The organism is Snuella sedimenti (assembly GCF_016428595.1).
In the GTDB taxonomy this organism is placed as follows: domain Bacteria; phylum Bacteroidota; class Bacteroidia; order Flavobacteriales; family Flavobacteriaceae; genus Snuella; species Snuella sedimenti.
Genome location: NZ_JAELVQ010000008.1, coordinates 1 through 57,671, shown reverse-complemented (window position 1 = coordinate 57,671; position 57,671 = coordinate 1). Strand labels below are relative to the sequence as shown.

The 57,671-nt window shown below is 36.1% G+C and carries 40 protein-coding genes and 1 tRNA gene (1 of these 41 running past the window's edge); 33 read left to right on the top strand and 8 right to left on the bottom strand.

Annotation, left to right across the window (positions count from 1 at the left end; genetic code table 11):
- From JF259_RS08060 to JF259_RS08030, 7 genes are all read left to right on the top strand, one after another.
- On the top strand, positions 1–1,702 hold the 3' portion of the coding sequence (locus JF259_RS08060; protein ID WP_199114805.1) for an ABC-F family ATP-binding cassette domain-containing protein. The gene continues 209 nt to the left of window position 1, outside the view; only the last 1,702 of its 1,911 coding nucleotides appear in the window; the start codon falls outside the window, past its left edge; it ends in the stop codon at positions 1,700–1,702.
- Positions 1,703–1,776: 74 nt separating this feature from the next.
- Complete coding sequence (locus tag JF259_RS08055) at positions 1,777–2,913, top strand: efflux RND transporter periplasmic adaptor subunit (protein ID WP_199114804.1); 1,137 nt, start codon at positions 1,777–1,779, stop codon at positions 2,911–2,913.
- A 1-nt stretch (position 2,914) separates the two neighbouring features.
- Entirely contained in the window at positions 2,915–6,112 is a 3,198-nt protein-coding gene (locus JF259_RS08050; RefSeq protein ID WP_199114803.1) for an efflux RND transporter permease subunit, read from the top strand.
- Positions 6,102–7,430, top strand: coding sequence for a TolC family protein (locus JF259_RS08045; RefSeq protein ID WP_199114802.1), 1,329 nt, complete (start codon positions 6,102–6,104; stop codon positions 7,428–7,430). Before JF259_RS08050 ends, JF259_RS08045 begins: the two co-directional genes overlap by 11 nt.
- A gap of 192 nt (positions 7,431–7,622) precedes the next feature.
- A complete protein-coding gene (locus JF259_RS08040; protein ID WP_199114801.1) occupies positions 7,623–8,450 on the top strand; it encodes a leucine-rich repeat domain-containing protein in 828 nt (275 codons plus the stop codon).
- A gap of 95 nt (positions 8,451–8,545) precedes the next feature.
- Positions 8,546–8,728 (top strand): CPXCG motif-containing cysteine-rich protein, encoded by a 183-nt coding sequence (locus tag JF259_RS08035; RefSeq protein ID WP_199114800.1) that lies wholly within the window; start codon positions 8,546–8,548, stop codon positions 8,726–8,728.
- A gap of 59 nt (positions 8,729–8,787) precedes the next feature.
- A tRNA-Met gene (locus tag JF259_RS08030) sits at positions 8,788–8,860 on the top strand.
- A gap of 91 nt (positions 8,861–8,951) precedes the next feature.
- Here the strand turns inward: JF259_RS08030 and JF259_RS08025 are convergent.
- Both JF259_RS08025 and JF259_RS08020 read right to left on the bottom strand, forming a co-directional pair.
- Positions 8,952–11,495 carry a hypothetical protein gene (locus JF259_RS08025; protein ID WP_199114799.1) on the bottom strand — a complete coding sequence of 848 codons (2,544 nt, stop codon included), beginning with the start codon at positions 11,493–11,495 and terminating at the stop codon, positions 8,952–8,954.
- A 102-nt stretch (positions 11,496–11,597) separates the two neighbouring features.
- Entirely contained in the window at positions 11,598–12,332 is a 735-nt protein-coding gene (locus JF259_RS08020) for a DUF805 domain-containing protein (RefSeq protein WP_199114798.1), read from the bottom strand.
- Between the two features lie 350 nt (positions 12,333–12,682).
- Between JF259_RS08020 and rimP the strand changes: the two genes are divergently transcribed.
- The 3 genes from rimP to infB are packed head-to-tail and all read left to right on the top strand — an operon-like array spanning position 12,683 to position 17,213.
- Positions 12,683–13,144 (top strand): ribosome assembly cofactor RimP, encoded by a 462-nt coding sequence (rimP, locus tag JF259_RS08015; RefSeq protein ID WP_199114797.1) that lies wholly within the window; start codon positions 12,683–12,685, stop codon positions 13,142–13,144.
- Positions 13,145–13,155: 11 nt separating this feature from the next.
- Entirely contained in the window at positions 13,156–14,388 is a 1,233-nt protein-coding gene (nusA, locus tag JF259_RS08010) for a transcription termination factor NusA (RefSeq protein ID WP_199114796.1), read from the top strand.
- 29 nt (positions 14,389–14,417) lie between these two features.
- Positions 14,418–17,213 carry a translation initiation factor IF-2 gene (gene infB, locus JF259_RS08005; protein ID WP_199114795.1) on the top strand — a complete coding sequence of 932 codons (2,796 nt, stop codon included), beginning with the start codon at positions 14,418–14,420 and terminating at the stop codon, positions 17,211–17,213.
- A 74-nt stretch (positions 17,214–17,287) separates the two neighbouring features.
- On the opposite strand, the gene JF259_RS08000 is transcribed toward infB, so the two are convergent.
- Positions 17,288–17,680, bottom strand: coding sequence for an SPOR domain-containing protein (locus JF259_RS08000; protein ID WP_199114794.1), 393 nt, complete (start codon positions 17,678–17,680; stop codon positions 17,288–17,290).
- 292 nt (positions 17,681–17,972) lie between these two features.
- On the opposite strand from JF259_RS08000, the gene JF259_RS07995 reads away from it, so the two are divergent.
- The 18 genes from JF259_RS07995 (at position 17,973) to JF259_RS07910 (ending at position 47,023) form a co-directional block, all read left to right on the top strand.
- Positions 17,973–19,268: a cytochrome c3 family protein gene (locus tag JF259_RS07995; protein WP_199114903.1), complete on the top strand. Its 1,296-nt coding sequence runs from the start codon at positions 17,973–17,975 to the stop codon at positions 19,266–19,268.
- 130 nt (positions 19,269–19,398) lie between these two features.
- Positions 19,399–22,494: a TAT-variant-translocated molybdopterin oxidoreductase gene (locus JF259_RS07990; protein WP_199114793.1), complete on the top strand. Its 3,096-nt coding sequence runs from the start codon at positions 19,399–19,401 to the stop codon at positions 22,492–22,494.
- An 84-nt stretch (positions 22,495–22,578) separates the two neighbouring features.
- Positions 22,579–24,030: an NrfD/PsrC family molybdoenzyme membrane anchor subunit gene (gene nrfD, locus JF259_RS07985; protein ID WP_199114792.1), complete on the top strand. Its 1,452-nt coding sequence runs from the start codon at positions 22,579–22,581 to the stop codon at positions 24,028–24,030.
- A gap of 9 nt (positions 24,031–24,039) precedes the next feature.
- Positions 24,040–24,570, top strand: a complete 531-nt coding sequence (locus JF259_RS07980; protein WP_199114791.1) for a DUF3341 domain-containing protein — start codon at positions 24,040–24,042, stop codon at positions 24,568–24,570.
- A gap of 8 nt (positions 24,571–24,578) precedes the next feature.
- On the top strand, positions 24,579–25,130 hold the full coding sequence (locus tag JF259_RS07975) for a c-type cytochrome (RefSeq protein WP_233164167.1): 552 nt from the start codon (positions 24,579–24,581) through the stop codon (positions 25,128–25,130).
- Positions 25,131–25,152: 22 nt separating this feature from the next.
- A complete protein-coding gene (locus tag JF259_RS07970; protein ID WP_199114790.1) occupies positions 25,153–26,508 on the top strand; it encodes a quinol:cytochrome C oxidoreductase in 1,356 nt (451 codons plus the stop codon).
- A 28-nt stretch (positions 26,509–26,536) separates the two neighbouring features.
- Positions 26,537–27,604, top strand: a complete 1,068-nt coding sequence (locus JF259_RS07965; RefSeq protein WP_199114789.1) for a cytochrome c oxidase subunit II — start codon at positions 26,537–26,539, stop codon at positions 27,602–27,604.
- A gap of 24 nt (positions 27,605–27,628) precedes the next feature.
- On the top strand, positions 27,629–29,419 hold the full coding sequence (locus tag JF259_RS07960; RefSeq protein ID WP_199114788.1) for a cytochrome c oxidase subunit I: 1,791 nt from the start codon (positions 27,629–27,631) through the stop codon (positions 29,417–29,419).
- A 176-nt stretch (positions 29,420–29,595) separates the two neighbouring features.
- Positions 29,596–30,618, top strand: a complete 1,023-nt coding sequence (gene ruvB / locus JF259_RS07955) for a Holliday junction branch migration DNA helicase RuvB (protein WP_199114787.1) — start codon at positions 29,596–29,598, stop codon at positions 30,616–30,618.
- Between the two features lie 57 nt (positions 30,619–30,675).
- Positions 30,676–31,599 carry a tRNA epoxyqueuosine(34) reductase QueG gene (gene queG / locus JF259_RS07950; RefSeq protein ID WP_199114786.1) on the top strand — a complete coding sequence of 308 codons (924 nt, stop codon included), beginning with the start codon at positions 30,676–30,678 and terminating at the stop codon, positions 31,597–31,599.
- A 104-nt stretch (positions 31,600–31,703) separates the two neighbouring features.
- Entirely contained in the window at positions 31,704–34,001 is a 2,298-nt protein-coding gene (locus JF259_RS07945) for an NADP-dependent malic enzyme (protein WP_199114785.1), read from the top strand.
- A 49-nt stretch (positions 34,002–34,050) separates the two neighbouring features.
- On the top strand, positions 34,051–34,632 hold the full coding sequence (ruvA, locus tag JF259_RS07940) for a Holliday junction branch migration protein RuvA (protein ID WP_199114784.1): 582 nt from the start codon (positions 34,051–34,053) through the stop codon (positions 34,630–34,632).
- Positions 34,633–34,638: 6 nt separating this feature from the next.
- Positions 34,639–41,868, top strand: coding sequence for a T9SS outer membrane translocon Sov/SprA (gene sov / locus JF259_RS07935; RefSeq protein ID WP_199114783.1), 7,230 nt, complete (start codon positions 34,639–34,641; stop codon positions 41,866–41,868).
- Between the two features lie 72 nt (positions 41,869–41,940).
- Positions 41,941–42,321, top strand: coding sequence for a glycine cleavage system protein GcvH (gene gcvH / locus JF259_RS07930; RefSeq protein WP_199114782.1), 381 nt, complete (start codon positions 41,941–41,943; stop codon positions 42,319–42,321).
- Positions 42,293–42,688, top strand: coding sequence for a VanZ family protein (locus tag JF259_RS07925; RefSeq protein WP_199114781.1), 396 nt, complete (start codon positions 42,293–42,295; stop codon positions 42,686–42,688). The genes gcvH and JF259_RS07925 overlap by 29 nt, the downstream gene beginning before the upstream one ends.
- A 64-nt stretch (positions 42,689–42,752) precedes the next feature.
- Complete coding sequence (locus JF259_RS07920) at positions 42,753–43,475, top strand: energy transducer TonB (protein WP_199114780.1); 723 nt, start codon at positions 42,753–42,755, stop codon at positions 43,473–43,475.
- Between the two features lie 166 nt (positions 43,476–43,641).
- Positions 43,642–44,385, top strand: coding sequence for an energy transducer TonB (locus tag JF259_RS17755; RefSeq protein WP_199114779.1), 744 nt, complete (start codon positions 43,642–43,644; stop codon positions 44,383–44,385).
- A 538-nt stretch (positions 44,386–44,923) separates the two neighbouring features.
- Positions 44,924–47,023 carry a gliding motility protein RemB gene (locus JF259_RS07910; RefSeq protein WP_199114778.1) on the top strand — a complete coding sequence of 700 codons (2,100 nt, stop codon included), beginning with the start codon at positions 44,924–44,926 and terminating at the stop codon, positions 47,021–47,023.
- A gap of 135 nt (positions 47,024–47,158) precedes the next feature.
- Here JF259_RS07910 and JF259_RS07905 read toward each other — a convergent pair whose 3' ends face one another.
- Complete coding sequence (locus tag JF259_RS07905) at positions 47,159–49,090, bottom strand: helix-turn-helix domain-containing protein (protein WP_199114777.1); 1,932 nt, start codon at positions 49,088–49,090, stop codon at positions 47,159–47,161.
- A 262-nt stretch (positions 49,091–49,352) separates the two neighbouring features.
- On the opposite strand from JF259_RS07905, the gene JF259_RS07900 reads away from it, so the two are divergent.
- Entirely contained in the window at positions 49,353–49,955 is a 603-nt protein-coding gene (locus tag JF259_RS07900; protein WP_199114776.1) for a hypothetical protein, read from the top strand.
- Positions 49,956–50,029: 74 nt separating this feature from the next.
- Here the strand turns inward: JF259_RS07900 and JF259_RS07895 are convergent, their stop codons facing one another.
- A complete protein-coding gene (locus tag JF259_RS07895) occupies positions 50,030–51,574 on the bottom strand; it encodes an Rne/Rng family ribonuclease (protein ID WP_199114775.1) in 1,545 nt (514 codons plus the stop codon).
- A gap of 450 nt (positions 51,575–52,024) precedes the next feature.
- A complete protein-coding gene (locus JF259_RS07890) occupies positions 52,025–52,315 on the bottom strand; it encodes an HU family DNA-binding protein (RefSeq protein WP_199114774.1) in 291 nt (96 codons plus the stop codon).
- A gap of 143 nt (positions 52,316–52,458) precedes the next feature.
- Here JF259_RS07890 and mutY point away from each other — a divergent pair, with 143 nt between their 5' ends.
- The 4 genes from mutY to gldD all read left to right on the top strand — a co-directional run bounded on the left by mutY (position 52,459) and on the right by gldD (position 55,990).
- Positions 52,459–53,511, top strand: a complete 1,053-nt coding sequence (gene mutY / locus JF259_RS07885; protein ID WP_199114773.1) for an A/G-specific adenine glycosylase — start codon at positions 52,459–52,461, stop codon at positions 53,509–53,511.
- A 74-nt stretch (positions 53,512–53,585) separates the two neighbouring features.
- Complete coding sequence (locus JF259_RS07880) at positions 53,586–54,041, top strand: single-stranded DNA-binding protein (RefSeq protein WP_199114772.1); 456 nt, start codon at positions 53,586–53,588, stop codon at positions 54,039–54,041.
- A gap of 59 nt (positions 54,042–54,100) precedes the next feature.
- Positions 54,101–55,405 (top strand): gliding motility-associated protein GldE, encoded by a 1,305-nt coding sequence (locus JF259_RS07875; RefSeq protein ID WP_199114771.1) that lies wholly within the window; start codon positions 54,101–54,103, stop codon positions 55,403–55,405.
- Complete coding sequence (gldD, locus tag JF259_RS07870; protein WP_199114770.1) at positions 55,406–55,990, top strand: gliding motility lipoprotein GldD; 585 nt, start codon at positions 55,406–55,408, stop codon at positions 55,988–55,990.
- Positions 55,991–56,010: 20 nt separating this feature from the next.
- Here the strand turns inward: gldD and JF259_RS07865 are convergent, their stop codons facing one another.
- Complete coding sequence (locus JF259_RS07865) at positions 56,011–56,877, bottom strand: MBL fold metallo-hydrolase (protein ID WP_199114769.1); 867 nt, start codon at positions 56,875–56,877, stop codon at positions 56,011–56,013.
- 43 nt (positions 56,878–56,920) lie between these two features.
- Positions 56,921–57,496: an isochorismatase family protein gene (locus JF259_RS07860; protein ID WP_199114768.1), complete on the bottom strand. Its 576-nt coding sequence runs from the start codon at positions 57,494–57,496 to the stop codon at positions 56,921–56,923.
- Positions 57,497–57,671: the final 175 nt, after the last annotated feature.

The window sequence follows — 57,671 nt, the reverse complement described above, 5'->3', positions numbered from 1 at the left end:
ACAAGATATAGATTTTGTTTTAGGAAGAACGGTTTTGGAAGAAGCTTATGAAGCTTTTACGGAAATTAAGCAATTGGAGATCAAAATGGAAGCGATAAACACGCAGTTGGCCGAACGTACCGATTATGAGAGTGCCGGGTATCATCAGCTTATGGTCGATGTTAACGAATACCAGCACCAATATGAAATTTTAGGAGGTTATAACTACCAGGGCGATACAGAAAAGATTTTACAAGGTCTTGGATTTAAGAGAGAAGACTTCAATAAGTTAACCGATACGTTTTCTGGAGGTTGGCGCATGCGTATTGAGTTGGCTAAGTTGTTGTTGCAGGATAACGATATATTATTGTTAGATGAGCCTACAAACCATTTGGATATAGAATCTATTATTTGGTTAGAAGGATTTTTGAATAATTATTCAGGAGCTGTAGTTATTGTGTCCCATGATAAAATGTTTTTGGACAATGTCACCAATAGAACCATCGAAATTTCGTTAGGAAGAATTTATGATTATCCAAAACCATATTCTAAATATTTGGTGCTGCGTGAGGAGCTTAGGACACAGCAACTTGCCTCACATAAAAATCAGCAAAAGCAAATAGAGCAAACCGAAAAGCTTATTGAAAAGTTTAGGGCTAAAGCCTCTAAGGCTACCATGGCACAGTCGCTTATAAAAAAGCTGGATAGAATGGATCGTATAGAGGTTGATGAAGATGACAATAGTGTAATGACCTTAAACTTTCCAGTGTCCATTATCCCTGGTAAAGTAGTTGTAGAAGCCGAAAGCGTGTCAAAAAATTATGGTAATAATCAGGTTTTAAAGGATATCGATTTACTCATAGAGCGCGATAGTAAAACTGCGTTTGTTGGACAAAACGGACAAGGGAAATCAACTTTAGCAAAGATTATTGTAGATGAGATTAAATACGATGGGTATTTAAAGTTGGGGCATAATGTGCAAATTGGCTATTTTGCCCAAAACCAAGCAGAGTATTTAGATGGTAATAAAACTGTTTTAGATACCATGATCGATGCCGCTAATGAAACCAATAGGAGTAAAGTGCGGGATATTCTCGGAGCATTTTTGTTTCGAGGCGAAGAGGTCGATAAGTACGTGCGTGTACTTTCTGGTGGAGAGCGTAACCGATTGGCATTGGCAAAATTAATGTTACAGCCATTTAATGTACTTATAATGGATGAGCCTACAAACCATCTGGACATAAAGTCTAAAAACGTTTTAAAGGAAGCACTTGCCAGATTTGAAGGAACGCTAGTTTTGGTTTCACACGATCGGGACTTTCTTCAAGGGTTAACCAATAAAGTATACGAATTTAAAGACCATAAACTAAAAGAGTATCTAGGCGATATCGATTACTATCTAGAACAACGAAAAGTAGAAAGTTTAAGAGAGGTAGAGAAACGAACTGTAATTAAAGAGATGCCTAAAGAAAAAAAGCAGCAGTCTTACGAAGCGCAAAAAAAGCTTAAGTCTTTAAATAATAAATTGAGTAATATCGAAGCAAAAATAAATGATATTGAACGGGACGTTAAGAAAATAGATCTATCTCTGGAAATTAATTACGAGGAAGTAACTTCACAACCGGGCTTTTTTGATACTTATCAAAAAAAGAAAGAAGCCCTACAGGAACTTATGCAAAAATGGGAAGATATCCAGCTTGAAATTGAAAGCATGGAAGCCTAGTTTATTTAAGTTTTTTTTAACGTTATAAGTTGCTGTATTAGATAGTTTTGTATCTGAAACACAAAAACATACTAATGCGTAAAATTATTCTAGCAGTTATAGGGGTTGTACTTATAGCAGCCTCTGTGCTATTTGCTAAAATGCTTATAGCTAATAAAAATAAGCCAAAACCTTTTAAGGAAAAGATTGTTAAGACCGTTTTTACAGATACCGTTGTAAACGGAACGGTTCAAATTGTTATTCCTGCAAATGGGAGCTTAGTGGCCAAACGTAGGGTAGAATTATATTCCGAAGTTCAAGGTGTGTTTAAAATGGGAACTAAGCTTTTCAAGCCAGGGCAACAATTTCGTAAAGGGGAAACCTTAATTAGAATGGACGCATCAGAGTATTATGCCAGTGTCCAGTCTTCAAAAAGTAATTTGTACAATGCAATCGCGGCTATCATGCCCGATTTACGCTTGGACTTTCCAGATGTTTTTCCAAAATGGCAGGATTATCTCAATGGTTTTGATATAAGTAAAACAACACCGGTATTGCCTAAAATGGATTCCGATAAAGAAAATTATTTTATTTCAGGACGCGGTATTGTGTCAAACTATTACAATGTTAAGAATATGGAACAGCGTTTGGCAAAATATACAATTTCGGCACCTTTCACAGGTGTTTTGACTGAGGCATTGGTGACAGAAGGATCTTTAATAAGGAATGGACAGAAACTGGGAGAATTTATTGATCCCTCAGTTTATGAAATGGAAGTAGCAGTAAGTAAATCGTATGCTCACTTGTTAAAGGTAGGTGAAGAGGTTGTTTTAACTAATTTGGATAAAACAGAAAGCTATATAGGTTTTGTTTCTAGAGTTAATGGAAGTGTTGATCCAACTACACAAACCATTACAGCATATATAGAGGTGAAAGATGAAAAGCTTAAAGAAGGGCTTTATTTAGAGGCAAGATTAAGAGCTAAGCAGGAAGAAGACGCTATCGAAATTAGTAGAAATTTGTTGTTGGATGCGCAACAGATTTTTGTGGTTAAGGATAGTATTTTGGATGTTATAGATGTAAAGCCCGTTTATTTTTCAGAATCAAATGTCGTTATCAAAAATGTCCCTGATGGAACGGTTATTTTAAAGAAGATGGTTCCGGGAGCATATGCTGGTATGTTAGTTAGGCCTTTTGTGAATAAGAAGAACAACCAAGTAAGCCCTGATTAGCATGAGAAAGATTTTAGCTTACTTTATACGATATCATGTTGCAGTAAATGTTTTTATTCTTGCGTTTTTTGCGTTTGGTGTTGTTGGCGTTTTGTCGCTTAAATCTTCGTTTTTTCCACTTGTTGATTCTAAGATAATCAATATAAGTGTGACTTATCCGGGGGCTTCGCCTCAAGAAATTGAGGAGGGAATTGTGCTTCAAATAGAAGATAATTTAAAAGGTTTAAAAGGTATCGATCGCGTAACCTCGGTTTCTAGGGAAAACAGCGGGATTATAACCGTAGAAATAGAGAAAGGGGAAAATATCGACTTCATGCTTTTGGAAGTCAAAAATGCGGTAGACAGGGTGCCTTCTTTTCCAACTGGTATGGAACCACTTATTGTGGCAAAGCGAGAGGAAGTACGGCAAACTATTTCTTTTGCCATTAGTGGTAAAGAGATACCTCTGGTAACTTTAAAGCAGTTGGGCAGGCAGATAGAGAATGACTTAAGGGCTATTGAGGGGATTTCTCAAATAGAAATTACCGGCTATCCTAACGAAGAAATTGAAATAGCCGTTAATGAAGCCAGTTTGTTGGCCTACGATTTAACATTTAGTGATGTTTCTAGAGTTGTTAGTGCATCAAATATACTGGTAACCGGAGGCAACATAAAAACAGAATCCGAAGAGTATTTAATTCGGGCAAATAATAGGTCGTACTATGGTGATGAGCTTTCAAATATTATAGTAAAGGCAAATAAAGATGGAAAAGTGGTTCGGTTAAAAGACGTGGCTATTATTAGGGATCGTTTTTCAGAAACTCCAAATGCCACATATTTTAATCAGCAATTAGCAGTTAATGTTTCCATAACGAGTACCAATAATGAAGATCTTGTATCTTCTGCCGATAAGGTGAAAACTTATATAGAGGAATATAATGCAAAGCATAACAATGTGTATTTAAATGTTGTAAACGACAGGTCTATAACATTAAAGCAGCGTACGCAATTGCTTGCTGAAAATGCGTTTATGGGAATTTGTTTAGTTCTAGTGTTTTTATCGTTATTTCTCAATACGCGTGTCGCCTTTTGGGTGGCCTTTGGGCTTCCTGTTTCCTTTTTTGGCATGTTTATTTTTGCAGGACAGTTCGATGTTACAATAAATGTGCTGTCCCTATTTGGAATGATCATAGTTATTGGTATTTTGGTGGATGACGGAATTGTTATAGCCGAGAATATTTATCAACATTATGAAAAGGGTAAGTCGCCTGTCGATGCGGCAATTGATGGTACTTTAGAAGTAATCCCTCCTGTTGTTTCAGCTATTATAACAACGCTTTTGGCATTTTCGTTGTTCTTTTTTCTAGAAAGTCGTATCGGGGAATTTTTTGGAGAGGTGTCGGTCATTGTTATATTAACTTTAGCAGTATCCCTTATTGAGGCCTTAATCATTTTACCAGCTCATTTAGCACATTCCAAAGCGTTACGAAAAAAGAAAGAGGAAGCGCACCCGTCAAAAGTAAAGCAATTTTTTGCTAAAATGCGACTTATAAATAAGGTGGGCGATACAATCATGTCATTTTTAAGAGATAGGGTGTACGCCCCTATTTTGGATTTTGTTTTAAAATTTAAAATGTTTTCCCTTGGTATTTTTGTGGCACTTTTAGTGTTAACATTTGGCTCTATTGGAGGGGGGATTATTGGGGTTACGCTATTTCCTTCAATTGCCAGTGACCGAATTTCGGTAGAGTTGGATATGCCCAATGGAACGAATGTAAAGGTGACTGACTCGATTATATCAACGATAGAAGAGGCGTCCTTTCTTGTAAATAAGGAGTTTACCGAGAAATATTTACAAGGAACCGATAAGCAGCTTTTTGAAAATACCATTTTAACCATACGTAGTAGTTCCAGTGCCGTACTGGATATCAATATGTTGCCAGGAGAAGAACGACCAGATGTTATCAATGCTTCTTTGGTAGCCAATCGTTTAAGGGAGTTGGTAGGGCCTGTTATTGGTACAGAGCGTTTAATTTTTGGATCCGGTGGTAACTTTGGTGGCAGTCCAGTGTCTGTCTCTTTATTGAGTAATAATATAAGTGAGCTAAAAGCAGCGAAGCTTCAGCTGAAATCTACTTTACAATCGAATCCCTTATTAAAGGATGTGGCAGACAATGATCCAGCAGGTATTAAGGAAATAAGATTACAGCTTAAAGAAAGTGCTTATTTATTAGGGTTGGATTTAAGAGCTGTTATGAGTCAGGTGCGCTCAGGTTTTTTTGGAGGGCAAGCGCAGCGTTTCCAAAGAGGGCAGGATGAAATAAAGGTGTGGGTGCGGTATGATCGTAGCAATCGTGAGTCGATTAATAACTTGGATAATATGCGCATTGTTACGCCGTCTGGTGAACGCGTTACCTTGCAGGATATAGCATCGTATACTATTTCTAGAGGCGATGTGGCAATAAACCATTTGGATGGCCAGCGGGAAATTCAAGTTTCAGCAGATCTTAAGGATCGAAATACGAGTGCTACAGACATCTTAGATGACATCAAAGCCAATGTGATTCCTAGAATCCAATCGCAATACCCTACTATTTCGGCTTCCTTCGAAGGGCAAAATCGTGAAGCAACTAAATTGTCTCGGTCATTATGGCGTAACGGAATAGTTATTCTATTGCTCATATATGTTACCATTGCTTTTACATTTAGAAGTTATAGCCAGCCGGTTTTATTGTTGTTGTTAGTGCCTTTTAGTTTAACAGCAGTTGCTTGGGGGCATTGGTTACTTGGATTTTCAGTAAATATATTGTCGCTTTTGGGAATCATAGCTTTAATAGGTATTATGGTTAATGATGGATTGGTGTTAATAGGTAAATTCAATTCAAACCTTAAAGAGGGGATGTCTTTTGACCATGCTTTGTTTAATGCGGGAAAGTCGCGCTTTAGAGCTATCTTTTTAACATCTTTAACAACAATTGCAGGATTAGCTCCTTTGTTGTTGGAAAAGAGTAGGCAAGCACAGTTTTTAAAGCCTATGGCTATTTCTATTTCATTTGGTATAGGCTATGCTACCGTTCTAACACTATTGGTTTTGCCTTTGTTTTTAGCTTTTAGTAACAGTATTAAGAAAAATGTTAAATGGCTCGTAACAGGAAACCATATTACAAAGGAAGAAGTTGAACGCGCTATAAAAGAATTAAATGAAGAACATGAATACTAAGCATATTGCTGTAGGGATTTTAGCGGTGGCAGGGATAATCAGGTTATCAGCGCAGCAAAATTTGCAAGTGATAACACCAGATCAAGCTGTTGCCCTTGCATTAGATAATAATTATGGGATAAAATTAGCAAACAATTACGTTGCTATGGCCGAGAACGAGGCAAGTGTATTAAATTCAGGACATTTGCCAACAGTAACGGGAAATGCAGGAGCGGTTTATAATTTGGATAATACGGAAGCTGAATTTTCCAACGGCGAAAGTACCAAATTAAATGGTGCTGAGAGTTCCAGATACAACGCTTCAATAAATTTAAACTACACACTATTTGATGGTTTGGGTAGAGCCTATAATTATAAGCAACTTAAACAACGTTATCAGTTATCTGAACTGGAAGCTAGGGAAACTATAGAAAATACCATATTGCAACTGTTTACAGTATATTATAATGTTGCGCAGTTAACCGAGAATACTTCGGCTATTCGGCAAACGCTTACTATTTCGAAAGATAGGCTTGTCCGCGCAACCTATCAGTTCGATTATGGACAAAGCACAAAATTGGGTGTGTTAAATGCCGAAGTAGATATTAATAACGATAGTATTAATTATATTAATGCATACCAGCAGTTAAAAAATATTAAGCGTGATTTGAATGTGGTTACAGGCAATGCTTTGCCCCAGGATTTTGAAGTTGATACCGATGTGGACTTTTTATTACAGCTTAACAGAGAAAAGTTGTTAGAAAAAACATTGTCTAATAATATTGCGGTATTACAGGTTGACAAGGGTATTACAATTACAGAACTTGATGTAAGGAAGGGGAGGTCTGCTTATTTGCCTAGTGTTGGATTGACCGGGACTTACGGATGGAATAAAAATAATAACAATGCTGCATCATTTCTTGCAGTCTCTACAAATACAGGTTTATCGGGAGGAGTGAATCTACGTTGGAACCTCTTTGATGGAGGGAGCACGATTACTAGAGTTAAAAATGCTGAGATCGCATTGGAGAATCAGAAACTAATGAAGGAGCAATTAGTTATGAACATTACCAGGGATTTCAACAATGCATGGGATGATTATCAAAATAAACTGGCTATTTACAGGATACAAGAAGCAAATATTGTCACTTCTCAAAATAATTTTAATCGAACCCAGGAAAAGTTTAAAATAGGTCAGGTAAACTCTATCGAATTTAGGCAGGCTCAGCTAAACCTTTTAAACGCTGAACTAAGTAGAAATCAGGCAAAATATCAGGCAAAGTTAGCCGAATTACAAGTACTGCAATTAAGTGGAGAACTTTTAAATGTTGAGTTTTAGATACTTCCTTCTAAATAGAAGAAAGAAGAAAGAAGAAAGAAGAAAGCTTGATCTAAAAGAATGGACTTGATTTTCAATATACCGATGACTGGTTCTTAAATGTTAAAATTTTACGCATTTCGTCGAATAAAATAGTTTTTAGTCTATATATAGGGTAATTTCGTAAGAGAATTAATCCCAAATTTATCAATTATGAAGACTTTAAAACTCATTGTTATATGCCTTTTTGTTTCAGCACATGCATTTGCAGGCATTTCGTTAACAGAAAAAGAAGCTTTGTTAGCGCTTTATAAATCTACTAATGGCGCTGAATGGAACGCAACTTGGGATTTAAATACGTCAATCGATTCGTGGTTTGGCGTAAAGGTACAAGACGATAAAGTTGTAGAGATTAATTTACCTTTTAATAATTTACAAGGTGCATTGCCTCAGGAAATAGGAAACCTGGTTCATTTGAAAAAAGTGAATTTAGGATTCAATAAGTTAACAGGAGAATTGCCAACTTCTCTAAAAAACTTAAAAGAATTAACATCTTTAGAATTGTTTATGAACGGATTAGAAGGTGACATTCCATCTGAGCTAGGGGAATTAAAGAACTTAAAATCGTTGAAACTGTACAGTAACAAATTTACAGGGACGATTCCACAGTCTTTAATGGGGTTAACAAATTTAGAAGAGTTGTTGTTGGGGAGTAATTATCTTACTGGAACGATACCAGCGGAGATATACGCTCTAACAAAATTAAAGAAGTTGAGCTTAATGGATAATAAGTTACATGGAGAAATTCCTTCCGAGATAGCTCAATTAAGAGAATTAGAAGAATTAATACTATCTAGTAACCAACTTACAGGTGAATTGCCTATGGAATTTATGAACCTAACTAAGTTGAATACTATGATGGTAAGTGATAACAACTTAAACAAAGAATATATTACAGTGTCTGGACGTAACCGTCCACCTGGAATGATGTATCTGGAGCTTCAAAATGCAACAGCAACAATGGATATTGAAAAAGAATAATTTCGAGTAAATTTTTTCATAAATTTTAGTTGGTTGGTTTAAATCGACAATGTCAAAGAGGATGTTGTCGATTTTTATTTGTTAACTTTAGGATTATGATAGAACATTATTTTACATGTCCATATTGTTGGCAGAACATTTCGATGTTGATTGATAACTCCCTAACGAGTCAAACATTTATAGAAGATTGTGAAGTTTGTTGTAATCCAATTCAGGTATCCGTAAAAATAAGTGACTCAGAATTGTCGGACTTTCAAGCAGATAGCATAGAACAATAATTTTTTTTATTTTTATGCTTGTATTACATAAAAAGGATTGTATATTTGCAGTCCAATATCGCGGGATAGAGCAGTAGGTAGCTCGTCGGGCTCATAACCCGAAGGTCACTGGTTCGAGTCCAGTTCCCGCTACTAAAAAGAGAATCTAGAAACAGGTTCTCTTTTTTTATGCGGTAAAATGAAGGGGTTGTTGTATTTCTTCAAAAAAGTTGTAAAGGATCAATCATTCATCTTTTATCTCATTGCCCAAACAGTCCAATTCTTTGTCTAGATAGTACAAGCCGTTCATGTAAGGTGTGTAATATGTTTCAGCAACTCCAGACTTATCGTTGGTTAGCTTTCCCGTTTTATTATATCTTTTAATACTCGAAATAAGACCTGCTGCACTTCTAGTGTATATATATTTGGCTACTCCAGATCTGTCTTCATCAAGATTGTTATTGGTGTCCAAATACCTAACCTCTATTACTTCCCCTGAATCATTCCAGAGGTACTCTTTTTTATGGAATCCTTGAGACCCTTTAACAGGCGTGCCATTTTTTGAATAATAGCTCTCGGATTCATTATAACCCATATTGTTCAATGTCAATCTATAAGAGGATATGCCAATGTTATTGTTAGCGGGTTTCCCATGGGTGTCAAAATATGAATAGCCCAGATATCTTAGATCCTTATCATATAAATATTTAATACGAGCAATACCGTTGGAATTCACTGTCATTTTATCATCTTTATTATAAAAAGACTCAGTTATATTGTTGCCATAATTATCATATTCATAGATAGTCTTGCATAGACCTGGTAGTAATTTATTGTCAGTGCCGTATTTTAATATAATAGAGTCACTCCCAAACCTGTTAGGGATAATTTTCATTTTATAATAACCATCTAGTAGTTGTGGTTTGCCTTCTTTATTTAGATTGGATCTCTCCATAAGTTGGTTCTTGTCGTTGTACTTGTAGATGTTGTGTGTTACATTTTGATTGGCATCAGCTAATTCATCATTAATATTGAAATAAGTGGTTTTTATTTTATTGTTATTATTATCATATTCCCATCTCACAATAGCTACATCTTCATCAAAAGCCACTAAGTTGCCTATTGAATCATGTGCGGATTCTTCAATTTTGTTACCACTGAGATCATGTTTGTATTTATATCTAACGATACCATCTTCTGTTTTTGCAAAGCTACTATCTGCATCTCTGTAAATTATTTCTTTTAAATTTTTTTGCTCATCAAAATATCTTTCCAAAAAGCCAACTCCATCATTATCATTGAAAACCTTATCATAAACATCTACATTTTGTTGGATTTCTAGAGTATCATTAGGATAAAGGTATTTGGTAGCTCCCCATTTGTCTTCACTAAATGCTAGAACATGGCCGTTATAATATTGTCCTTTGAATTTGTTTTTTCCTTTAGAATCAAAAATCTTTAAATACATATGATAATCATCGGTACCTTGAACAGGTTGGTTTTTGTGATTAAAACTTTTTGTTGCTACGCGATTATCATATAAGTCATAATTAAAAGTGTAAATTGCTATTCCATATTTATCGTAAGAAATATTAGAATTTTCATCCATGTTAATCATTTTTATACGGTTTCCTCTTTCATCATATTCATATTTTCTATTATAGGAGCTTAAATTCTTAGCATAATCTCCTGCTTGATTAAACTCTTTATGGCCGATTGTGAGATTTTTATTGTTCAAAACTATTTCGACTATAGAAACAAAATTTTCATCATTCATTCGATTGTCATTTTGATCATAGTATTCAAGTTTAAATGTCCTGCCTAAAGAATCAAGATGGCTTTTTTTTTGATAAATCCCCGTTTCATTTTTAATCCAGTTGTCATTTTTGTCAAAATATTTAGAATGTACTATGCCATTAGCGTCAACAGTGCTTATAGTGTAGTGCACATTATCCACACTGATTCTTTCATTTCTGTTATTAAAAAAATAATCAACTATATCGTTATTTTCTTTATGCCTTTTTTGAATACAATACTTTATCTTATCGTTGAAAGATTTATCTGGATTTAAAAACTTTAACTGTGTAAGTTCTTCTTTGAAGTGGATTAATGTTATAGCTGTATCAAATAACCCTCCATTAAATAATGAGCCATTTTTATAATAGGAAACTACTATACTATCTTTTGATTTTTCCACTTTGTATGATTCTCCATAATAACTTTCTTCCTCGTAGATCGGGAAAGAACATAGGATATTGTGATCAAATGTTCTGTAGATCTTTCTAAAATAATTTGTTTTTCCTGGGCTGTAAGCATAGTATTTAAGAAGATCTTTTTCTTGATAATATGATGTTTTGCGGAGTAAATCATCTAATTTTAATTTCCAATACCTCTGTTCTTCGGTTTTTAAATTATGGTCGGTAATACTATCATATTTAATTTGCATCAAATCATTTTCTAGAATATACTTTGCGTGTAAAGAATCTAATATGGATTTTGATATATTTTTCTTTCCTGTCTTAATAATATCTCTTCTTAATAGTCGAGCATGGTATTCAGTTATATTAAAATGGTACTGCTCATGTGATAGTACGTCATCATCTAACATGGAGTCAGCTAATTTTTCAGATTCATATGGATTCATATATGCAAAGACTTTAGAGTCTAGCCAAGAAAGTCCGTTGGGGCAATGAATGCCATAGCTTATAGTAGCTACATAATCCTTTTCTTTTGTTTCAACTTTAGTAAAATCATTCCATGAGATGTTTTTCTCTGACCAGATGACCATGTCTTTTGGGTCGTAATATCTTTTTTCAAAGAGTCCTGTGAAAATTAAAGTTGTTAACAGTAATCCTGAGATCAGGTATAGAGTTTGGGATTTAAACATTTCTTAATTTGGGTTATTGTAATTTAAATATACTTTAGAGGGTAAATATGTCAAACCAAAAATTAAACCTAACCCTATAATTTCAATTGGAATAGTTTCTAATTTATATTCGGACATCCTAAAGGTTATTGCGTAAAGCCTTATTGTTAAAAAGTATATTATGCTATAGATAACACGTTGTGTAAGAAGCTTTGATCTGGTAAGGGGATAAGGTTTCTTGTAATGGCTTACAAATAATAATAAATAAAACCCAGGGATTGTTATGCCGAAATAGGCCAGCACAGTATAGGATTCGTATTGCTTAAATAATATGTTGTTAATGCTTAAAATAAAAGTAAGAAAAAGAGAAATAGTAATAATTTCAAAGATGCTCTTTCTTTCTATGTTCTTGAATTTAAATGAAAGTCTAGAATTTTCATCACTTATTGGTTTATCTGATTTAGGGGAAATACCATATTGATTTGTTTTTTCGTTCCCATCCTGAAATAGCATAATAAAAATGTAAAAAGGTATAAGCTGATAAAATCCACTATTTCCAAGGTCGTGGCATCTTTTTGATCCTTGGGCCAAAAGAATCCAATATGATAGAAATATTATTAATGCATAAACAGCTGAATAATCATCTGAATCACTATATAAAAGTGAGACAACAAAAAGTAATGTAAAATAAAATAGATAAGTTAATGCAAATTCCAATCTTCTTATCCTACCATTAAAGGAAAAAGGGTTTTTGAACATGTTTATAATACCAATTTGGGATTAAATATAAATAAATTTATTAATGTTGTGTAAGTAAGTACGTGTTTTTTAATTTTTGAAATTCATATAAAATTAGGGCCTTTAATGTAGTCTTCATTTAAGGTTCGACGAGCTTTGACGAGTTAATCCAGTTTCCGCTACTAACAAAGAGAATATAGAAACAGGTTCTCTTTTTTTATGGCAACTTTTAAAAATGCTCAGGTAGTTCTTAATAACTTCAATTTTAATACGATTACTTTAAAAATCAATTAAAATGTTATATATTTGCAGCGTTGAAAAGGAAAATTAAGAAATGAGGGGACGGAAAGTCCCCTCTTTTTATACTAAAAATGTTTAAAAATACTGTTAAGGAATTATTGGATGCGGCGCTTACAGAGCGAACAGATTTGTTTCTTATTGATTTCTCCATCCAAGGAGATAACCAAATAAGAATAATAATTGATGGCGATAATGGTGTTTTGGTCGAAGATTGTATGTTTGTAAGCAGAGCCATCGAGCATAACCTGGATAGGGAAGAACAGGATTTTTCTTTAGAAGTGATGTCGGCAGGAGCAACAGCTCCTTTAGTTTCCAAACGACAGTATAAGAAGCATATAAACAGACAGCTGAAAGTAACAACAGCATCCGAAAAAATAGAAGGTGTGCTTACAGAAGCAGCCGATACCAATATTACATTAGAGTGGAAGGTTAGGGAACCAAAACCGGTAGGTAAGGGTAAAATAACCGTAAATAAAAAAGCGCATGTCGCTTATGAGGATATTGTAGAAGCAAAAGTTATGATTAAATTTTAATTTAAAGAGTTATGGAGAATATCGCGTTAATTGAATCTTTTTCAGAATTCAAAGACGATAAGCTAATTGACCGTGTAACGTTAATGGCAATTTTAGAGGATGTATTTAGAAGTGCCTTAAAAAAGAAATATGGTGATGACGATAATTTTGATATTATTGTTAACCCAGATAAAGGCGATTTAGAGATATGGAGAAATAGAGTTGTGGTAGCCGACGGAGAAGTTGAAGATCCAAATCAGGAAATATCTTTAACTGAAGCGCGTAAAATTGAGCCCGATTTTGAAGTTGGTGAAGATGTGTCCGAAGAAGTTAAGTTGGTAGATTTAGGAAGAAGAGCTATTTTAGCATTGCGTCAAAATTTGATTTCAAAGATTCATGAACACGATAATACCATTATCTACAAGCAGTTTAAAGATTTAGTAGGCGATATATATACAGCCGAGGTGCATCACATTCGTCACAGGGCAGTTATTTTGTTGGATGATGAAGGAAACGAAATAGTGTTGCCAAAAGATAGGCAAATACCTTCAGACTTTTTTAGAAAAGGAGACAATGTAAGGGGGGTTATAGATAGTGTTGAACTTAAAGGTAATAAGCCAACTATTATCATGTCCAGAACATCACCGATATTTTTGGAGAAGCTGTTCGAGCAAGAAATCCCAGAAGTTTTTGACGGATTAATAACCATTAAAAATGTGGTTAGAATCCCAGGGGAAAAAGCAAAAGTAGCTGTAGACTCTTATGACGACAGAATCGATCCAGTAGGTGCCTGTGTTGGTATGAAAGGATCAAGAATTCACGGTATTGTTCGTGAATTGGGTAATGAAAATATAGATGTAATTAACTATACGAATAATTTACAATTATTTATAACTAGAGCATTAAGTCCGGCGCGTGTAACATCAATAAAAATTGATGAAGAAGCTAAAAGGGCCGAGGTTATCTTAAAACCAGAAGAGGTTAGTAAAGCCATTGGTAGAGGAGGCCATAACATTCGGTTAGCAGGACAATTAACTGGTTATGAGATTGATGTATTTAGAGAAGGTGCTGAGGAAGATGTCGAATTAACAGAATTCTCAGATGAAATAGAAGGCTGGATTATTGATGAACTTAGTAAAGTTGGACTTGATACAGCAAAAAGTGTGTTGGAGCTTGATGTAACCGATTTGGTGAAAAGAACAGACTTAGAAGAAGAAACAATTAATGACGTTATTAGAATTTTAAGGGAAGAATTCGAAGAATAACATATATTTGAGTATTTTAAAGGCAATTTATGGCTGAAACAATTAGATTAAATAAAGTATTACGCGAACTTAACATTTCTTTAGATCGTGCCGTGGAATTTTTGGATTCCAAAGGCATCGAAATAGATAAGCGACCTACTACGAAAATTTCGGAAGATGTTTACAATATTCTTTCCAATGAGTTTGAAACCGATGCCAGTAAAAAAGTGGCGTCCAAAGAGGTTAGTGAAGCTAAGCTAAAGGAGAAAGAAGTACTGCGTGAACAACGTGAGCGTGAACTTGAAGAAAAACAAAAAGAATTAGCTAAAAAAGAAGAGGTTATAAGAGCTTCTAAAGTACTCTCTGGCCCTAAGCAAGTTGGAAAAATAGATTTAGATCCTAAGAAAAAGGAGGAAGAACCAATAACCGAAAAGGAAGAAGAAGTTCCTGTAAAGGAAGTTATAGAAGAGGTTAAGGTTGAAAAAGCTGAATCTAAAGTTGTTGAGGAGCCAGTTGTTAAAGAAGAACCCCCTAAACCAAAAAAGGAAACCCCACAGCTTCAGGAAAAAGTAAAACCGGTTGAAAAGCAACCGGAGATAAAAACGCCAGAGCCTACTAAAAAAGAAACCACTTCAGAAACCGATGGTGTAATTAAGGAGGAGCGCGTAGAAACCAAGTACCAAAAGCTTACTGGGCCAAAAATTGCTGGTGATAAAATCGATTTATCACAATTCAATAAGCCTAAGAAGAAAAAAGAAGATAAAAAAGCCGATCAGAAGCCAGGTGCTGATGCTAAAAACAAGAAAAAACGCCGCCGTATTAGTAAAGTAGGTGGTGCCCAACCAGGAGGTGCTCAAGCTAAAGGAGGGAATAGAGGCGGTAACGATCGCTTTAAAGGAAATAAAGCAGGTGGTAGGCGTCCAGTTATAAAAGAAGAGCCTAGTGAAGAAGATGTTAAAAAGCAAGTAAGGGAGACTCTCGAAAAACTACAAGGTAAATCCAGTAAAGGTAAAGGCGCAAAATACCGTAGGGACAAACGTGATCATCACAGAGATCAGACCGAAAAAAGCTTACAGCAAGAAGCAGCCGAAAGTAAGATTCTTAAAGTAACCGAGTTTGTTACGGCAAGTGAAGTTGCTACTATGATGGATGTTCAGGTAACTCAAATTATCTCTGCCTGTATGTCTTTAGGAATGATGGTGACGATGAATCAGCGATTAGATGCAGAAACATTATCAATTGTAGCTGAAGAGTTTGGGTACCAGGTTGAATTCGTAACAGCAGACATTGAAGAAGCAATCGAAGAGACTGAAGATAAGCCAGAAGACTTAATAACAAGAGCTCCTATTGTAACGGTGATGGGACATGTAGATCATGGTAAAACATCGTTACTCGATTATATACGTGAAGAAAATGTAATAGCAGGTGAGTCTGGAGGTATTACGCAACATATTGGAGCCTATGGGGTAGAGTTGGAAGGTGGTCAAAAAATAGCATTTTTAGATACACCGGGTCACGAAGCCTTTACAGCGATGCGTGCTCGTGGGGCACAGGTAACCGATTTAGCTATTATTGTAGTAGCTGCCGATGACGATATTATGCCGCAAACCAAAGAGGCGATTTCGCATGCACAAGCTGCAGGTGTGCCAATTGTGTTTGCTATAAATAAAATTGATAAACCAGATGCGAACCCAGATAGAATAAAAGAAGGATTAGCACAAATGAATTTATTAGTTGAAGATTGGGGCGGTAAAATACAATCGCACGATATCTCAGCTAAAATGGGTACAGGTGTAAAGGAGCTTTTAGAAAAAGTATTACTTGAAGCTGAATTGTTAGAATTGAAAGCTAACCCAGATAAACCAGCAATAGGAACTGTGGTTGAAGCTTATTTAGATAAAGGGCGAGGTTATGTATCTACAATTTTAGTACAGGCAGGAACTTTGCGTATTGGTGATTATGTACTAGCAGGTCAGCATAGTGGTAAAGTAAAAGCAATGCACGACGAACGCGGAAATAACGTCGAAGCTGCTGGGCCATCAACACCTGTGTCAATCTTAGGACTAGATGGTGCGCCACAGGCAGGAGATAAATTTAATGTATTTGAAGACGAGCGCGAAGCGAAGCAAATAGCAACAAAGCGCGCGCAGTTACAACGAGAGCAGTCTGTTCGTACACAACGTCACATTACGCTTGATGAAATTGGTCGTCGTATTGCATTAGGAGATTTCCAAGAGCTAAACATTATTCTTAAAGGAGATGTAGATGGTTCGGTTGAAGCATTAACAGACTCATTCCAAAAACTGTCTACCGAAGAAATACAAGTAAACATCTTACATAAAGGCGTAGGTGCCATCACCGAAAGTGATGTGTTGCTCGCCTCTGCTTCTGATGCTATTATAGTAGGGTTTAATGTTAGACCTGTTGGAAATGCAAGAATGATTGCAGATAATGAAGAGATTGATATCAGAACATATTCTATTATTTATGACGCTATCAACGATCTTAAAGATGCAATGGAAGGTATGTTGTCTCCAGAAGTCAAAGAGGAGATAACTGGTACGGCAGAAATAAGAGAGGTATTTAAGGTGTCTAAAATCGGTAGCATTGCTGGTTGTATGGTAACTAACGGTAAAATACTTCGTAATTCAGGTATCCGTTTAATACGTGATGGTGTAGTTGTGCATACTGGAGAGTTGGCTTCATTAAAACGATTTAAAGATGATGCTAAAGAAGTAACCAAAGGTTATGATTGTGGTATGCAAATTAAAAACTACAACGACATTAAAGAAGGCGATATAATAGAAGCTTTCCATGAAGTTGAAGTTAAGAAACGATTGAAATAGATATTAGATTTCAAGAATAATAAAAAAGCGATCCATTTGGATCGCTTTTTTTATGAGATACTTATATGTGCGTGTTAAATTTTCTGCTTTTTAGGTTTAAAAATAAAAGCACTATTAAATTTTTTCTTGATTTGTTTTAGAGCACGGTCTGCTTCCAAACGCGTTCTAAAATTACCAGCCCAAATTTTAAAGTTGGGCGACTCGTATTCAATACTTGTAGACCATGTGTCAAATTCTGTTTCAAATTCTTTTTTTGCCTTGTGTGCATCTGCTCGGTTACCAGAATAAATTTGAATTTTATAACGATTCGCGTCGCTTTTGTTCATCTCCTTTTTTAGATTTAACAGTTCTGGAATGTGTCTATCTTGGTGTATACTAACGGTTCCCTGTTGTGATAAACCATTGTGAGAAATAAGTAAAAAGCAAAAAAAGCTAAATAATGGCCATCGTAAATTTGATGTTTTCATTTGTGTTGTATTTTTGGGTTAAGGGCTAACATCCATAAAATCATTATACTAAATCGGATAATTTAACAATGAGATGTTTCATTTTTTAATATCTATGCAAATGTATATGTTATAAACTTAAATGCCGTACAATTTATTATTTAGATTCTCTCTAAATTAGCAATTAACACTTCGCTAACATTTCTAAAATCGACTTTAAGTATTACTTTTGCCTGAGTTTTATAACTGTGTTTTTTTATACCATTAAATGAAAAAATCGTACCAAAGTTTAGAAGTTAATTTAACCAATAATATGAAACAGGTGATTCACCGAAAATTAAGTAGCAGTATTCTTCGTTTAGGCTTAATTATTTTATTAGTATTTAGTATATCTCTTTCCGCTCAAGAAGGAGATCCAGTAAAAGGAAAGTCATTGTTTAATGCCAATTGTGCCGCTTGTCATCAATTGGACAAAAAAATGACCGGTCCAGCTTTACGTCATCTAGAACAGCGTTTAGCAGATGAACAAGGTTTGGATAGAGACTGGATTTTTGCTTGGGTTCGTAACAGTCCCGCTGTTATTAAATCTGGAGATGCGTATGCAAACAAGATTTATAATGAGTATGGCGGAGCGGCTATGACCCCATTTCCTCAGTTAACAGATGAGGATTTAAATAATATTCTAGCTTATACAGCTCAAGAAAAAGCAGCTCCTGCTCCAGCAACTGGAGGTGGTGGTGCTACAGCACAAGTGCCTGCGCAAGTCGATGGTGTGTCGAATGAAATCATTCTTGGAGCGCTCGCAATATTATTTATATTGTTGGCGGCAGGTTTGTTTTTGGTAAATAAGACCTTACGTCGTTTTGCTGAAGCTCAGAATATAGAGTTGCCTGAAGAATCGAAAAGAATGCCATTATGGAAGGCTTTTGCTAAGAACCAGTTCTTGGTATTGGTAACAACGATATTCTTATTGTTGACAAGTGGTTATTTTGTATATGGTTATATGATGCAAATTGGTATAGATCAAGGATATCAACCAGTACAGCCAATTCATTTTTCACATAAGATCCATGCAGGTGACAATGGTATAGATTGTAAATATTGTCACTCGTCTGCGCGTGTTAGTAAAACATCTGGAATACCATCGTTAAATGTGTGTATGAACTGTCATAAATCTATTTATGAGTACAACGGAGAAACCTCTGCAGAGTATACCAAGGAGTTTTACGACGGTGAGATCCAAAAACTATATAAGGCAGCAGGGTGGAGTGATGCCGATCAGAAATATACTGGCGACTCACAGCCTGTAAAATGGGTACGTATCCATAATTTACCTGACTTTGTTTATTTTAATCACTCACAGCACGTGTCTGTAGCGGGTGTTGAATGTCAAACATGTCACGGGCCTATCGAAACTATGGAAATAGTTGAGCAACATGCACCTTTAACTATGGGATGGTGTATTGATTGCCATAGAAAGACTAATGTAAAAGTAGAGGACAATGCTTACTACGCTAAAATTCATAAAGAATTATCTAAAAAGTATGGTGTAGAGAAGTTAACTGCGGCTCAAATGGGCGGGTTAGAATGTGGTAAATGTCACTATTAGAATAAGTATTAATATTAAATAGATTAATTTTTTAAGAATTACGATTGACGAATTTACGATTGAAGAAATTTGAAAATCTGTAAGTAAGTTGAAATCGTAAATCAAAAATCAAAAATCGTAAATCAATAATATGTCATCAAACAAGAAATACTGGAAAAGTGTTGAAGAGCTAAACGAGACTAGCTCTATTGTTGAGACGCTAAAACAAAACGAGTTTGTAGAGCAAATTCCAACGGATGCGTTTTTAGGGGATAAAGATGCGTTAGAGGCTAGTTCTACATCCCGTCGCGATTTCTTAAAGTATGTAGGTTTTAGTACAGCAGCAGCTTCATTGGCTGCTTGTGAAGGGCCAGTTGTTAAATCAATACCTTATGTTGTACAGCCTCAAGAAATTATTCCAGGTGTCGCTAATTATTATGCAACGACCATAGCTGATGGATATGATTTTGCAAGTGTTTTAGTTAAAACTAGAGAAGGGCGTCCAATTAAAATTGAAAACAATACACTGGCCGCTACTAACGGTAATGCCAATGCCAGAGTGAATGCTTCTGTTTTAGGATTGTATGATAGTTTAAGAGTACAAGGGCCTAGAAAAGATGGAGAGTCAATTTCTTGGAGTGATTTTGATGCTGAAACCGCCTCAAAATTAACAGCGCTTAAGGCATCAGGTAAAGATATTGTGTTATTAACACAAACGTTTGCCAGCCCATCCACAAGTAAACTGGTTGCAGAATTTAAAGAGAAGTATGGTAATGTACGTCATGTAGTGTACGATGCTGTTTCAGAATCTGCAGCATTAGACGCATACCAAGCTAAATATGGCGAGCGTGGATTGGCAAATTACGATTTTGCAAAGGCGATGACCATTGTTTCTGTTGGAGCCGATTTCTTAGGTGATTGGCAAGGTGGCGGATTTGATGCAGGGTATTCTAAAAACAGAATACCAGATCATGGTAAAATGTCACGACATGTTCAGTTTGAATCGAACATGACACTTTCTGGTGCCAATGCAGATAAACGAGTGCCTTTAACGCCAAGTGAGCAAAAATTAGCATTAGCTAAGTTGTATGCTTATGTTGTTGGTGGAGCCGTTTCAGGAAACTTGCCAGAAGCAGTTGAAACAGCAGTAAAAAGTGCTGCAGACCAACTTAAAAAAGCTGGAAATAAAGGGGTAGTTGTTACCGGTATTCAAGATGTAAATGCGCAAACAGTTGTATTTGAAATTAATGAATACTTAGGAAGTCAGGCTTTTGACCCTAAAACACCAATAAAAACAAGACAAGGAAACGATAAGGCAGTAGCTAAGTTGATTAGCGATATGAAAGCAGGTACCGTTGGAGCGATCATCATGAGTGGTGTGAATCCAATGTATACCTTACCTAATGCTGCTGACTTTGCTGAAGGTTTGAAGAAAACAGAATTATCTGTTGCTTTCTCAATGAAAGAAGACGAAACCTCATCCTTAACACAGTATATCGCTGCAGCGCCACACTACTTAGAGTCTTGGGGTGATGTAGAACTTAAAAAAGGACATTATGGCTTAACACAGCCAACCATTCGTCCCTTGTTTGATACAAGACAGTTCCAGGATGCTTTATTAAAGTGGACAGGAAACGACAGTTCTTACCACGATTATATTAAAGAAACCTGGGGAACGACTATTTTAGGTGGAAGTTCTTTTAACAAGGCATTACATGATGGGATGTTTGTTGGAACCCTTGCTACAGAAGAAGAAGCAACTTCAACAGTAGAGGAAGTAGCCAATACGCCATCAGGAAATGCAGCCAAAGCATTAGCAGCATCAGCTAAATCAAATGCAGGTTTAGAATTAACACTGTATACCAAAACAGGTATGGGTGATGGCCAACAAGCCAACAACCCATGGTTACAAGAATTTCCAGACCCTATTACAAGAGTGTCATGGGATAACTATTTAACCATTTCTAAAGCAGACGCTGATGCACTAGGCTTAATAAACAAACATGTTGCAAATGGTGCCTTAAACGGGAGTTATGCTAATGTAACAGTAAATGGTGTTACAGTAACTGCTCCGATAATGATTCAGCCAGGACAAGCAAAAGGTTCTGTAGGATTGGCTTTTGGTTATGGGAAGACAAATGGATTAAAATCTGAAATGCAAACAGGGGTTAATGCCTATCCTTTATACCAAAATTTTAACAATGTACAATCTGTTTCTATTGAGGTTGCATCTGGGGAGCATGAATTTGCTTCAGTTCAGTTGCACAACACCTTAATGGGACGTGGCGATATCATCAAGGAAACAACTTTAGAGATATTCAATACAAAAGATAAAAAGCATTGGAATGCTGTTCCTGTTGTGTCTTTAAATCATCAGGAAACACCAGTTACATCACCAGATGTAGATCTTTGGGATGAGTTTGATCGCTCTATAGGGCATCACTTTAACTTATCGATCGATTTAAATGCTTGTACAGGATGTGGCGCATGTGTTATTGCGTGTCATTCAGAAAACAACGTGCCTGTTGTAGGAAAGACAGAAGTAAGACGTAGCCGTGATATGCATTGGTTGCGAATAGATAGATATTATTCATCTGAAGAATCTTTTGAAGGTGATGATGCTAAAAAAGATAACATTTCTGGTTTAGGTAGCTCATTAAGTGAGTTTGGCGAAATGGAAAAAGCCTCTGCTAATCCGCAAGTAGCATTCCAACCAGTCATGTGCCAGCATTGTAACCATGCACCTTGTGAAACCGTTTGTCCAGTAGCGGCAACATCACATGGTCGTCAAGGTCAAAACCACATGGCATACAACCGTTGTGTAGGTACTAGATATTGTGCAAACAACTGTCCATATAAAGTGCGTCGTTTCAACTGGTTCTTATACAATGGAAACGATGAGTTCGATTACCATATGAACGATGATCTAGGACGTATGGTATTAAACCCAGATGTTGTAGTACGTTCTCGTGGTGTTATGGAAAAATGTTCTATGTGTATCCAAATGACACAGAAGACAATCCTTGACGCAAAACGTGACGGACGTGAAATTAAAGATGGTGAATTCCAAACAGCTTGTTCTGCTGCATGTAGCAATGGTGCAATGGTATTTGGGGACATCAACGATAAGCACAGTAAAGTTGCAGAGCTTAAAGAAGATAATCGTATGTATCACTTGTTAGAGCACGTTGGAACAAAACCTAATGTGATGTATCAAACAAAAGTGAGAAATACAACCGAAGCATAAATTAAGTAAAAAGTTAAATAGTAAAAAGTTGAAAAGCAATACAACTTTAAACTTTTAAACGCATAAACATTTAAACAATAAAAAATGGCGTCTCATTACGAAGCACCTATTAGAAGACCTTTAGTTGCAGGTGAAAAATCATACCACGACGTTACTGTGGATGTAGCAAGACCTGTAGAAGGACAAGCCAACAAAGCGTGGTGGATAGTATTCTCTATCTCACTTGTCGCTTTTCTTTGGGGAATTGGATGTATAATTTATACCATATCAACAGGTATAGGAACTTGGGGTTTGAACAAAACCGTAGGTTGGGCCTGGGATATTACTAACTTCGTTTGGTGGGTAGGTATTGGTCACGCAGGAACACTTATTTCTGCAGTATTATTACTCTTCCGTCAAAAATGGAGAATGGCAATTAACCGTTCTGCAGAAGCAATGACTATCTTCTCGGTAGTACAAGCTGGATTATTCCCTATTATACACATGGGACGTCCTTGGTTGGGTTATTGGGTGTTACCAATACCAAACCAATTCGGGTCGCTATGGGTAAACTTTAATTCGCCATTACTTTGGGACGTGTTTGCAATTTCAACTTATTTATCGGTATCATTAGTGTTCTGGTGGACTGGTTTATTACCCGATTTTGCAATGCTTAGAGACCGTGCTATTAAACCATTTCAAAAGAAAATTTATGCTTTGTTGAGTTTTGGTTGGTCAGGTCGTGCTAAAGATTGGCAACGTTTTGAGGAAGTATCATTGGTATTAGCAGGTTTAGCAACACCCTTAGTACTTTCTGTACATACCATTGTATCATTTGACTTCGCAACGTCGGTAATTCCGGGATGGCACACTACCATTTTCCCTCCTTACTTTGTTGCAGGTGCCGTATTCTCAGGATTCGCAATGGTAAATACTTTGCTTATCATTATGAGAAAAGTGTGTAACTTAGAAGCTTATATTACAGTACAGCACATCGAGTTAATGAACATTGTAATCATGATTACTGGTTCTATTGTTGGTGTAGCTTATATTACAGAGTTATTTATTGCTTGGTATTCTGGTGTAGAATACGAACAGTATGCGTTCTTAAATAGAGCAACTGGACCTTACTGGTGGGCGTACTGGGCTATGATGACTTGTAACGTATTCTCTCCACAGTTTATGTGGTTTAAAAAGTTACGTACTAGTATCATGTTCTCATTCTTTATTTCTATTGTTGTAAATATAGGGATGTGGTTTGAGCGTTTTGTTATCATTGTAACATCATTACACCGAGATTACTTACCATCTTCGTGGACAATGTTCTCACCAACATTTGTAGATATTGGTATTTTTATAGGTACGATTGGATTCTTCTTTGTCTTATTCTTATTGTATTCGCGCACATTCCCTGTAATTGCACAGGCAGAGGTGAAAACTATTTTGAAATCTTCTGGAGAGCGTTATAAGAAAATAAGGGAAGCGGGGAACAGCTTAGTTGGAACTGGAGCAGATCCAAGAACCTCTGGAGATAATAATAAAGAAACAAAAAACTAAAAGTAGCATATGGAAGCTTCAAAAGTAATTCACGCTATTTATACAGATGATGATATTTTAATGTCGGCTGTTAAGAAAGTTAAAGCCGAAAGATATCATATAGAAGAGATATATACACCTTTTCCAGTTCACGGATTAGACAAAGCTATGGGCTTGGCGCCAACACGTATTGCGATTACAGCCTTTATCTATGGTTTAATAGGTTTAACAGTAGCCATTGTTATGATGAATTTTATCATGATTGAAGATTGGCCGCAAAACATAGGTGGTAAACCAAGTTTTAGTTATTTAGAAAACATGCCGGCCTTTGTGCCTATCATGTTTGAGTTAACAGTATTTTTTGCAGCGCATTTAATGGTAATTACGTTTTACCTACGCAGTAGAATGTGGCCTTTTAAAGATGCTGAAAACCCAGATCCAAGAACAACAGACGATCACTTCTTAATGGAGATCGCTGTTAACAATAATGAAGAAGCATTACAAGGTTTACTTAAAGAAACAGGTGCAGTAGAAATTAATTTAGTTGATAAAGCCCATTAATAACAGATATGAAAAGCTTAATTAAAACATTAGTATTAGCAGTCGTTTTAGTATCTGTATCATGTAAAAAAGATACAGCGCCTAATTACCAGTTTATGCCTAATATGTATGAGTCTGCAGGTTATGAAACTTACGGCGAAGCTGCTTTCCCAAACGGAGTAGAAGCTCAATTACCAGCTGAAGGTTCCATAGCAAGAGGTTTTATACCATTCGATATACCAGGTACAACAGAAGGCTATTTGTTAGCTAAAGAAACATTAAAGTCACCTTTAGACTCTACACAAGTAGATCTGGTAAGAGGTAAAGAATTATATGATATCTATTGCGGCATTTGTCATGGCAATAAAGGTAAAGGTCAAGGAAATTTGGTGAAACGTGAAAAGATATTGGGTATCCCAAGTTATGATGATGCGGGTAGAGCCATTACAGAAGGAAGTATTTACCATACCATTTATTACGGTAAAAACGCGATGGGTTCTTATGCTAACCAATTACAGGAAGAGGAGCGTTGGCAAGTGGTAGCATACGTGTTAAAGTTGAAAGCAGATTTAGAAAAGTAAGACAGATAAGATTATTATAGATATGTACACATTTTCAAGTAAGTTAAAGACATTTTCTATCATTCTAATGGTTTTAGGATTGTTAGGTGTTGGATATGGTTTTATGACATCTCATAAATCTTTAGAAGAAGTTAAAACGATGCTTTCTGAAGAAGTTTCACATCACGGTGGCGGACATGCAGCAGAAGCAACGCATGAAACTGAAGGACATGACAACGCTCATGCTGCTACAGAAGCACATGGAGCAGAGAGTGCGCATCATGGTGATGAACATGCAGAACACGTGATGCACCAAATTCACAACAGACCTTACGCTGCATTATACGTAGCGGCATTTTTCTTTATGATGATTGCTCTAGGTGTTCTGGCTTTTTATGCTATTCAGTTTGCATCCCAAGCTGGTTGGTCTCCTGTACTGTTTAGGGTTATGGAAGGTATCACAGCTTATTTATTACCAGGCGCATTAATAGTATTGGCAATAGCCATAGCTGCAGGCGATCATTTATTTGTTTGGATGAACCCAGATATGGTAAATCCAGAAAGTGAGCATTTCGATGCACTAGTAGCAGGAAAAGCGGGTTGGTTAAACAAAACAGGATTTATCATCCGTGCACTTATTTTTATTGGAGGATGGAGTTTATACCGTCATTTTGCACGTAAATTTTCAATTGCTCAAGATAACGCTGAAGATAATAGTAACTATAAAAAGTCATTCCGTATTGCGGCGGCATTTTTAGTGTTCTTTATTTATACAGAGTCAATGATGTCTTGGGACTGGATTATGAGTGTAGATCCCCACTGGTTCTCTACTTTGTTTGGATGGTACGTATTTGCTAGTATGTTTGTAAGTGGTATTACTGTAATAGCACTCGTTACCCTATACTTAAAATCTAAGGGGCACTTAGAGTTTGTTAACGAAAACCATTTGCATGATGTTGCTAAATTCATGTTTGCATTCAGTATTTTTTGGACCTATTTATGGTTCTCTCAATTCATGCTTATATGGTACTCAAATATACCAGAAGAAGTAACATATTTTGTAACACGTTTTCAAGATTATAAGTTGCCATTTTTAGGTATGGTTGCCATGAATTTTGTGTTCCCTATACTATTATTAATGAATGCCGATTATAAACGTGTACCATGGTTTGTTGTTCTATCTGGTTTAGTAATATTAGTAGGGCATTATATTGATATTTTCAATATGATAATGCCAGCTACCGTGGGAGACAGATGGTTTATAGGTGTACCAGAAATAGGAGCCGTTTTACTTTTTGCCGGGTTATTTATATTTGTTGTATTTACGGCGCTAACAAAAGCTCCGTTATTAGCAAAAGGAAACCCACTATTAAAAGAGAGTAAAGAATTTCATTATTAATTAAGATATATAAAGACGAACGATACCAATGACTGCTTTATTAACAATTATAGTTTTAGTATTTATTTTAGTTGCCATTTGGCAAATGGTAAAGATTTTCGATCTGGCTCAAGCTAGAAGTGAAAATACGCAGGTAGCCAATGACAAGGATAATACCTTAAATGGATACTTAATGATGGGCTTTTTAGCTTTCATTTATATTATTACCATTGTATGCTTTGTTAAATGGGGAGACTTACCATTATTGTCAAACTCTGCTTCCGAGCATGGACCAACAATAGATAACTTGATGATTATCTCATTGGTAATTATCTTTATAGTACAAACTATCACACAGTTTTTATTACACTATTTTGCTTTTAAATACAAGGGTGAAAAAGGTAAAAAAGCGCTGTTCTTTGCAGATAACAATAAACTAGAGGCTATATGGACTATTATTCCGGTAATTGTTTTAGCAGGTTTAATTATTTATGGATTAAACACATGGATTAACATTATGGGAGTCGATGAAAGTGAAGATCCGCTAATTGTAGAATTGTATGCTCAACAGTTTAACTGGAAAGCCAGATATGCAGGAGCCGATAATACGTTAGGTAAAGCCAATGTGCGTTTAATCGATATAGACCGCGCCAATATATTAGGTTTGGACGAATCCGATCCAAATGCGCAAGACGATGTCATTACAACCGAATTGCATTTACCAGTAGGTAAGCCAGTGTTGTTTAAAATGCGTTCCCAAGATGTATTACACTCAGCTTATATGCCTCATTTTAGAGCGCAAATGAACTGTGTGCCTGGTATGATTACCCAATTTGGATTTACACCTACTGTTACGACTGCCGAGATGCGTCAAAATCCTGACATGGTCGAAAAAGTAGCTAACATTAATAAAATAAGAGTTGAAAACAGTAAACCACTTGTTGCTAAAGGAGAAGAGCCTTTAGATCGTTATGAGTTTGACTACTTGTTGTTATGTAATAAAATTTGTGGAAAGTCTCACTACAATATGCAAATGAAGATAATCGTAGAAACACAGGAAGAATACGATGCTTGGATTAAGCAACAAAAAGAATTCAAAAACTCTTTAATTAACTAAAAAAAGATAAAACGATATAAGATTATGTCAGCACACGCAGATACTCACGCTCACGACGACCACGGACATCATCATAAAGAAACGTTTGTAACTAAATATATATTTAGTCAGGACCATAAAATGATTGCAAAGCAGTACCTAATTACGGGTACTATCATGGGAGTTATTGGTGTATTAATGTCAATGATGTTCCGTATGCAAATTGCTTGGCCGGAGGAACCAAATGTATTATTTGAAGCCTTATTAGGTAAATGGGCGCCAGATGGCGTCATGGATGCCGATATTTATTTGGCATTGGTTACCATTCACGGTACCATTATGGTGTTCTTTGTGTTAACAGCAGGTTTAAGTGGTACCTTTAGTAACTTGTTAATTCCATTGCAAATTGGAGCAAGGGATATGGCATCTGGGTTCTTAAATATGATATCCTATTGGTTATTCTTTTTGTCAAGTATAATCATGGTTATTTCGTTGTTCGTTGAAGCTGGTCCAGCGGCTGCAGGATGGACAATATATCCGCCTTTAAGTGCCTTACCAATGGCGCAAGGAGGATCTGGGATGGGTATGACCTTATGGTTGGTATCCATGGCTATATTCATTGCCTCGTCATTATTAGGATCACTTAACTACATAGTAACGGTACTTAACTTACGTACCAAAGGGATGTCTATGACACGATTGCCATTAACTATATGGGCATTCTTTATTACAGCTGTTATTGGTGTTGTATCATTCCCTGTATTATTATCAGCAGCATTATTATTAATAATGGATAGAAGTTTTGGGACTTCATTTTTCTTGTCAGATATTTTTATCCAAGGAGAAGTGTTACATTACCAAGGTGGATCACCAGTATTATTTGAACACTTATTCTGGTTCTTAGGACACCCGGAAGTATATATTGTAATTTTACCAGCGATGGGCTTGGTTTCAGAAATTATGGCATCAAACTCACGTAAACCAATATTTGGTTATCGCGCGATGATAGCTTCTATTCTAGCCATTGCATTCTTATCAACAATAGTATGGGGACACCATATGTTTATCTCGGGAATGAACCCATTCTTAGGATCTGTGTTTACCTTTACAACCTTGTTGATAGCAATACCATCAGCAGTAAAAGCATTTAACTGGATTACGACACTTTGGAAGGGTAATTTACAAATGAATCCAGCTATGTTGTTTTCTATTGGGTTTGTTTCTACCTTTATTACCGGAGGTTTAACTGGGATTATTCTTGGAGATTCTGCTTTAGATATCAACGTTCACGATACGTATTTTGTGGTAGCGCATTTCCACTTAGTAATGGGAATATCTGCACTGTACGGTATGTTTGCAGGAATCTATCATTGGTATCCTAAAATGTTCGGACGTATGTTAAATAAGAATTTAGGATATATCCATTTCTGGGTTACTGCAGTATGTGCTTATGGTGTATTCTTCCCAATGCATTTCATTGGAATGGCAGGTTTACCTCGTCGTTATTATACCAATAGCAACTTCCCATTATTCGATGACTTAGCAAATGTAAACGTAATCATTACAATCTTTGCCTTAGTAGGTGGAGTAGTGCAAATCGTTTATTTATATAACTTTTTTATGAGTATTTTTTACGGAAAGAAAGCAACACAGAATCCTTGGAGTGCTACAACTTTAGAGTGGACAACACCTGTAGAGCACATTCATGGAAACTGGCCAGGTGAAATACCTCATGTATACCGTTGGGCTTACGATTACAGTAAACCAGGGCATGATACAGATTTCGTGCCTCAAACTGTCCCCTTAAAAGAAGGAGAAGAAGAGCTACAGCATTAATTCACACGAAAGTAGGAATCTCCTAATCGAGAAACTAAAACATAATTAAAAGCCTTTCCACTTCGGAAAGGCTTTTTGTTTATATTTGCTTATGTCGTTTTTTTTGCCATTGTTGGGCAGAAAAAAATTAAACTGAAACGAAATGTCACCCTGAGCGCAGTCGAAGGGGCTTTAATATGAACGAGAACCTAGACCCATCAAACGAGCATTTTTCACCAGAAGAGTTGGATGTTGAAAGAAAGTTGAGACCCCTGTCCTTTAATGATTTTACAGGACAAGATCAGGTGTTGGAGAACCTTCAGATATTCGTTAAGGCTGCAAACTTAAGAACAGAAGCCCTCGATCATACACTCTTTCATGGACCTCCTGGACTTGGAAAAACGACCCTAGCCTATATTTTGGCAAACGAATTGGAGGTGGGGATAAAAGTAACATCAGGACCTGTGTTGGATAAGCCAGGTGATTTAGCAGGCTTACTTACCAACTTAGAAGAACGCGATGTGCTGTTTATTGATGAGATCCATCGATTAAGTCCCATAGTCGAAGAGTATTTATATTCAGCTATGGAAGATTATAAAATTGATATTATGATCGAGTCTGGGCCTAATGCACGGTCGGTACAAATAAACTTAAATCCCTTTACTTTAATAGGGGCGACTACACGTTCAGGGCTGTTAACCTCCCCAATGCGGGCACGTTTTGGTATCCAAAGCCGACTACAATACTACAAAACAGATTTGTTAACCACCATTGTACAACGTAGTGCCAGTATTTTAAAGGCACCCATTACTATGGAAGCAGCTATAGAAATTGCTGGGCGAAGCAGGGGAACTCCCAGAATAGCAAATGCCTTGTTGAGGCGGGTACGGGATTTTGCTCAAATAAAGGGTAATGGTACTATAGACATTAAAATAGCCAAGTTTGCCCTGGAAGCACTAAATGTCGACGCCCATGGTTTGGATGAAATGGACAATAAAATTCTATCAACCATTATAGATAAGTTTAAAGGCGGTCCTGTAGGGATATCAACCATAGCTACGGCTGTTAGCGAAAGTCCGGAAACCATTGAAGAAGTCTACGAACCTTTTTTAATACAGCAAGGGTTTATAATGCGGACACCCCGAGGGCGTGAAGTTACAGAACAGGCCTATAAACATTTAGGGCGAGTAAAAGGTGGTGTTCAAGGAGGACTGTTTTAGTATTCCCATGCTCATGTGATTGGTCGCAAGTTTCAATTATAGCTTATCATTTATGCAATGGCATTAAAATCTAAACATACACAACTTATTAAAACCGAAGCCAAACGCCTCGGTTTTTTATCTTGTGGTGTTAGTAAGGCAGCCTTTTTAGAAGAAGAAGCTCCACGCTTGGAAAGTTGGCTTAATAAGAATATGAATGGCCAAATGCAGTATATGGAGAACCATTTCGATAAGCGTTTGGATCCAACAAAACTGGTTGAGGGCTCTAAAAGTGTCGTTTCCTTGCTGCTCAATTATTTTCCTTCAGAAAAACAAAGCACCGAAAATTATAAACTGTCCAAATATGCTTATGGTACCGATTACCATTTTGTTATAAAAGATAAACTAAAGAGTTTGTTAAACTTTATACAAGAAGAAATTGGAGAGGTGCATGGTCGGGCTTTTGTCGATTCGGCGCCGGTTTTGGATAAGGCCTGGGCGGCAAAAAGCGGTTTGGGATGGATTGGTAAACATAGTAATTTGCTAACACAACAAGTCGGATCGTTTTATTTTATAGCTGAATTGATTATTGATTTAGAACTGGAATACGATTTACCAACAACCGATCACTGCGGTACCTGTACGGCTTGTATTGATGCTTGCCCTACACAAGCTATAGTTGAGCCTTATGTAGTAGATGGTAGTAAATGCATATCGTATTTAACTATTGAATTAAAGGAAAACATACCAACAGAATTTAAAGGTGAAATGGACGATTGGATGTTTGGGTGCGATGTGTGTCAAGATGTGTGCCCTTGGAATCGTTTTTCCAAGCCCCATAATGAACCGCTTTTTAATCCGCATCCAGAATTGCTGTCCATGACAAAAAAAGATTGGGAAGAGATAACCGAAGATACGTTTAAGAAGGTATTTAAAAAGTCGGCAGTTAAGCGAACTAAGTTTTCTGGCTTAAAACGGAATATCAAATTCTTAAAAGAATAGCCGTTTCCTTAATAGGATTATTATATTTGTCAGTTAAAGAACCCTCATTAAGTTTACGCGAAGGGTTTCTGTTATTAATGAAAACAAACTAACTATTTTTTAATATGAGCGAAGAAAGTAAACGCAGAGAAGCCCTTATATATCATGCAAAACCAACACCTGGAAAAATTAAAGTAGTTCCCACTAAAAAATATGCCACACAAAGAGACCTGTCTTTGGCATATTCTCCAGGAGTTGCAGAGCCGTGCTTAGAAATAGAAAAAGACAAAGACAAAGCCTATAAGTATACAGCCAAAGGAAATCTAGTGGCCGTTATATCTAATGGAACAGCTGTTTTAGGTTTAGGGAATATTGGCCCAGAAGCTTCAAAGCCGGTTATGGAAGGTAAAGGTTTGTTGTTTAAAATTTTTGCTGACATTGATGTTTTTGATATTGAAGTTGATACCGAAAACGTCGATGAGTTTATTGAAACCGTAAAAAAAATAGCTCCTACGTTTGGAGGCATCAATCTTGAAGATATCAAAGCTCCTGGCGCTTTCGAAATAGAAAGACGTTTAAAAGAAGAGTTGGATATTCCAGTAATGCATGACGACCAGCATGGTACGGCCATTATATCGGCAGCAGCGCTTTTAAATGCATTAGAGCTTACCGAAAAGAAAATAGATGAAGTAAAGATTGTTATAAGTGGAGCGGGAGCAGCAGCCATATCATGTTCACGTTTGTACCAAGCATTTGGAGCAAAGCGGGAAAACATGGTTATGTTGGACAGCAAAGGTGTTATTCGCGATGATAGGCCAGATTTATCTAAAGAAAAAGCCGAATTTGCCACGCATAGAAAAATAGATACCCTTGATGAAGCCATGAAAGATTCCGATGTATTTATCGGTTTATCTATGGCAAACGTGTTATCGCCAGAAATGCTATTATCAATGGCAAAAGATCCCATTGTATTTGCAATGGCGAATCCCGACCCAGAAATAAAATACGACCTGGCCATAAAAACGCGTAAGGATATCATTATGGCAACAGGCCGTAGTGACCATCCAAACCAAGTAAACAATGTTCTTGGGTTTCCATTCATCTTTAGGGGTGCACTTGATGTACGTGCTACAAAAATCAACGAGGCTATGAAAATGGCTGCCGTTGAAGCCTTGGCTAGACTCGCAAAGGAACCCGTTCCAGAACAGGTTAACATAGCTTATGGCGAAACACGTTTGACTTTTGGTCGCGATTATATTATCCCCAAGCCTTTCGATCCGCGTTTAATTGCTGAAGTGCCTCCCGCTGTAGCAAAAGCAGCCATGGATAGTGGTATTGCAAAAATGCCTATTACCGACTGGGAAAAGTATAAAGATAGCCTGTTAGAGCGTCTGGGGTCGGACAACAAACTTGTAAGGTTGTTACTCAACAGAGCAAAACTGGATCCAAAACGCGTTGTGTTTGCTGAAGCAGATCAGTTAGATGTGTTAAAAGCTGCGCAAATAGTATATGAAGAAGGAATTGCCTATCCTATTTTATTAGGAAGAAAAGATGATATAGAGCGTCTTAAGGCCGAAATAGAGTTTGATGCAGACGTACCAATTATAGATCCTAAGTCGGATGAAGAAGAAGCACGCAAAAATGAATACGCCAAGGTGTATTGGCAACAGCGTAAACGTCGTGGTGTTACCTATTACTCAGCACAAAAGTTAATGCGTGAGCGTAATTATTTCGCCGCTATGATGGTTAACGAAGGTGATGCCGATGCTTTGATATCGGGGTATTCCCGTAGCTATCCTTCGGTGGTAAAACCTATGTTGGAACTTATAGGGATGGCTAAAGGCTCAACCCGTGTGGCTACCACAAACTTAATGATGACTAAAAGAGGGCCTTTGTTTTTAAGTGACACCTCCATTAACATTGACCCGAATGCTAAAGACCTTGCTAAGATAACGCAAATGACTGCTAAGGTCATAAAAATGTTTGGATTGGATCCTGTATTAGCTATGGTTTCCTATTCAAACTTTGGATCTTCAGAAAACGAAAGAGCATCAAAAGTTCGCGAAGCTGTTTCGTATTTGCATCGTCATTATCCAGACATGCATGTCGATGGAGAGTTGCAAACCGATTTCGCATTAAATGATGAAATGCTTCGTGAAAAATTTCCGTTTTCTAAACTGGTTGGAAAAAAAGTTAACGCTTTAATTTTTCCTAACTTAGACTCAGCAAACATTACCTATAAATTGTTAAAAGAGTTGCATGAAGCAGATTCTATAGGCCCTATTATGATGGGTATGCGTAAACCTGTCCACATTCTTCAATTAGGTGCAAGCGTTGATGAAATTGTAAACATGACTGCTATTTCTGTAATAGATGCACAGCAAAAGGAAAAGTGGGATATAGAAAATAAGACAAGTAAGTAAAAAGTGAAATTAAATTTCTTACATTTGATAGGTTAACAAATTGCTATAAATGATAACACATATTCAGGGAAGACTTGTTGAAAAAAATCCAACAAATGTTGTTATTGATTGTAATGGAGTGGGCTATATGTTACACATTTCATTGCACACCTTCTCTCAAATCCCGGACGGTGAACACTTAAAACTTTTTACACATCTTCAAGTAAAAGAAGATGCACATACACTTTATGGATTTGCCTCATCGGCCGAGCGAGAAATTTTTAGGTTGTTAATATCGGTTAGTGGTATTGGAGCAGGCATTGCCCGCACCATGCTGTCTTCATTAACGCCAAAACAAGTACGGGAAGGCATAGCTAGTAACGATGTTGTTTTAATTCAATCTGTTAAAGGTATAGGGGCAAAAACGGCCCAGCGGGTCATTTTAGACCTCAAAGATAAAATCTTAAAGATTTATGATCTCGATGAAGTTTCCGCACCTGAAGGCAATACCAATAAAAATGAAGCGTTATCTGCTTTAGAAGTTCTCGGATTTGTAAAAAAGCAAGCCGAGCGCGTGGTCGATAAAATTATTGTGGCACAGCCTGATGCTAATGTTGAAACCATCATAAAACAGGCTTTAAAAAACTTATAATACATTTTGAAGATAGCCAACCATAATCTATGTAAGTCAAGTAAACACTACTTTTTTATAGCTATAGTGCTGTTATTTACAGTTAATGTATGGTCACAACAAAACCCTCAAGATAGCGTTAAGACAGGTTTTAATTTGGGAACTATTAAGTTGCCAAATCCAACAAGTATTGAATCTAAATATACCTACGACCCAATTACAGATAGGTATATTTATACAGAGAAAATAGGTAGTTTTAATATTAAATATCCGCTAATTTTAACGCCAAAGGAATACTATCAATTAGTAGCTAAAGAGACTTTAAGTTCCTACTATAAACAAAAGATAGACGCTTTTGATGGTAAAAAGGAAGGTGCCGAAGATGCCCAAAAAAATCTATTGCCTGAATTTTATGTAGATTCAGACTTTTTTCAATCTGTTTTTGGTGGTAATACCATTGAAGTTGTGCCACAAGGTTCGGTGGAGATGGATTTGGGGATTCTGTTTTCCAAACAGGATAACCCGGCATTTTCACCTAAAAACAGAAGTAATTTTACATTCGATTTCGATCAGCGCATAAGTTTAAGCATGCTAGGTAAGGTAGGCGAACGCCTTCAGGTAAATGCTAATTACGATACCCAGTCTACATTCGATTTTCAAAATATTATAAAACTGGAATACACGCCTACAGAGGACGATATCATTCAAAAAATAGAAGTTGGTAATGTAAGTATGCCCTTAAACAGTTCCCTAATTACGGGAGCACAAAGTTTATTTGGTGTAAAGGCACAATTGCAGTTTGGAAGAACAACGGTAACAGGTGTGTTTTCTGAACAAAAATCGCAGGCCAATAGAGTAGTGGCCCAAGGTGGCGGGACACTGGAAGAATTCGAGTTGTTTATTAGGGAATATGATGAAAACCGTCATTTCTTTTTAGCACAGTATTTTAGGGATACATACGATAAAGCTCTTGAAACGTATCCTCACATAAACAATAAAGGCTTACAAATTACAAGATTGGAAGTTTGGGTGACCAATAGAAGCAATAGAACTGATAATGTTAGGAATATTGTAGCATTTCAGGATTTGGGAGAATCGGATGTGATTGGTTTGCAAACACCTCCTAGCGGTTTCGTTAACGTAGGTCCCAATGCCATTCCCGATAACGGCAATAATGATTTCGATCCTACTAACATTGGAGGAGCGGGCTCACAAATTACAGATGCTATTAGAGACGTCGCAACGGTACAATCGGGCATATTGGTGCCCAATGTTAATGAAGGCTTTGACTATGTAAAGCTTGAAAACGCAAGAAAGTTAATTAACGGACAAGAATTTACATTAAACAGCAAATTAGGATATATTTCCTTAAACCAACGCTTAAATAACGACGAAGTATTAGCCGTTGCATTTCAATTTACTATTGGGGGAAAAGTTTACCAAGTAGGAGAGTTTGCCAATGACGGGGTTAATGCAACCGAAGTTACAACAAATGGATCTGGCCAAGTAACATCGGTAGTTAACTCTAATCTGGTTTTAAAAATGATAAAGAGTAGTGTTACCAGTATTGATCAGCCTGTTTGGGACTTGATGATGAAAAACATCTACGATACCGGAGCTTATGATTTGAGTCAGGACGATTTTAAATTGAACATTTTTTACAATGAAGCATCGCCCTTAAATTTTATCACCCCAGTTGGAACAACAGCGTTTCCAGTACCCGGTAATAATGAAGACCCCTTGGAAGAAACCCCATTGTTAAGAGTGTTTAATCTAGACAAATTAAACTTTAACAACGACCCACAAGGCAAAGGAGATGGTTTTTTTGATTTTGTTCCGGGCATTACCGTGTTACCGCAAAATGGTAAAATTATATTTCCAAGTGCCGAACCTTTTGGAGCTTTTCTGTTTAGAAAATTATCGCTTAGCCCGAGTGAAGATTATGACGATACCACGACCTATAACGAAAACCAAAAGAAGTATGTCTACGATGTGCTTTATAGCAGCACAAAAACTGCCGCTTTACAAGCCGTAGAAAAGAATAAATTCAAGCTTAAGGGGCGTTACAAATCCACTGGTAGCGATGGAATACCTATTGGTTCGTTTAACGTCCCCAGAGGATCGGTAAAAGTAACAGCAGGAGGACGCGTTTTGGTAGAAGGTATTGACTATACGGTAAATTATCAGTTAGGGCGTGTGCAAATTTTAGACGAAGCCTTAAAAGCATCGAATACACCCATTGAAGTCTCTACAGAAAATAATGCTGTATTTGGACAGCAAACCAAACGCTTCACGGGGATTAATATAGAGCATAAGTTCAATGATAATTTTGTTTTAGGTGGAACCCTTTTGAATTTAAATGAAAGACCCATTACCCAAAAGGCAAATTATGGATCGGAGCCCATAAACAATACTATCTTTGGTATTAACGGAAACTATGCAACCAAAGTACCATTTTTAACACGATTGGTAAATAAATTACCAAACATTGATACCGATGTAGAATCTAATCTATCGTTAAGAGGGGAGTTTGCTTATTTAGCACCGGGAGCGCCTAAAGGCACCAATCTTAATGGAGAAGCAACCTCTTATATCGATGATTTTGAAGGGACGCAGAATGCCATCGATCTTAAATCGCAACAATCTTGGTTTTTATCGAGTAGACCTTTAGGACTTAATGTTTCCAGTAATCCGAATGAAGATGAAAACGGTATCCAGAACGGTTACCAACGTGCTATGTTAAATTGGTACACGATTGATCCTATATTTTATAGTAGTCAGCGCCCTGGAGATGTGTCGGACGATGATGTGTCAGATTTGTATACAAGCCGTGTTTTTATTAATGAATTGTTTCCAGATAGGGATTTGGTGCAAGGACAAACATCTGTTCTTAATACATTAGATTTAGCCTATTATCCATCCGAACGGGGACCTTATAATTTTGAGTCATCTGCCGCCGATGGGATTATCGATAACCCGATTGATAGTTGGGGCGGTATAACACGCCAGTTAACATCTACCGATTTAGAACAGGCCAATGTAGAGTATATTGAATTTTGGTTACAAGATCCCTTTCAGGATAACCCAAATAATCCAGGAGGGAAGTTAGTATTTAATTTGGGTAATATTTCAGAAGACATTATCAAAGATGGTCGTAAACTGTATGAAAACGGATTGCCAGAAGATGGGAATGTCGATTTATTACCAGTAACATCTTGGGGGACAGTCGTACCACAAAACCAATCCCTAATTTATGCATTCGATACGCTTGGAGAGGAGCGGAACAATCAAGACGTGGGATACGATGGTTATGATGACGCAGAAGAAGCGGCCAATTTTGGGTCTAACTTTGGCCCCGACCCAGCTAACGACAACTATACCTATTTCCTAAATGCCGAAGGGAATATATTTGAACGCTATAAACGCTACAATGGTGTACAAGGCAATACGCCAGATACTTTTACTAATAGAGATCGCGGTGCCAATACCCAACCCGATGTAGAAGATATTAATCGTGACAATACTATGAATACGATTGATAGTTATTTTGAATATGAATTGGAAATTAACAGGCAAAACTTACCAACATCTCAGGCTGATTTCGAAAATATTCCCAACAGCAACCCATTAAAAGAATTTTTACGGGATTTTAAAGACAGACCCCGCGTTTTGCCTAATGGCGATACAAGAAATGTACGTTGGTATCAGTTTAGAATTCCAGTACAAGGAAGTCATGTAAAAGCCATTGGAGGGATTAGTGATTTACGTTCGGTACGTTTTACACGTTTATATCTTAAAGAGTTTACGCAAAGTACCGTGTTTCGTTTTGGAACTTTAGAATTGGTTAGAAGTGACTGGAGGCGTTATACTTTGGCATTGGATAAGAACGATCCAACTCCCGATGACCCCCAAACAGATTTCTCTGTAGGCGTAATAGGAACCATTGAAAATGAAGGCAGTTATAAAAGACCGCCAGGTATTGAACCCGAAGAGTTATTTAATAATAATACTGTAATTGAGCAGAACGAGCAGTCCCTTGTCGTTAATGTCTGTGATCTGGAATCTGAAGATTCCAGGGCAGTCTATAAGAACATAAATATAGACATGCGCCAATATAAACGTTTACGAATGTTTATACATGCCGAAGATGATGAAGCCGGTATGCTTGCCAGTGATGAGTTGGTAGGATTTATTCGTATGGGTAACGATCTAAATGAAAACTATTACCAAATCGAGATTCCGTTACAAGTATCCACAGGTGTTTCTAGAGAAGAACTATGGCCAGATGCTAATGAAATTAATTTACCTATAAGTATATTAGGAGATATTAAATCTATTGGAATTTCAGAAGGTACATTGGCAAATGAAGATCCTACGTTTTATGATGTGGTCGATGGAGAAGCGGTGCCTGTAGCCGATCCTTTTAAAGGCTATGTATCAGGACAACACCGTATAGCTATTAAAGGTAATCCGAATTTTGGAGACATTAGAACCTTAATGGTAGGCGTAAAAAACAGGACCATTCGAAATAACCTATGTGCCGAAGTTTGGTTTAACGAATTGCGTTTATCCGATTTGGATAACGAAGGCGGTTGGGCAGCCGTAGTTAGTATGGATACCAACTTAGCCGATTTTGCTAATATTAGTGCAACAGGAAGACAGAGTACTTCGGGCTTTGGTGCGATAGAGCAAGGGCCAAGCCAGCGTAGTTTGGAAGATGTGAAACAATACGATGTCGTAACGAATGTAAATGTAGGACAGTTACTGCCAAAAAAATGGGGCGTTCAGTTACCCTTTAATTACGGTCAGAGTGAAGAACTGATCACGCCAAAATACGACCAGTTTTATAAGGATTTAACCTTAGAGTCCCGATTGGACGCAGCAGATACCAATGCCGATAGGGAACGTATTAAACAACAGTCTGAAGACTATACAAAAAGGACGAGCATTAACTTTATTGGCGTTAGAAAAATAAGAACTTCCGAAGAAGCCCAACCGCGCTTTTATGATGTAGAAAATTTTACCTTAAACTATTCTTATAACAAAGTAGAACATCGCGATTTTGAAATTGAAAATTCAGTAAATAAAAACCTGCGAGCCGGCGCTAATTACGCTTTTAATTTTGAACCCATTAGTATTGAGCCTTTTAAAAAGAACGATTCGTTATTTACAGGGAAATATTGGAAAATACTAAAGGATTTCAACTTTAATTTGTTGCCCGCCAGTTTTACTGTTAATACTGATATCAATAGACAGTATAACAGACAGAAGTTTAGGGAAATCGATCTAGGAGGCGGTAATATTGGTATTGAAGAGTTGTTTAGAAGAAACTATACCTTCGATTTTCAATATACCATTAATTATAACTTAACCAATTCATTACAATTTAATTTTACTGCTGCCAATAACAATATTGTACGTAATTATTTTAAAGATAATATTGCCAGTGAGTATAGAGAACAGGATCCAACGTTGGATATTTGGGATGGCATTCTTGACTTAGGAGACCCCAACAGGCAATCGCAAAATCTGGGGGTAACTTACGAGTTGCCTATTAATAAAATACCAACTTTCAGTTTTATAAATGCTACTTATCAGTATAGCGGTGATTTTCAATGGCAGAAGAGTTCCGATTTTTTTGAGACCGTTACTTATACAGATGAACAAACAAATGCAACAAGGACCTATAATTTAGGGCATACTATCCAAAACTCGAATGTCCACAACATTAACGGATCGCTCGATATGAGCAAATTATATAAGTACATTGGTTTGGTAAAGAAGCCTGTAAGGACTGTTAGAGCCAGAACAAGCTCAAGAAGTAATCCGCCAGGGGGAAATTCAAACCAAGCGAAGCCACCAAAAAGTAAAAACAAATCGGTTACTAAACTATTAAATGCGGGTGTAGATATACTAACCAGTGTAAAGAGAATCCAAATTAATTATTCCGAAAACAGTGGTACTTTCTTGCCGGGGTATTTAAGAACACCAGGTTTTGTAGGTACTTTAAAGCCAACTGTCGGTTTTACATTTGGTAGTCAAAGTGATATTAGGTATTTAGCGGCAAGACGTGGTTGGTTAACTGTGTTTCCTGAATTTAATCAGCAATACACCACTACCAATACCAAGCAATTGGATATATCGGCTAGTTTAGAGCCCGTAAAGGATTTAAAAATTGATATTGTTGGAAACCGTGCTTATTATGAAAATTATACCGAGAATTATAGGGTAAATGATGTCGGTGGAGGTAGCCTAGAGTATGAGTCATTAACACCCAATACTTTTGGTAATTTCAACATATCTACAGTATTAATTAAAACGGCTTTTAGTAAAAGTAATGAAACCATTTCAGAAGCCTTTAATGATTTTAGGGCAAACAGGTTGGTGGTAGCCAGAAGATTAGCTGAACAGTTTTATGGAAACACGACCTATGCAACTGATGCAGAGGGTTACCCGGTGGGCTTTGGCAAGAACAATCAAGCAGTCCTGTTACCTTCGTTTTTAGCAGCTTATTTAGGGCAAGATGCTAATAACGTTAAGCTAGGAGCTTTTAGGGACACACCAATTCCTAACTGGGATTTAAAATATACTGGCTTTATGAAGTTTGGGTGGTTTAAAAAGCGATTTAAACGATTTTCATTAACACATGGATACCGTTCCAACTATACTATCAATCAGTTCCAATCCAATTTGGATTACGATTCAGACAACGATCCCGATACGTTTGAATTTGATCAAGGCGGAAACTATAAAAATAAGACATTGTACAGCAATGTTAATTTAACCGAAATGTTTAGTCCTTTGGTGCGATTAGATTTTGAAATGAAAAATTCTGTAAAGATTCTTGCAGAGATAAAAAAGGACCGATTGTTATCCCTTAGTTTTGATAATAATTTAATGACCGAGATAAAGGGTAACGAATTTGTTTTAGGATTAGGTTACCGTATAAAAGACTTACGCATTCGATCTAATTTGGCAGGTCCAAGTAAGCGTATTGTAAGCGACTTAAATATGAAGGCCGATGTGTCTGTAAGGGATAATAAAACAATTATTAGATATTTGGATTTAGAGAATAACCAGGTAACATCCGGTCAAACTATTTGGGGCTTAAAATATTCGGCAGACTATGCTTTTAGTAAGAATTTAACAGGTATATTTTATTTCGATTATTCGTTCTCAGAATACGCCATTTCAACAGCTTTCCCACAAACTACCATTCGATCTGGAGTTACTATTCGATATAATTTTGGAAATTAATCAACAACTGTTTGAATTTAAAGTTTGAATAAATACATTTGTCAAAAATATTAAGAGACTAAATTTAATATAATGAACATACCATCAGAATTAAAGTATACTAAAGACCACGAATGGGTTAAAGTAGAAGGTGACATTGCAACTATCGGTATTACAGATTTTGCTCAAAGCGAGTTAGGCGATATCGTATATGTTGAAGTAGAAACATTGGATGAAACACTAGACGCTGAAGAGATTTTTGGAACGGTAGAAGCTGTTAAAACGGTTTCAGATTTATTTTTGCCTATTTCGGGAGAAATCGTTGCTTTCAATGAAATTTTGGAAGACGAACCAGAAAAGGTTAACAGCGACCCATATGGTGATGGTTGGATGATAAAAGTTAAGTGTTCCGATTTAGCACAATTGGAAGAATTAATGTCTGCAGATGATTATAAAGCACTTGTGGGTGCTTAAAAAGTACGCACTCGCAATAGTTATATTATATTCGGTAGCTTTAACTGTAGTAAGCTTGGTTAAGCTAAACAAGTTACCCGATGTTGGTGTATCTTTTGGCGACAAAATATTCCACTTTTTAACATATTGCGTATTAACTTTTTTATGGGTTAATGCGCTTTTTTACTTTTTTAAGTTTACTAGAGCAAAGGCAATAATCGTTGCAGCTATTATTTCAATAGGATTTGGTATACTTATTGAGGTATTACAAGGAACCGTGACCGCTTCTAGAGCGTCAGACTTGTATGACGTAGCGGCAAATACTTTCGGAGTACTGCTTGCTGTGTTAGTGATGTCACAAAAAAGTATTGGGATTAAAAACTTATAATCGTTTGCTTTTTTGGTAAAAAAAAAGTTATTTTAGCAATCTGAGTAAAACAGTAAAATAAATTATGGAACCTAAAAAAAATCCTAAGGCAAATGTTGGGCGTAACAGTTCGCTTTATTTCGCAATTGGTTTGGCGTTAATGTTGTTCTTAACAAACTACGCAATCAATTACAAAACATATGATAAGTCTGATATTGATATTGGACAGTTGAATTTAGATGAAGAATTAGAGGAAGAAATTCCAATCACAGAACAATTAAAAACGCCACCCCCACCACCGCCACCACCGCCGGCAGCACCAGAAGTTATTGAGATCGTTGAAGATGAAGTGGAGGTAGAGGAAACCGTAATTGAGTCGTCTGAAACAGATCAAGAAGAAGAAATTGTTGAAGTAGAAGAAGTAGAAGTAGTAGAAGTAGATGAAGATATCGAGGTTCCTTTTGCGGTTATCGAGAACGTACCGGTTTTCCCAGGTTGTGAAAAAGGAGATAACAATGCCAAAAAAGCGTGTATGTCCAAAAAAATCCAAGATTTTGTAAACAAAAAGTTCAATACAGATCTTGCTGGCGACTTAGGATTATCTGGAAGACAGCGTATTAATGTAATCTTTAAGATCGACAAAACAGGTAAAGTAGTAGGGGTAAGAGCTAGAGCACCACACCCAGGGCTAGAAAAGGAAGCAGCACGAGTTATTAATTTGCTACCTCAAATGAAGCCGGGAAAACAGCGTGGTAAGCCTGTAACAGTTCCATATTCATTACCTATCATTTTTCAAGTTCAGGATTAGTTTATATAACCTAACCTAAAAAAATATAAAATCCCGTTACATGTTTGTAACGGGATTTTTTTTGGTATGCTTATTGTGATTTTACCATAATATTAACATTTAAACAATAATTATTATGAGTAATTCAAAGAAAACTCACAAACTCATTCGGCAAAATGAGAAAACTGTGAGTAAATCACAAAAGCATGATGCAAATTTACAAAAAAACTCAACCTTATATTTTCAGGTTGGGTTAATTGTTTGTTTACTATTTAGCTATGGCCTGCTTGAAATGAAATTTGAAACACTAGTCCCTAAAGATTTAGGAGAAATCCTTACGCCCGATGACACTTTTGAAACAGAGGTGCCTCAATTTAAAATTTATGAAGCGCCTAAGGCCGAAGAGAAAAGGCCCGAAAAGAAAGTGGTTTTGACCCTTCCTCCAGAAATCATTGACAATTCAGAAGAGAAAAAGGAAACGCTTAAAATTATTACAGCAGAGCAAAATATTACAACGGAGCCTGTTTTAGACCCGGGAGATATATCTGTTTCCAATATACCTGATGAAACAGATGTGGATTTTGTACGTGTAGAACAAGTGCCTATTTATCCGGGGTGTGAAACAGAAAAAAATAATGAAGGACGTCGTAAATGCATGTCCGATAAAATAACCAAACTAGTAAAGCGGAAGTTTGATACAGATTTAGCATCCGATTTAGGGTTAACGGGGATACAGGTTATTTATACACAGTTTAAAATTGATAAGAACGGACATGTTACCGATATAAAAACCCGGGCACCTCATACCAAATTGGAGCACGAAGCAAAACGTGTTATCGATAAAATTCCTGTGATGACACCAGGAAAGCAACGAGACAGGGCAGTAGGGGTTATTTATACCTTACCAATAAAATTCAGGGTGCAAAATTAATTAACGCGAATAATGTTTTAGAGTCCTAATGTCTCCTCAAGAGAAATTCTGGAAGAATTCAGTACTTCGACAAAGCCCGTATCGAGTTTGTCGAGATGCTCAGTAGAGCTATTGAGACGTACTTTTAGTGGGGAATTTATTTGTTTTCGACAGCTCTACTGAGCGAAGTCGAAGTGCGCCAAATCTGTGATTTGGCACTCAAACTGACATAAATTCCCTGGCCATTATTCATGTTAAAATAGAATTAGTATTGCTAAGAGGCTGCTTAATTTTTTTTGAAATTAGTATAAGGTCATTTTTTTTGCCAATTAAGGCTTTAAAATAGGGGTTTAGCAGTGCTAAATAAGGGGTTTTATAACGAAAAGTGGTGGAAAAAGAGATATAAGAAAACCGAAAGATAAAATTTAAACAGCCTCTAAGTCGTTGTCATTTTTTTGATAACGGCTTTTTTGTTAGTAATTTTATTACGGTAATTCGAAATGCTAAATGCTATAAATATAGTATCTTTCTGCACTGAATCAATTTTCAAAAAATAGCTATGAAGCGAATTATTGTTCTACTCCTACTTATAGTTCAATGCAATGTCTTTTCGCAAAATCAGTATTTTAATGAGAACCATCCGGTTTTTCCTGGTTGTGAAAGTATTTCAGTAGATTCATTACAAGCCTGTTTTAATTCAAAGGTTCTTGATTTTATTTTTGAAAATTTCACGATGCCACAGGAACTTCAAGATGATGGTTTTAAAGGAGAAGTGTCGGTTCTTTTTGAAGTGGATAGTGTGGGGCAATTTAAAGTGGTTTATGTAGATGCCATGTATGCCGAGTTGAAGAAAGAGCTAAGACGCGTATTTTTACTTTTTCCTAAGATTAAACCAGCTACATATAACGGACTTCCAACATTTAAACAATATGCCATATCATTGTCAATTCCTTTGAATAGAAAACTTGATGCGGTGTCAAGCAGATCAAGTACTAGTCCTTTTTCAAAATTGGAACGCATAGCAAAATCGGAATTTGATAGTGTACAAAGTAGCTTGCAACCTTTCAAAAATAAAGCTTATACAAGTCAGTTAAACATCCCGTTTACCCATAGTGATTATGCTAGGTTTGATAGAAGTATGAATGTTATAGGCAGTAATAGCCATACCGCTTCGAAACCTTTTATGTATGATGAGGTTTCAAAATACTATGATTTTGAAGTAGAAAAGGAAACCTTATTGAAAGAAACAAATACTTGGGCAGGCAAGAAACTTTGGAATGAGCACTTAGTACAATTACAATCCGATGATTATTGGTTTACCATCGATCCCATTTTTGATTTACAGGTAGGGAAAGATACAGATGCCGATTTTAGTTCTACATACAATAATACGCGTGGATTTTTGGTACAGGGAGGCTTAGGTGAAAAGTTTAATTTTTACGCTTCTGTTTTTGAGAGTCAAGGGCGCTTTGCACAATATGTCAATCAATATTCCGAAAGTTTAAAGGCATTTGGCCCAGATCCAGCTATAATACCCGGACGCGGTATTGCAAAGCGATTTAAGAGTAACTCTTACGATTATCCTGTGGCAGAAGCATACCTGTCTTATTCTCCTGTTAAATTTATTAATATACAGTTTGGACATGGAAAAAACTTTATAGGAGATGGCTATCGCTCGTTATTATTGAGCGATGTAGCGAGTCCACACCCGTTTTTGAAATTGAATACGAAATTTTGGAAGATTAAATATACCAATACCTGGATGTGGTTAAAGGATGTAAGGCCAGAAGTAACTGAAGATGGTGCGTTTTTAACCAAATATATGGCGAATCATTATTTAAGTTGGAATGTGTCCAAACGCTTAAATATTGGTTTATTTGAGTCGGTACTATGGACGAATACCAATAATAGGGGCTTTGACGTTAATTATTTAAACCCGATTATATTTTACAGGGCAATTGAATTTGAAACAGGGCAGGGAGCAGGCAACGCTATAGTAGGAGCATCGGTAAAATATAAATGGAGTGACGAGGTTAATACGTATGGTCAATTTATTCTTGATGAATTTTCATTAAACGATATTAAAGGAGGTAATAAAAGTTGGAAAAACAAGTTTGGTTATCAATTGGGAGTTAAATATTATAATGCTTTTAAGGTAGACAATTTGCTTTTGCAATTAGAATACAATCGCGTACGGCCCTATACATATTCGCATAATACCATTGTATTAAATTATGGGCATAATAACCAGTCAATGGCACACTTATGGGGCGCTAACTTTAGTGAAATGGTATTAATTGGACGTTACCACTACAAACGCTGGTTTACCAATGCAAAGTTTATTTTTGGGACACGAGGCATGGATTTTAATAATGCAACGGACAACTTTAGTTATGGAGGTGATATTTTTAGAAACTATAACGAACGACCATACGATACGGGAGTTAAAGTTGCCCAAGGTATTAAAACAAAAACGTTTTATGCCAATTTGCAGGCAGGATATGTTGTTAACCCAGCTTCTAATCTAAAGCTTTTTACCGATATTTCTTTTAGGAATTTTAATCCGGAAGCAGAAACAATAACTACGTTTAAAAATAACACTCTTTGGTTCAATATAGGTTTAAGAACCGATTTATTTAACTGGTATTTTGATTTTTAGCCTTTTTGGAAAAGATAGGATAATAAAAAAACAAAACCCCTTACTAAATAAATAGCAAGGGGTTTTTTATTATTTAATTTGATTACCATCTTTGTCGAAAAATACAATCGGTTTAAAGTTTAGTAGAAGAAAGTCCTATTGAGAATTTGTAGTATTCAATGAAGAATTAAATTTCTTGCCAGGTAAATTTAGGCCTGAAACAAAAGCTTTAAACCCATCACTTTGCTTTATGTGGTCAAATGCCGGAATTACAGCAGCCCAAGCAACAAAGGCATGCTTCGGTTCTGTTTCTAGTATCTTAACGGCTTCTTTAGCATTGTTAAGGCCAGCATGTAAAACCGCCAAGTTCCAATTTTTCCATGGTGATTCTGGCCAATTTATTACTGTATTTAGTATTTTATTGGCTTTTTGTACCTGTCCCATTTCTGCATAAAGGCTTCCTAATGATCCAGCAAAGCTTGGGTTGAGCTCATATAGCTTACTATAAGCTTCCAAAGCTTTTGAAGTATTATTTTGCGATTTATATATAAATCCCATAGTTAAATAAGCAATAGCATTGTTTGGAGCGATGCGTAAAGCTGTTTCAACTTTTTCCATGGCCTTTTTGTAATCACCATAATAGGCATACATCCAACCTGTCCAAGCTATGTACTTTACATTAAAAGGATCTAATTTTTCTGCTAACTCATGATGTTTTATTGCTTTTTCCTTGTTGCCAATTAAAAGCAAATACCAAGCGTAATCGTAGTGTACATTTGCCATGCTCGGATTCTTAAACAGCAAATGCTCAAACAGACGTTCCGCATCTTTCCAATTTCTGTCATGATATATAGCGATACTTGCCATGCTGGCATAAGCCTCCAAAAGCATAGAGTCTAATTGAATTGCTCTTTTTGCGGCCATTTTGGCCTTACTAAAAACATCCCTGTTTTCAGCTGCACTATGGCCTAGAATAACATAGCCATATGCCAAGCCAGCATATGCTAATGGTTCAGCTGGGTCATCATCAATAGCTTTATACAGATATTGGATGCCTTTGTCAAAATCGGCTTGGGATGATCTATGAAGATAATGCATGCCCCGAATGTAATTTTTGTAAGCATTTTTATTGACTTTCCTGTTATTGTAATTAACAGCTGTATATTCCAATTTAGAAAGAACTCCTGCCGAAACGCCGATACTTTTAGAAGCCTCATTTTGAACCGTTACAATGTTTTCAATTGAAGTATTATAGTTGAAATTCTGAAATCCTGCTTCTAAAATGCCTGCTTTATGTATTGTTAAACTTAATACGATACTGTCCCTATCTGAATAATGAATCTTTCCAGATACCAAAAAATCTACTCCCAATTCCCTTATTATTTCTTGCTTGTTTTTTTTACTATTCTTGTATCCTAATGTTGATGATCTTGAAAGTACTTGAAGTCCATTTATTTTGCCTAACGAACTAGAAAGTCCTTCATGAATACCTTCAGATAAAATAGTATTATCCATAGATTGTGCCTCAGCTTGAAGTGGGAGGACGGCAATTGATTTGGCTTTTTGCCTGTTTGAGATATTACCAGCTTCATAAAAAATAGCAAAAGGAACCAAAGCAATCAAAACCAATATACCCAAAGTGATTAAACGGATCTTGAATTGCCCGAAACGCAAATAATAACCAAAGATGCCTAACGTTAAAAAAGTCTTTAATTTGGGATATGCATTCTTTTCTGTTGATGCCTCTTCAATTTTGATTTCGCTATCGAACTTACGCTTTAGTTCACTTGGCGGACAATTGTAATGCTTTTGAAAGCAAGTGGTAAAATAAGATGGACTACTAAAACCAACGGTATAAGCAATTTCGGAAACCGTTGACACATCATTCTTCAATAAAACATAAGCCTTTTGAAGCCTGAACTGTCTGATAAACTCACTGGAAGAGATGCCTTTTGAGCTGTTCAGTTTTCGGTGGAGTTTAGATCTACTGATACCCATTGCTTCGGCCAGATCGCTTACTCCAAAGTTTTCATTTTGATAGTTTTCTTCTAAAACATCATTCAACTTTTTAATAAAAGCTTGGTTCATAGACAACATCGGCATTGTGATTTATCAAACAGCTATAGAAATTAAGAACAATTAATTTACTGATAAAAATATTTTCGACAAAATTTCCATGTTTAAAAGTGTTGTTTTTGAGTTTGTTATGGGTTTTTCAACATATTTTATAGCTTTTGAAACATACGCTGTAGCTATTGCAACATGTTTAAATCATAGTACGCCAATAAAGAAATAACTTAGGTATGGCTATTAATATGCGCTATAATTAATTTTTAAATTAAAATGAAACATGATGAAAACACTAAGATTATTATTTGTTATTAGCGGTGTATTTTTTTTAATCACTGCTTGCGAAGAGAACCTAGAGCCTATTATTGAAGATAGTCTAACGGATTTGGGGCTACAAGCTAAAACAGCAAAACTAGTTAAAAAGCCTTTAAAAGCTATGCTGTCTACGGGTCAAGCAGATGATGCCCTTACTCAATTGTGTTCATTTACTTCCGAGACTGATTTTTGGGGGCTTGAACACCAAATTGGCGGCGGAAATTCTACACTATTGGGTGATTTTACCACAGACATAACTATGTGCTTCCACATTGTTTTAAATGAACAAGGGCCTGATTTACAGAATGGATTTGGTGAGTTTAACGAGGTAGAAGGATCCATGATTGCTGCCAATGGAGATAAAATATACTTTGTTACGCCCGGAAGTAAACTAGAGTTTATCCAAGACGACATATATAATTTCAAGTTTATAGATTATTGTACAATAGTTGGTGGAGCCGGGCGATTTGAAAACGCAACCGGAGAATTTGTAAGTAAAGGAATGGTACGAATTGATGGCACAGGAATAGACCATCATTGGGAGGGTACAGTTATCTTAAATAAATGATGCGATTAACGGAATTATAAAAATGGTCAAAACCAAAAAAAAACCCTTTACTAACAAAAGCAAGGGGTTTTTTATTATTTAATTTGATTACCATCTTTGTCGAAAAAGTGGTATTCTAGATATGTGTAAGCATCTCTTGGTAAAATTTTAACCCATTTTTTGTGTTCAAAAAACCATTTTGAACGTATAGATGGAAAACCTTTTGTTAAAAAGGCTGCTATAAAAGGATGTGTGTTTAAAGTCAGCTTTGTATAGTCTTTTTTTAATAGTTGTTCAAGATCGTGTGTTATTTTTTGCACCAAACCTATAGGGGCTTCAACCTCAGAACCATTAACACCATTCGGATTTTCTTCACGGGTCTTAATGTTCATTTCGGGTCGAACACGTTGTCTTGTTATTTGTATCAATCCAAATTTACTTGGAGGCAATATCTTATGTTTTGCACGATCGTCTTTCATTTCGTCACGAAAGTGATTAAACAGTTTCTGCCTGTTTTCGGCGTTTGTCATGTCTATAAAATCGACTACAATAATACCGCCCATATCACGCAAGCGTAATTGTCGGGCTATTTCTGTAGCAGCGATTAAGTTAACTTCTAAAGCCGTGTCCTCTTGATTGTTGGCCTTATTTGATCGGTTTCCACTATTTACATCTACTACATGTAAGGCTTCGGTGTGTTCTATTACTAAATAGGCACCTTTTGCCATAGAAACCGTTTTGCCAAAAGAGGTTTTTATTTGTCTTTCAATTCCAAATTTTTCAAAAATTGGAACGTTAGATTGATACAGTTTAACTATTGCTTCTTTTTTTGGTGCAATTTCTTGCACGTAATCTTTAATTTGAAAGTAAAGCTCTTCATCATCAACATGAATACTTGTAAAGGTATCGTTGAATATGTCTCGCAAAATTGACGAGGCTTTATTCATTTCTCCTAATACTTTACTTGGATGATGGGCTTTATGTAGCTTTTTACACATTGCTGTCCAACGACTAAGCAAATTTTGTAAATCTCTATCTAGCTCAGCTACTTTTTTGCCTTGTGCTACAGTACGAACAATAATTCCGAACCCTTGTGGGGTAATACTTTTTACTAATCGTTTTAAACGTTCTTTTTCTTCTTTGTCTTCTATTTTTTGAGAAATAGAAATACGACTAGAAAAGGGAACTAAAACAATATATCTACCAGCTATGGAAAGCTCAGAACTTATTCTGGGGCCCTTAGTGGATATCGGTTCTTTTACTATTTGTACCAATAGCGATTGATTTGATTTTAAGACATCGGCAATTTTGCCGTCTTTATCAATATCTTTTTCAAATGGGAAATTCTTTAAAGAATAATCGTTTAATTTACCTGTGCTTACACGTTTTGTGAATTTTAAAAGTGAAGGGAGTTTTGGACCTAAATCATGATAGTGCAAAAATGCATCTTTATCATAACCAACATTTACAAATGCTGCATTTAAGCCTGGAACAGCTTTTCTTATCTTGGCTATAAACACATCACCAACCGAAAAGTTATTAGCTCCTTCATCCTTTTGTAATTCAATAAGTTTTCCATCTTTTAATAAGGCAAAATCAACTTCCTCGGAACTAGATCTAATGATCAATTCTTTTTCCATTTAGTTAATTTTTATCCATACCCTCTAGTTTACGGTCTCAGTATACAGTTTATAGTATTTTTTACTTACTGTTACTAAATTACTGTCAACTGAATTGTACAGATGGATTATACATTATTTTGTCCAATAACTAGTTTCATAGTTATGAGACAGAAAGCCTTAATTAAAAAATGAGTTGAATCCGTTTTTTATTTAAGGCATTTCACAGGATTTTTAAATCCGTGGAGTTTAAAGCAACGGTTTGTTGCATAAACTCATTTCAAAGAGCGTCTTTGCTTTAAAATCAAAAAAAGTAGCTACTCTAACTACTTTTTTGATTTATTTTTTCTTTTTGTGACGGTTAGCGCGTCTACGTTTTTTACGCTTGTGCGTTGCTACCTTATGTCTTTTACGTTTTTTACCACTTGGCATAAATAGTGTATTTTTAGATTAATAATTTATTTTAATATCTTATTTAACGTCTACATTCGATTTAACGCCTTCAACAAAAACTTTTGCAGGTTTAAATGCAGGGATATTGTGGGCAGGTATCTTTATAGTTGTATTTTTCGAAATATTTCTACCAGTTTTCTCAGCTCTAGTTTTAATAATAAAGCTTCCAAAACCTCTTAAGTATACATTATCTCCACTTTCTAAAGAAGTCTTTACTTCTTCCATAAATGTTTCAACAGTTGCTTGAACATCTCCTTTTTCAATTCCTAATTTCTCAGAAATTTTTGCTACTAAATCAGCCTTCGTCATTTTTAATATTTATTTTTTAAAAGTTACTATTAAGTTTTAAAAGGGATGCAAATATAGGAATTAAATATTCAATATTTCAAACCTAATTCATTAAAATTTAAGATTATAAACGTTTATTTTTACCGCTTAAATAAAATCTATTAATGATATTTTCAAAAATTTTAATTAACTGGTACTCAATTAATAAGCGGGATATGCCATGGCGGCTTACCAAAGACCCCTATTGTATTTGGTTATCTGAAATTATTTTACAACAAACACAAATTAAGCAAGGACTGCCATATTACAATGCTTTTTTAAATGCATTTCCGTCTGTTTTTAAGCTTGCCGAAGCAGAGGAAAGTGAGGTGTTAAAATTATGGCAAGGACTTGGTTATTACTCAAGAGCAAGAAATTTACATACTACTGCAAAATATATCGCAAATGATTTAAAGGGGGCTTTTCCTAATACATATAAAGACTTATTAAAATTAAAAGGTGTAGGGGATTATACAGCCAGTGCCATTGCTTCCATTTGTTTTAATGAAACAACAGCAGTGGTAGATGGTAATGTATATCGTGTTTTATCGCGCTATTTTGGAATAACCACTCCTATTAATACATCTAATGGAAACAAGGAGTTTAAGGCTTTAGCCCAAGAATTGATAGATGTTAATAGACCAGATGAGTTTAATCAGGCTATTATGGAATTTGGTGCTATACAATGTAAGCCGCAAAACCCCAATTGTAATATATGTCCTTTACAAAATGGATGCATCGCGTTTAATAGATCCGTTATAAATGAATTACCGGTAAAAAACAAAACGTTAAAAATAAAGAAGCGTTATTTTAATTTTTTAGTGATTATCTCTAATGAAAAGAAAACCATTATAGAAAAACGTGAACATAAAGGGATTTGGCAGAATTTGTATCAATTTCCATTAATTGAAACCAAAAAGAATACCTCTATAAAAGCCTTTGAAGCATTGCTTAGGGAACATAATTTGTTAAAAGATAGGTCTTTCGAGTTTGTATTGTATAATGACGAACCTATTGTTCATAAATTGTCACACCAGCACCTGTATACTAATTTTTGGGTTGTAACCATTGAAGAACTTCCTGTTGAAGGCATTCCTGTTGAACAAGTGCATGATTACGCCGTACCTATTTTAATAGGTAAGTTTATAGAAAGATTTAATTTTAACAGAATGCTGTAACATTAATATTTTTTATTAATTTTAAAAAAGAAAGCAATTCTGTAATTTTGCTTTTTTAAACAAACAAAAATGGTATGTCGGGAACATTAAATAAAGTGATGCTTATAGGGCATTTGGGGGACGAAGTGAAAATGCATTATTTTGAAGGTGGTGGTTGTATAGGGCGTTTTCCTTTGGCGACTAACGAGACCTATATGAGTAAGCAGACCAATGAACGTATTACAAATACCGAATGGCACAATATTGTTGTAAGAAACAAGGGAGCCGAGATTTGTGAAAAGTATTTAAGTAAAGGTGATAAGGTATACATTGAAGGCCGTTTAAAAACAAGAAAGTGGCAAGATGAAAACGGGAACGATAGGTATGCTACAGAAATTCAATGCACAGATTTCACCTTTTTATCAACGAAAAAGGAAAGTGAAAACAATGCCTCTGTTGCACAGGCAACTCAAAGTCCCGCAGCAACCCCTTCACAAGCTCAAACCAACGAAATGGCTGCTAACGATGAAGAGGATGATTTGCCATTTTAATATAAAAAAGTTTCTTGGTATCATACCAAGAGCACTATGTTTAACTAAAGCGATAGTATTTGGACCCTGACCCCGCGAGTTTTAAAACCTTATTATTGACAATTGACTATTCAGTTGTTTTTGGTTTTGCATTGTTGTTTTTGCTCTTAATATGCTCGGCACTTATATCTGGAGCAGAAGTTGCCCTGTTTTCTCTTACAAGAACCGATGTCGATGCCGGTTTGGAAAAGAAATCCAAGCGCATTCAAATTGTTTCTGGTCTTTTAGAACGTCCTAAGAAATTATTAGCAACCATTTTAGTCGCTAATAATTTTATAAACATAGGCATTGTGATTTTATTCGCTTATTTAGGTAACTCTTTATTTCAAGGCATTACATCTTATATATTAAGGTTCTTAATAGAGGTTATTATCGTTACCTTCTTAATATTGCTTTTTGGAGAAATATTGCCTAAAATATATGCCAGTAGAAACAGGTTAAAGTTTGCTTCGTTTATGGCTTATCCGTTGCGGGTATTAGATGTTATATTATCTCCGGTAAGTTTGCCAATGCGTAGCGTTACGATCGCTATTCACAGTAAATTAGGAAAGCAAAAGTTAAACCTAAGCGTCGATCAGTTGTCACAGGCTCTAGAGCTTACAAGTGAAGAAGACACAACCAAAGAGGAGCAAAAAATATTGCAAGGTATTGTGTCGTTTGGTAATACCGACACAAAACATGTTATGCGTCCGCGTATTGATATTTTTGCACTTAATATAGAGCAAAAGTATGACGATATCATGCCAGAAATAGTTGCTAACGGTTATTCGCGAATACCAGTTTATAAGGATAGTATCGACACCATCCAAGGCATTCTTTATGTAAAGGATTTATTGCCACATATAGATAGAAAACAGTTTGATTGGACAAGTTTGCTTAGAGACCCCTTTTTTGTGCCAGAAAACAAAAAGTTGGATGATTTAATGGTAGAGTTTCAAGAGAAAAAAGTGCATTTGGCAGTCGTGGTAGATGAGTATGGAGGGACTTCTGGGATTATTTCGTTGGAGGATATTATAGAAGAGATTGTTGGGGATATAAGTGATGAGTTTGATGATGAAGACTTGACTTATTCGAAATTGGATGATAAAAATTATGTATTTGAGGGCAAAACGGCCTTAAAGGATTTTTATAAAATTATAAGAATTGAAGACGATAGTGTTTTTGAAGCACATAAAGGAGACGCCGAAACCATTGCCGGTTTTGTCCTTGAAACCTCAGGAAGCTTCCCGAAACTGAATAGTAAAATAAATTTTGAGAACTACATTTTTACTATTGAAGCTATGGACAAAAAGCGCATTAAATTGATAAAATTTACAATCATTTAAATGAAGTGTAATATAGTGTTACTAATGGTCATTGCAATTTGTATTGTCTCTTGTGGAGATGATCCAGTACCAAAACCAAAAGGTTATTTGCGTTTGGAGTACCCTAAGGCTAATTATGCTCTGGTTAAAACAAGTTTGCCCTTTTCGTTCGAAAAAAATATAATGGCAACAAATATTTCTACTAGGAAAATTACGGGAACCACATCTAGCTATGGTGTTAATATTGAATATCCAGCTTTAAAGGGTACCATATACCTAACCTATAAGGCGGTTGAGGGTAGTAGGGATAATTTAATAGATTTTTTAAGGGATGCCCAAAACTTCACACAAAAGCACACTGTTAAAGCAGATGAAATTTTACCTACGGAGTATGTCAATAAACAACGTAAGGTATTTGGGATGTTTTATAAGGTAGGGGGAAATGCAGCATCACAATCACAATTTTATGTTACCGACAGTGTAAATCACTTTTTAACAGGGTCGCTTTATTTTTACGTAAAGCCAAATTACGATTCAATCCTTCCTGCTGCAAGCTATTTAGAGAAAGACATAAGACATATTATGGAAACAGTTAAGTGGAAGTGATGTTGGGTACTTTCCAATGCCTATTCCTTCAGGCTTTTATAAAAGATGCGTCTAATACGTTCGCTATTAATAAAGCCGCTACCATAATTTAAATCATCATAAGTTTTGGTGATGGAAGAGTCACTAACTACTTCAGCTTCGGTTTTACCTTGATTTATAGCTTCCAAAACGTTTTCTTTTAAAGTTGTTAGCATGTTCAAGAAAGCTTTGTATTCAGTTTTATTCGATAGTTTGCCGTGACCGGGGATGATTTTTGTGCCATCGTCAATAAGAATTAATGTTTTTTTTACAGCTTCAATATAACCGTTTACACTGCCACCAGAGTTTAGGTCAATAAAAGGATACCTACCATTAAAATAGGTGTCCCCTGTATGAAGGACGTTGCTTTTTGTGAAGTAAAGCAAAGCATCGCCGTCCGTGTGGGCATTGTTTGTATGGAAAATAGCAACTTGTTCGCCGTTTATATGTAGGTTTAATTCGTCGTTAAATGTAATTACAGGTAAGCCTTCCCTCTCACTATCTTTTTCAAGGCGCTGCCTTACATTGTGGTGTGCGATAATTACAGCTCCGAGGTTTTGCATGTTTTTGTTGCCGCCTGTATGGTCACCATGATGATGCGTATTTGCTAAAAACCGAATGGGTTGGTCGTTTATAGCTTTAATGGCAGTAACTATTTTTGTTGTGAGCGGTGCAAATTGATCGTCAATAATAAAAACACCGTCATCTCCTACAGACACACCTATGTTGCCTCCAGCTCCCATTAACATGTAAACGTTATTGCTCAACTTTATGGTTTCAATAGTTACATTGTCAAAGTTTCTTTGCGCATAAATACTCATGTTTATAAGTAATATAAATGAGGTAATGAAAATTTTTGCAGGTTTCATGATATAAAATTTTAGTTTTTTGTAGAAATAAGATGTTAAAAAATCAGTCTAACTTAATTGCTGTACTAGCAAACACTTTCATTATACGGTCATAACCTTTCACCGTTATTTTGCCCTTAGTAGGGATCATATTTTGCCAGACCCAATTATAATGTTCAATTATTTTCTCTGCTTTTAGGTGTGGTCTATCTGCCGTTGTGTGTCCGTCGGCAACCACGGTTATATTGTAGTCCTTTGTTAAGGCTGACTGCACAGTGGATTCAATGCAAAAGTCTGTTGCACATCCGGTAATTATTAGTTCTGTAATTCCCCATTCCAAAAGCTTAGCTTGCAGCTTTGATAGATAAAAACTGTCGTTTGCATACTTTTCCAGCAGAATATCGGTTGGTTGAACTTGGAGCTCGTCCAGCAATTCCCAAGCCAAAGTGTGTTTAGTGAACACATCAGCACCCCTTCCATTGTGTTGAACAAATACCACAGGTTGTCCTGTTTGGCGAAATATGTTTGCAAGTGCATTGATCTTATTCACTACGCCATATGTGTCAAAACGAGGTGTATCGTGTGTAAACGAACCTTTTTGCATATCAATAACCAAAAGAGCCTTTTTGTTTCTCATCATTTTTATTGTAGTTGCTAACTATTAAATATATAGAAACTATTTTAATAAATAATTACTAAGTACATGACAAAAATTGAAATAAGTTAGTATCATATTGATTTTCAGAATTTAATAAAGCGTTTGCAATAAACGAGAGCCCATATTTAAAAATACTTTTGGCTTTTCTTCCATGTTT

Bases quoted from the DNA above. Each gene is read 5' to 3' on its own strand.
- JF259_RS08055 (WP_199114804.1), top strand. From the start codon at position 1,777: ATGCGTAAAATTATTCTAGCAGTTATAGGGGTTGTACTTATAGCAGCC.
- JF259_RS08050 (WP_199114803.1), top strand. From the start codon at position 2,915: ATGAGAAAGATTTTAGCTTACTTTATACGATATCATGTTGCAGTAAAT.
- JF259_RS08045 (WP_199114802.1), top strand. From the start codon at position 6,102: ATGAATACTAAGCATATTGCTGTAGGGATTTTAGCGGTGGCAGGGATA.
- JF259_RS08040 (WP_199114801.1), top strand. From the start codon at position 7,623: ATGAAGACTTTAAAACTCATTGTTATATGCCTTTTTGTTTCAGCACAT.
- JF259_RS08035 (WP_199114800.1), top strand. From the start codon at position 8,546: ATGATAGAACATTATTTTACATGTCCATATTGTTGGCAGAACATTTCG.
- JF259_RS08025 (WP_199114799.1), bottom strand. From the start codon at position 11,495: ATGGTCATCTGGTCAGAGAAAAACATCTCATGGAATGATTTTACTAAA.
- JF259_RS08020 (WP_199114798.1), bottom strand. From the start codon at position 12,332: ATGTTCAAAAACCCTTTTTCCTTTAATGGTAGGATAAGAAGATTGGAA.
- rimP (WP_199114797.1), top strand. From the start codon at position 12,683: ATGTTTAAAAATACTGTTAAGGAATTATTGGATGCGGCGCTTACAGAG.
- nusA (WP_199114796.1), top strand. From the start codon at position 13,156: ATGGAGAATATCGCGTTAATTGAATCTTTTTCAGAATTCAAAGACGAT.
- infB (WP_199114795.1), top strand. From the start codon at position 14,418: ATGGCTGAAACAATTAGATTAAATAAAGTATTACGCGAACTTAACATT.
- JF259_RS08000 (WP_199114794.1), bottom strand. From the start codon at position 17,680: ATGAAAACATCAAATTTACGATGGCCATTATTTAGCTTTTTTTGCTTT.
- JF259_RS07995 (WP_199114903.1), top strand. From the start codon at position 17,973: ATGAAACAGGTGATTCACCGAAAATTAAGTAGCAGTATTCTTCGTTTA.
- JF259_RS07990 (WP_199114793.1), top strand. From the start codon at position 19,399: ATGTCATCAAACAAGAAATACTGGAAAAGTGTTGAAGAGCTAAACGAG.
- nrfD (WP_199114792.1), top strand. From the start codon at position 22,579: ATGGCGTCTCATTACGAAGCACCTATTAGAAGACCTTTAGTTGCAGGT.
- JF259_RS07980 (WP_199114791.1), top strand. From the start codon at position 24,040: ATGGAAGCTTCAAAAGTAATTCACGCTATTTATACAGATGATGATATT.
- JF259_RS07975 (WP_233164167.1), top strand. From the start codon at position 24,579: ATGAAAAGCTTAATTAAAACATTAGTATTAGCAGTCGTTTTAGTATCT.
- JF259_RS07970 (WP_199114790.1), top strand. From the start codon at position 25,153: ATGTACACATTTTCAAGTAAGTTAAAGACATTTTCTATCATTCTAATG.
- JF259_RS07965 (WP_199114789.1), top strand. From the start codon at position 26,537: ATGACTGCTTTATTAACAATTATAGTTTTAGTATTTATTTTAGTTGCC.
- JF259_RS07960 (WP_199114788.1), top strand. From the start codon at position 27,629: ATGTCAGCACACGCAGATACTCACGCTCACGACGACCACGGACATCAT.
- ruvB (WP_199114787.1), top strand. From the start codon at position 29,596: ATGAACGAGAACCTAGACCCATCAAACGAGCATTTTTCACCAGAAGAG.
- queG (WP_199114786.1), top strand. From the start codon at position 30,676: ATGGCATTAAAATCTAAACATACACAACTTATTAAAACCGAAGCCAAA.
- JF259_RS07945 (WP_199114785.1), top strand. From the start codon at position 31,704: ATGAGCGAAGAAAGTAAACGCAGAGAAGCCCTTATATATCATGCAAAA.
- ruvA (WP_199114784.1), top strand. From the start codon at position 34,051: ATGATAACACATATTCAGGGAAGACTTGTTGAAAAAAATCCAACAAAT.
- gcvH (WP_199114782.1), top strand. From the start codon at position 41,941: ATGAACATACCATCAGAATTAAAGTATACTAAAGACCACGAATGGGTT.
- JF259_RS07925 (WP_199114781.1), top strand. From the start codon at position 42,293: ATGATTATAAAGCACTTGTGGGTGCTTAAAAAGTACGCACTCGCAATA.
- JF259_RS07920 (WP_199114780.1), top strand. From the start codon at position 42,753: ATGGAACCTAAAAAAAATCCTAAGGCAAATGTTGGGCGTAACAGTTCG.
- JF259_RS07910 (WP_199114778.1), top strand. From the start codon at position 44,924: ATGAAGCGAATTATTGTTCTACTCCTACTTATAGTTCAATGCAATGTC.
- JF259_RS07905 (WP_199114777.1), bottom strand. From the start codon at position 49,090: ATGAACCAAGCTTTTATTAAAAAGTTGAATGATGTTTTAGAAGAAAAC.
- JF259_RS07900 (WP_199114776.1), top strand. From the start codon at position 49,353: ATGATGAAAACACTAAGATTATTATTTGTTATTAGCGGTGTATTTTTT.
- JF259_RS07895 (WP_199114775.1), bottom strand. From the start codon at position 51,574: ATGGAAAAAGAATTGATCATTAGATCTAGTTCCGAGGAAGTTGATTTT.
- JF259_RS07890 (WP_199114774.1), bottom strand. From the start codon at position 52,315: ATGACGAAGGCTGATTTAGTAGCAAAAATTTCTGAGAAATTAGGAATT.
- mutY (WP_199114773.1), top strand. From the start codon at position 52,459: ATGATATTTTCAAAAATTTTAATTAACTGGTACTCAATTAATAAGCGG.
- JF259_RS07880 (WP_199114772.1), top strand. From the start codon at position 53,586: ATGTCGGGAACATTAAATAAAGTGATGCTTATAGGGCATTTGGGGGAC.
- gldD (WP_199114770.1), top strand. From the start codon at position 55,406: ATGAAGTGTAATATAGTGTTACTAATGGTCATTGCAATTTGTATTGTC.
- JF259_RS07865 (WP_199114769.1), bottom strand. From the start codon at position 56,877: ATGAAACCTGCAAAAATTTTCATTACCTCATTTATATTACTTATAAAC.
- JF259_RS07860 (WP_199114768.1), bottom strand. From the start codon at position 57,496: ATGATGAGAAACAAAAAGGCTCTTTTGGTTATTGATATGCAAAAAGGT.